General features: G+C 54.4%; 42 protein-coding genes and 2 tRNA genes (1 of these 44 cut by a window edge). 22 read left to right on the plus strand and 22 right to left on the minus strand.

What is annotated here, in order from left to right; all coding sequences use genetic code 11:
- The 13 genes from gabD to CMQ96_RS24695 all read left to right on the plus strand — a co-directional run.
- Positions 1-564, plus strand: the 3' portion of a protein-coding gene (gene gabD / locus CMQ96_RS24635; protein WP_049088527.1) for an NADP-dependent succinate-semialdehyde dehydrogenase. Its footprint begins 885 nt before the window's first position; 564 of the gene's 1,449 nt are visible here — the last part of the coding sequence; its start codon lies beyond the left edge, outside the window; the stop codon is at positions 562-564.
- 320 nt (positions 565-884) lie between these two features.
- Positions 885-2,288 carry an undecaprenyl-phosphate glucose phosphotransferase gene (locus CMQ96_RS24640; protein ID WP_004133794.1) on the plus strand — a complete coding sequence of 468 codons (1,404 nt, stop codon included), beginning with the start codon at positions 885-887 and terminating at the stop codon, positions 2,286-2,288.
- Positions 2,278-3,564 carry an outer membrane beta-barrel protein gene (locus CMQ96_RS24645; protein WP_098067476.1) on the plus strand — a complete coding sequence of 429 codons (1,287 nt, stop codon included), beginning with the start codon at positions 2,278-2,280 and terminating at the stop codon, positions 3,562-3,564. The genes CMQ96_RS24640 and CMQ96_RS24645 overlap by 11 nt, the downstream gene beginning before the upstream one ends.
- Positions 3,561-4,115, plus strand: a complete 555-nt coding sequence (locus CMQ96_RS24650; RefSeq protein WP_024359125.1) for a polysaccharide biosynthesis/export family protein — start codon at positions 3,561-3,563, stop codon at positions 4,113-4,115. Before CMQ96_RS24645 ends, CMQ96_RS24650 begins: the two co-directional genes overlap by 4 nt.
- A 1-nt stretch (position 4,116) precedes the next feature.
- A complete protein-coding gene (locus CMQ96_RS24655) occupies positions 4,117-6,204 on the plus strand; it encodes an exopolysaccharide transport family protein (RefSeq protein WP_098067477.1) in 2,088 nt (695 codons plus the stop codon).
- A 5-nt stretch (positions 6,205-6,209) separates the two neighbouring features.
- Positions 6,210-7,427, plus strand: a complete 1,218-nt coding sequence (locus CMQ96_RS24660) for a capsular biosynthesis protein (protein ID WP_098067478.1) — start codon at positions 6,210-6,212, stop codon at positions 7,425-7,427.
- Complete coding sequence (locus CMQ96_RS24665; protein WP_004133807.1) at positions 7,418-8,800, plus strand: hypothetical protein; 1,383 nt, start codon at positions 7,418-7,420, stop codon at positions 8,798-8,800. The genes CMQ96_RS24660 and CMQ96_RS24665 overlap by 10 nt, the downstream gene beginning before the upstream one ends.
- The gene (locus tag CMQ96_RS24670; RefSeq protein ID WP_004133808.1) at positions 8,793-9,818 is read left to right on the plus strand and encodes a glycosyltransferase; all 1,026 of its coding nucleotides are present in this window, start codon (positions 8,793-8,795) and stop codon (positions 9,816-9,818) included. Before CMQ96_RS24665 ends, CMQ96_RS24670 begins: the two co-directional genes overlap by 8 nt.
- On the plus strand, positions 9,799-11,013 hold the full coding sequence (locus CMQ96_RS24675; protein ID WP_024359127.1) for a glycosyltransferase family 4 protein: 1,215 nt from the start codon (positions 9,799-9,801) through the stop codon (positions 11,011-11,013). The genes CMQ96_RS24670 and CMQ96_RS24675 overlap by 20 nt, the downstream gene beginning before the upstream one ends.
- On the plus strand, positions 11,010-12,125 hold the full coding sequence (locus tag CMQ96_RS24680; RefSeq protein WP_004133810.1) for a glycosyltransferase family 4 protein: 1,116 nt from the start codon (positions 11,010-11,012) through the stop codon (positions 12,123-12,125). The genes CMQ96_RS24675 and CMQ96_RS24680 overlap by 4 nt, the downstream gene beginning before the upstream one ends.
- Positions 12,122-12,532, plus strand: coding sequence for a hypothetical protein (locus tag CMQ96_RS24685; protein WP_004133811.1), 411 nt, complete (start codon positions 12,122-12,124; stop codon positions 12,530-12,532). The genes CMQ96_RS24680 and CMQ96_RS24685 overlap by 4 nt, the downstream gene beginning before the upstream one ends.
- Positions 12,533-12,534: 2 nt before the next feature.
- Positions 12,535-13,953, plus strand: a complete 1,419-nt coding sequence (locus CMQ96_RS24690; protein WP_049088535.1) for a DUF4832 domain-containing protein — start codon at positions 12,535-12,537, stop codon at positions 13,951-13,953.
- Between the two features lie 2 nt (positions 13,954-13,955).
- Positions 13,956-14,462, plus strand: coding sequence for a serine acetyltransferase (locus CMQ96_RS24695; protein WP_004133814.1), 507 nt, complete (start codon positions 13,956-13,958; stop codon positions 14,460-14,462).
- A gap of 76 nt (positions 14,463-14,538) precedes the next feature.
- On the opposite strand, the gene crl is transcribed toward CMQ96_RS24695, so the two are convergent.
- The 3 genes from crl to gpt form a co-directional block, all read right to left on the minus strand.
- Positions 14,539-14,937, minus strand: a complete 399-nt coding sequence (gene crl, locus CMQ96_RS24700; RefSeq protein ID WP_004133815.1) for a sigma factor-binding protein Crl — start codon at positions 14,935-14,937, stop codon at positions 14,539-14,541.
- Between the two features lie 57 nt (positions 14,938-14,994).
- On the minus strand, positions 14,995-16,239 hold the full coding sequence (gene frsA / locus CMQ96_RS24705; RefSeq protein WP_024359130.1) for an esterase FrsA: 1,245 nt from the start codon (positions 16,237-16,239) through the stop codon (positions 14,995-14,997).
- A 106-nt stretch (positions 16,240-16,345) separates the two neighbouring features.
- Complete coding sequence (gene gpt, locus CMQ96_RS24710) at positions 16,346-16,804, minus strand: xanthine phosphoribosyltransferase (protein WP_004129200.1); 459 nt, start codon at positions 16,802-16,804, stop codon at positions 16,346-16,348.
- Positions 16,805-17,062: 258 nt separating this feature from the next.
- Here gpt and pepD point away from each other — a divergent pair, with 258 nt between their 5' ends.
- The gene (gene pepD, locus CMQ96_RS24715) at positions 17,063-18,520 is read left to right on the plus strand and encodes a cytosol nonspecific dipeptidase (protein WP_098067479.1); all 1,458 of its coding nucleotides are present in this window, start codon (positions 17,063-17,065) and stop codon (positions 18,518-18,520) included.
- A 111-nt stretch (positions 18,521-18,631) separates the two neighbouring features.
- Here pepD and CMQ96_RS24720 read toward each other — a convergent pair whose 3' ends face one another.
- Together CMQ96_RS24720 and dinB are read right to left on the minus strand one after the other, a co-directional pair.
- Positions 18,632-19,123: a GNAT family N-acetyltransferase gene (locus CMQ96_RS24720; protein ID WP_024359132.1), complete on the minus strand. Its 492-nt coding sequence runs from the start codon at positions 19,121-19,123 to the stop codon at positions 18,632-18,634.
- Between the two features lie 2 nt (positions 19,124-19,125).
- Positions 19,126-20,181 (minus strand): DNA polymerase IV, encoded by a 1,056-nt coding sequence (dinB, locus tag CMQ96_RS24725; protein WP_049086427.1) that lies wholly within the window; start codon positions 20,179-20,181, stop codon positions 19,126-19,128.
- A gap of 159 nt (positions 20,182-20,340) precedes the next feature.
- Here dinB and CMQ96_RS24730 point away from each other — a divergent pair, with 159 nt between their 5' ends.
- Positions 20,341-21,198, plus strand: coding sequence for a glycerophosphodiester phosphodiesterase family protein (locus CMQ96_RS24730; protein WP_064342200.1), 858 nt, complete (start codon positions 20,341-20,343; stop codon positions 21,196-21,198).
- A 32-nt stretch (positions 21,199-21,230) separates the two neighbouring features.
- Here CMQ96_RS24730 and nqrM read toward each other — a convergent pair whose 3' ends face one another.
- Genes nqrM through CMQ96_RS24765 form a run of 7 tightly spaced genes read right to left on the minus strand, consistent with a single transcriptional unit; the run spans position 21,231 to position 27,290 of the window.
- A complete protein-coding gene (gene nqrM, locus CMQ96_RS24735; RefSeq protein WP_004133833.1) occupies positions 21,231-21,446 on the minus strand; it encodes a (Na+)-NQR maturation NqrM in 216 nt (71 codons plus the stop codon).
- A 2-nt stretch (positions 21,447-21,448) separates the two neighbouring features.
- Positions 21,449-22,672, minus strand: coding sequence for an NADH:ubiquinone reductase (Na(+)-transporting) subunit F (gene nqrF, locus CMQ96_RS24740; protein WP_049086425.1), 1,224 nt, complete (start codon positions 22,670-22,672; stop codon positions 21,449-21,451).
- An 11-nt stretch (positions 22,673-22,683) separates the two neighbouring features.
- The gene (gene nqrE / locus CMQ96_RS24745) at positions 22,684-23,280 is read right to left on the minus strand and encodes an NADH:ubiquinone reductase (Na(+)-transporting) subunit E (protein ID WP_024359136.1); all 597 of its coding nucleotides are present in this window, start codon (positions 23,278-23,280) and stop codon (positions 22,684-22,686) included.
- Between the two features lie 6 nt (positions 23,281-23,286).
- On the minus strand, positions 23,287-23,925 hold the full coding sequence (locus tag CMQ96_RS24750; RefSeq protein ID WP_004133840.1) for an NADH:ubiquinone reductase (Na(+)-transporting) subunit D: 639 nt from the start codon (positions 23,923-23,925) through the stop codon (positions 23,287-23,289).
- A complete protein-coding gene (locus tag CMQ96_RS24755) occupies positions 23,918-24,712 on the minus strand; it encodes a Na(+)-translocating NADH-quinone reductase subunit C (protein ID WP_098067481.1) in 795 nt (264 codons plus the stop codon). Before CMQ96_RS24755 ends, CMQ96_RS24750 begins: the two co-directional genes overlap by 8 nt.
- Positions 24,705-25,943, minus strand: a complete 1,239-nt coding sequence (locus CMQ96_RS24760; protein WP_098067482.1) for an NADH:ubiquinone reductase (Na(+)-transporting) subunit B — start codon at positions 25,941-25,943, stop codon at positions 24,705-24,707. The genes CMQ96_RS24755 and CMQ96_RS24760 overlap by 8 nt, the downstream gene beginning before the upstream one ends.
- Before the next feature lie 3 nt (positions 25,944-25,946).
- On the minus strand, positions 25,947-27,290 hold the full coding sequence (locus CMQ96_RS24765) for a Na(+)-translocating NADH-quinone reductase subunit A (protein WP_098067483.1): 1,344 nt from the start codon (positions 27,288-27,290) through the stop codon (positions 25,947-25,949).
- 413 nt (positions 27,291-27,703) lie between these two features.
- Here CMQ96_RS24765 and dpaA point away from each other — a divergent pair, with 413 nt between their 5' ends.
- A complete protein-coding gene (gene dpaA / locus CMQ96_RS24770; RefSeq protein WP_004129169.1) occupies positions 27,704-28,444 on the plus strand; it encodes a peptidoglycan meso-diaminopimelic acid protein amidase in 741 nt (246 codons plus the stop codon).
- On the opposite strand, the gene CMQ96_RS24775 is transcribed toward dpaA, so the two are convergent.
- Together CMQ96_RS24775 and lpcA are read right to left on the minus strand one after the other, a co-directional pair.
- Positions 28,415-29,182, minus strand: coding sequence for a class II glutamine amidotransferase (locus tag CMQ96_RS24775; protein WP_004133846.1), 768 nt, complete (start codon positions 29,180-29,182; stop codon positions 28,415-28,417). The genes dpaA and CMQ96_RS24775 overlap by 30 nt on opposite strands.
- A 43-nt stretch (positions 29,183-29,225) precedes the next feature.
- Positions 29,226-29,807 (minus strand): D-sedoheptulose 7-phosphate isomerase, encoded by a 582-nt coding sequence (gene lpcA, locus CMQ96_RS24780; protein ID WP_004133848.1) that lies wholly within the window; start codon positions 29,805-29,807, stop codon positions 29,226-29,228.
- A 238-nt stretch (positions 29,808-30,045) separates the two neighbouring features.
- Between lpcA and fadE the strand changes: the two genes are divergently transcribed.
- On the plus strand, positions 30,046-32,490 hold the full coding sequence (gene fadE, locus CMQ96_RS24785) for an acyl-CoA dehydrogenase FadE (protein WP_098067484.1): 2,445 nt from the start codon (positions 30,046-30,048) through the stop codon (positions 32,488-32,490).
- A gap of 182 nt (positions 32,491-32,672) precedes the next feature.
- Positions 32,673-33,443, plus strand: a complete 771-nt coding sequence (locus CMQ96_RS24790) for an amidohydrolase (protein WP_049088536.1) — start codon at positions 32,673-32,675, stop codon at positions 33,441-33,443.
- Between the two features lie 245 nt (positions 33,444-33,688).
- Here CMQ96_RS24790 and CMQ96_RS24795 read toward each other — a convergent pair.
- Positions 33,689-33,765: transfer RNA gene (locus tag CMQ96_RS24795), tRNA-Asp, on the minus strand.
- A 132-nt stretch (positions 33,766-33,897) separates the two neighbouring features.
- Positions 33,898-34,629: a DNA polymerase III subunit epsilon gene (dnaQ, locus tag CMQ96_RS24800; RefSeq protein WP_004133854.1), complete on the minus strand. Its 732-nt coding sequence runs from the start codon at positions 34,627-34,629 to the stop codon at positions 33,898-33,900.
- A 65-nt stretch (positions 34,630-34,694) separates the two neighbouring features.
- Here dnaQ and rnhA point away from each other — a divergent pair, with 65 nt between their 5' ends.
- Positions 34,695-35,162, plus strand: a complete 468-nt coding sequence (rnhA, locus tag CMQ96_RS24805) for a ribonuclease HI (RefSeq protein WP_004129160.1) — start codon at positions 34,695-34,697, stop codon at positions 35,160-35,162.
- Here the strand turns inward: rnhA and CMQ96_RS24810 are convergent.
- Positions 35,159-35,881 carry a class I SAM-dependent methyltransferase gene (locus CMQ96_RS24810; protein WP_004133856.1) on the minus strand — a complete coding sequence of 241 codons (723 nt, stop codon included), beginning with the start codon at positions 35,879-35,881 and terminating at the stop codon, positions 35,159-35,161. The genes rnhA and CMQ96_RS24810 overlap by 4 nt on opposite strands.
- A 32-nt stretch (positions 35,882-35,913) precedes the next feature.
- Here CMQ96_RS24810 and gloB point away from each other — a divergent pair, with 32 nt between their 5' ends.
- Entirely contained in the window at positions 35,914-36,669 is a 756-nt protein-coding gene (gloB, locus tag CMQ96_RS24815; protein WP_098067485.1) for a hydroxyacylglutathione hydrolase, read from the plus strand.
- A gap of 71 nt (positions 36,670-36,740) precedes the next feature.
- Positions 36,741-38,108, plus strand: a complete 1,368-nt coding sequence (mltD, locus tag CMQ96_RS24820) for a murein transglycosylase D (protein WP_024359140.1) — start codon at positions 36,741-36,743, stop codon at positions 38,106-38,108.
- A gap of 57 nt (positions 38,109-38,165) precedes the next feature.
- On the opposite strand, the gene CMQ96_RS24825 is transcribed toward mltD, so the two are convergent.
- The 3 genes from CMQ96_RS24825 to CMQ96_RS24835 all read right to left on the minus strand — a co-directional run bounded on the left by CMQ96_RS24825 (position 38,166) and on the right by CMQ96_RS24835 (position 41,112).
- A complete protein-coding gene (locus CMQ96_RS24825; protein ID WP_004133862.1) occupies positions 38,166-38,936 on the minus strand; it encodes a class I SAM-dependent methyltransferase in 771 nt (256 codons plus the stop codon).
- Positions 38,937-39,020: 84 nt separating this feature from the next.
- A complete protein-coding gene (locus tag CMQ96_RS24830) occupies positions 39,021-39,818 on the minus strand; it encodes an endonuclease/exonuclease/phosphatase family protein (protein WP_024359141.1) in 798 nt (265 codons plus the stop codon).
- 103 nt (positions 39,819-39,921) lie between these two features.
- Positions 39,922-41,112 (minus strand): MFS transporter, encoded by a 1,191-nt coding sequence (locus CMQ96_RS24835; protein ID WP_004133865.1) that lies wholly within the window; start codon positions 41,110-41,112, stop codon positions 39,922-39,924.
- A gap of 104 nt (positions 41,113-41,216) precedes the next feature.
- On the opposite strand from CMQ96_RS24835, the gene yafC reads away from it, so the two are divergent.
- Positions 41,217-42,119, plus strand: a complete 903-nt coding sequence (gene yafC, locus CMQ96_RS24840; RefSeq protein ID WP_004133867.1) for a DNA-binding transcriptional regulator YafC — start codon at positions 41,217-41,219, stop codon at positions 42,117-42,119.
- 30 nt (positions 42,120-42,149) lie between these two features.
- On the opposite strand, the gene dkgB is transcribed toward yafC, so the two are convergent.
- Complete coding sequence (gene dkgB, locus CMQ96_RS24845; protein ID WP_098067486.1) at positions 42,150-42,953, minus strand: 2,5-didehydrogluconate reductase DkgB; 804 nt, start codon at positions 42,951-42,953, stop codon at positions 42,150-42,152.
- A gap of 163 nt (positions 42,954-43,116) precedes the next feature.
- Positions 43,117-43,193, minus strand: a tRNA-Asp gene (locus CMQ96_RS24850).
- Positions 43,194-43,320: the final 127 nt, after the last annotated feature.

Raw genomic sequence — 43,320 nt, forward strand, 5'->3', positions numbered from 1 at the left:
TACGTCCAGGATAGCGTTTACGATCGCTTCGCCGAAAAGCTTCAGCAGGCGGTCAGTAAGCTGCAAATTGGCGATGGCCTGCAGCCGAACGTCACTATCGGGCCGCTGATTGACGAGAAAGCGATCGCTAAAGTGCAGGAGCATATCGCCGATGCGCTGGGCAAAGGCGCGCGGGTAGTAACCGGCGGGAAAGTCCATGAGCTGGGCGGTAATTTCTTTCAGCCAACGATTCTGGTGGACGTCCCCGGCGATGCGAAAGTGGCGAAAGAAGAGACCTTTGGCCCCCTCGCCCCGCTATTCCGCTTTAAAGATGAGGCAGATGTTATCGCTCAGGCCAACGACACCGAGTTCGGCCTCGCGGCCTATTTCTACGCCCGCGATCTGGGCCGCGTTTTTCGCGTCGGCGAGGCGCTGGAGTACGGCATTATCGGGATTAACACCGGCCTTATCTCCACCGAGGTCGCCCCCTTCGGCGGGGTTAAATCTTCCGGCCTGGGTCGGGAAGGGTCGAAGTATGGGATAGAGGATTACCTGGAAATCAAATACATGTGTATTGGGATTTAGCCGATGAACGCGCCAGTTCCCGCTGGCGCGGATGATTTCACCCGCGATCGCGGATCGGCCGGAACATGAAGCCCGCACGGCCGCCAGTTTGCCACCCGAGCCTCTGTTACTCTTAAATCCGGATCATCATTCATTATGCTTAATGGCAATGATAAAAAGTTATCGATTATCAGTCATGGACAGGTTCGACATAAGATTAATCGTAGGCTACAATAATCAACGCCAATCTAAAGCTTAATTTTTCAATAGATTCATAGACATAAATTCAGCTTTAAAGAAGGACAGGACATCATTTTATTGACTATAAAACGAGCAAAAAGATGACGGATAGTACCATTAAGATTTACAATGCCCGCTATAGCAAGCTGATGAAGCTAATGGATTTTTTTGCCGTCAACCTGTTTATTTTCGCTTATTTAAAATACTTTTTCGTCGAACCCTCAACGGCCTCTCTGTTCCTGGGAATAATATATTCACTGATTTTTATCCGGGCTAATGAACACTTTCAGTTATATTCCGGTCAGTTCAAGGGACAATATTTAAAAAAATTAACCAAGCTGTTCTTCAGCGTCTGTATTAGCGGACTGTTGTCATTTTTATTATTCGTAAGCGCCGAACTATTGCTGAACAATCACGCCAGCACAAACGCGGTGCGGTTGGCTGAAATAATTGTGCTGTGTTCGATGGCCATATTTATTAGCATGTTTCTTATTCGCGTTATCTCCAGCCGCTATTTTTTCAAATCCAGACTCAAGGTGGCTATTTTAGGCATAACGCCGGCCGGACTGGCCATCGAGCAGGCGCTGTTTAAGGAGTATACCCACGACGGGATAGACATTACCTTCTTTGAGGACCGCGCCGTTCAGCGCGACAGTCGCCTGCTCAGCATTGAGAAAAAAGGCAACTCAAGAGACCTGCTGGCGCTGGCGAAAGCCGGAGAAATCGATGAAGTCTATATTGCCCTGCCGATGGTCGCCCAGCAGCGTATCCGCCAGTTCCTGAACGAATTTTCCGACACCACCGTGGACGTATTCCTGGTGCCGGACCTCTTTTCCTACAGCTCACATATTTCTCAGCTGCGGATGTTCGGCAATATTCAGACCATCAGCATTTTTACGTCGCCATTTGAAGGCGAAGGCGCGGTGCTCAAGCGTATCGAAGATATCGTGCTTGGCGCTTTTTTTACCCTGGTCAGCCTGCCGGTGATGCTGGCGGTAGCGATCGGCATTAAGCTGACTTCGCCGGGCCCTGTTCTGTTTAAACAAAACCGTTACGGCCTGAACGGTAAACAGATCCCCGTCTGGAAGTTCAGAACCATGCGCGTAATGGAGAACAGCGCGGTAGTGACCCAGGCGACCCGTAACGATCCGCGCATTACCCGCTTTGGCGCTTTTTTACGCAAAACCTCGCTCGATGAACTGCCGCAGTTTTTTAACGTACTGCAGGGAACCATGTCGATAGTGGGTCCACGCCCTCACGCGGTGGCCCACAATGAGCAATATCGCCTGCTGGTGGAAAATTACATGATCCGCCATAAAGTGAAGCCCGGCATTACCGGCCTGGCGCAAATTCACGGCTTTCGCGGCGAAACCGACACGATTGATAAAATGGAAAAACGTATTCAGTACGATCTGGAATATATACAGTCGTGGTCGCTGCTGCTGGATATCAAAATCGTTTTTTTAACGTTTTTCCGCGGATTTGTGGGGAAAAATGCGTTCTGAACTCACTTTCCTCGCGGGTCTACTGACGGTTCCTTACGCCTGGGCGGACCTGCAGGCTAAACCACATACCGGTGTGGCTGGCATCGATTTCGAGAGCCAGGTGGGTTATGACGTCGGTTACAATGACAACGTGACCTGGCAACGCTACGGCGGCAATGAAATCGGCTCCGCTTATCAAGGTGTTAAGCCGATTTTCAAAGCCATCGGCGAGCGCTACGAAGACCGCTATTTACTGATGTACTCCGGCGATTACCGCCGCTACGCCAGCGATAGCGCAGATAACCGCGATAACCATTTTTTTATGTTTAACGGCAAGTGGCGCTTCGGCAGCATGCACGGGCTGTCGTTGGATCTCGATGAAACGTTCGGTCATGAAGAGCGCGGCCGCGATACCACCGAGGGGTTTCTCCCCGAGCAGTTTACAGAGTTTGGCATTAATCAGCCTATCGCCACGCGCTTCTTTAACAGCGAACTGCGCTATAGCTACGGCGCCCCGGAAGGGCGCGGCAAAGCAGAAGTCGCGCTCATGCACAAGCAGCTGCGCTTTCGCAATCTCGACAGCATCGAGGACGCCAGCGCCGACTTTCATTACTACATGCACGATCAGGAGTGGCATGAAAACAGCCTGGTCGCCGAGCTGTTTGATCAAAAAGCCAAAACGCTGCGCTATCGCTATAGTTTTATCACTAACCAGCGTCGCTATGAGCTCAACCCGTTAAAAGATAGTAATGAATACTATCTATTGGTCGGCATGAAAAACCGCCTTTCCGGCAAGACCGAGATCCACGGCAACGTCGCCTGGCTGTATAAAGATTTCATCCATAACCCCGACTCACAGGGGTTCAACGGCCTGAACTGGGATATTAACGCCGACTGGAAACCGCTTGAACAGATAAAGCTCAACTTACACAGTTCGCAGCGCATTAAAGATCCCACCGACTCCGGCGGCTATATTCTGGTATCAAATTTCGGTGTGGGGTATGAGCACCACTGGCTGGTCGACAGATTCTCCACTCTGGTTGATTACTCTTATATTACAGAGGATTACAAGCACCAGACCAACGGACGCAAAGATCAATCAAATCTCGTGTCGCTCACCTTCAACTACGACTACCGTCCATCCGTTAATTTTCAGCTGAAGCTGCAATGGAACACGATGCATTCTAATAAAGAAAAAGATGCCTTTTATATTGGCCCGGACTATGACCATGAGGTCGAGCGCACGCTGGGCTATAACGACTCGGCCATTATTTTTATGACGCAGGTACAAATATGATCCTTACCTATGGAAAACGGGCGATTATTCCTCTTCTGGCGCTATGGCTGGCGGGCTGTTCGGCTCCCCAGCAGACGATCCGAACGCCGCCGGACGCCGTTTATCATCTGGATCAGGGCGATGAGATCAATATCGCGGTTTCCGGCGAGCAGGATCTCACTATGCGCGTAAAAATCGATAATAGCGGCAGCGTTGATTATCCTTATATAGGCTCGCTGATGCTGAAAGGAAAAACGCCGGAACAGGTCGGCAACGAAATTGCCGATAAGCTGCGCGGTAGCTATCTACAGGCGCCAATGGTGACCGTGAGCATTGCCGAATACCGGAAGATTTATCTGTTAGGCGAAGTCAAAAAACCGGACGGCTACGCATGGGAACCCGGCTTAACGGCGGAAAAAGCCATTGCGTTGGCCGGCGGGTTTACCGATCGCGCCGATCGCCACGACATCCGCATTCGCCAGTTTCGCGGCGGTAAACTGCTGGAAAACGTCGCCGCCGACTCCGCCGTACAGGCTGGGGATACCATTATCATTGGCATGAGTTTCTTCTGATATGGCAATTTCATTGGTTGAAAATGGAAAGAAGAAAGAAGGCTTTATCGACTTCACGCCTTATTTCAACAAAATTAAGCACAAGCTCATCTGGTGCCTGGTGGTGGTCGTGGTGGCGGCAGCGGCGTCATGGATCCTGACGCGCTTTATGTCATCCAGCTATACCGCAACCGCGACGGTGCTGTTTAAAGCGCAGCCGCAGGACGTCACTCCCCTGCCGCGGCTGGAAAACTACGATTCCACCCGCAGCGATTACTATGAAACCAAATATGCGCTGATGGGCTCACGCGTGGTGCTTGAGGCTGCAGTGAAGGCGATGAAGTTGGAACAAGACCCCGAGTTTAACGGCGGGGATAATCTTGATCTGGCCACGCGCGTCAATAACGCGGTTCGCGCACTGCAAAAAAACCTGACCATCTCCGGCGTGCGCACCACGCAGCTGGTTTCGGTTTCCATGGAAGCGAAATCGCCGCAAAAAGCCGCCGATATCGCCAACGGCGTGGCGCAGGCGTTTATCAATTACAGCCTGGCGCAGAAGCAAAAAACCTTGCTTCAGGCGCAGGGCTGGAACGAAAAAATGATGGACGATCTGCGCGCTAAGCTCGATCGCCAGAAAGCCGATATCGATGATTTTCTTAAACAGAACGGCCTGCTGACCTTCCGCAGCATGGATGGCTACGAGACCGAGCGGCTGGGCATCGTGATTAACCATCTTGCCGACGCCACCCAGCGCCGTCTGAAAGCGCAAACGGTATGGGATAAAGTGCGCCGTCAGCAGGGGAAACCGCCGGAAGCGATCATCTCGCTGCCGGAAATTTCCGGCCATCCGCAGATTCAGGATTTGCGCATCGCGCTAATCCAGACCCGGCGTAACCTGTCGGAAGCGGCGAAACACTACGGTCCTAAGCATCCGAAATATCTTCAGGCCCAGGCCCAGCTACAGGTCGTCAACGGGCAGATAGGCCAGGTGTTGGGCGAACTGCTTAACGGCTTACGCCAGCAGTATCAGATTGCGCTGGACGATGAGCAGCACTACCAGAAGATGCTCGACGACCAGAAAGCCGATTTCCAGGCGCTGGGGGCCAAGCGCGACAAATACAACACCATGATGACCGCGCTGAACAAAACCGAGGAGCTGTATAAATCGCTGTATCAGCGGGCGAATGAGCAGAAGCTTTCCGAAACTTTTTCGGTTCCTGACGAAGCGATCTACGATGCCGCCGTGCCGCCAAATCAGCCCTCTAAACCGCAGCGCGGTCTGCTTATCGTGATGGCGACCCTGATGGCGCTGGCGCTGTACATCATGTACCTGATTGTCAGCACCGCGCTCGACAAAACGGTGAACAGCATCAGCGAACTCAAAGCCAAAACGGGCCTTGATGCCAGCGGGGAGTTTCCGCTGCTGCCTCAGGCGAACAGCGCGCAGCTGACGTTCCAGAATCTGCTGTACGCCGATATGATCCACAGCCTGCGCCTGGCGCTGCTCGGCCAGACTGAGTCACGCGGTACGATACTGGTGACCTCGGCGCAGGCCCATGCCGGCAGCAGCCTGATAGCTGAACTGTTGGCGTGGTCGGCCAGTAAGTCAGGCAAAACCTTGCTCATCGACCTGGATTATCTGGCCAACGCAGGCCTCTCCGCGCGCTATCCGCAGCATAAAACAGGGTTCAGTGCGCGTCTGGAAGACCGCTGCGCCACGCCGCAGGCGGTCGTCTCTCTGGCCGACAATCTTGATTTTATGCCGCGCGGCGAACTGAACGACTCGACGCTGCTGCTGTTAACCTCGCAACGGCTCCCGGCCCTGCTGACCACGCTGCGGCAGACCTACGATTCGCTCATTCTTAATGCGCCATCGCTCGGCCTCGCTCAGGACGGCCTGCTGCTGGCCCCGCACGTCGATATCTCCCTGCTGGTGGTGAAAGCCAGCGAGCAAGCGTCCCGCGTCCGCGACGCGCAAAGCCGTCTGCACGCCGCTGCGCCAACGCCTGTCGCCATCATGCTTAACCAGGTGAAAGAAGAGAACCTGGAGACTCAGGAAGGCAAACGCCTGCCGGAGCGCGGCATGGGTGAACTGATCTCACCGAAGTAGCGATCATGAATTTAATTAAGAGTATTTCATCCATCGCCAGCTCCTCGGTCCTCTCGCAGGCAATCGGCGCATTTTCCGTGTGGCTGATTTCCCATCGCTACGGCATGGCGGAAGTCGGGCACTACGCGATGATCTACAGCAACGTGCTGATTGGCGCGCAGGTTTGCACTTTTGCGTCGCAGCTGCTGATCCCGCGCCAGGAGGAGCATGAACTGGGGCAGAACGTGGTGTTTTGCCTGCTGCAAAGCCTGCTCCTGGCGCTGCCGTGGGCGGTCATCACCGGACTGATATTCCATCTCAATATCGCGTTTCTCTATCTGCTGACCTTCGGCTATGCGCTGGTTTTGATCGCCGAGAACCTCTCGCTGCGCGGCGGCAACTATCCGTTTCTCACCTTTCAGCGCATCGCCGTGTCGCTGGTGGTGGCGATAGCCCTGCTGACGATGCCGAACGCCACCCTGTTCTATATTGCCTGGATGGTGGGCATTTTGCTGCTGCTCAGCCTGTGCCTGCTGCGTTTATTTCACTTCAGCACCCTGACGCCGGCGCATTTTTCTCCGCGCGCCAACGGCCTTTTCGCACGCCAGCACTGGCAGCATCTCAGCCGCGTCGGCAGCGCGGAAGTGCTGGCGATGGCCAGCAACAATCTGCCGACGATGCTGATTAACGTCTGGTTTTCACCGCTGGTCGCGGGTTATTTCTCGGTGGTGAGCCGCTTCTGCTTATCGCCGGTGATGATTGTCGGTAACGCGGTGCGCAATTCCATCTTTTCAAAATGGTCGATGGATTTTCGCAACAACACCTTTAACTATGCGGAATACAAAAAAATTCGCCTGCTGCTGTTGGCCGCGGCGCTGATCTGTATCCTTGGGATCTGGATTTTCTATCCGCTGGTTATGCGCCTGGGCTTCAGCCAGGAGTGGCTCAATTCGATCCCGACCTCACGCTATATGCTGCCTTATCTGTTCGCCGCCCTGGCCGTCAGTCCGCTGACCGTTATCGAGCTTATCTTTGGTTCTAAACGCTATTTTTTACGCATTCAGATAGAGCAGCTGCTGATCATTATCGCCGCTTTTATCGCGCTGCCTGAATTGGGCCAGAGCTATGAAATTGCCCTGCTGACCTTCTCTGTTCTTACCAGCATTCGCTATCTGTTCATTCTGTTGAAAATGAATAAGCGGGCGCTCCAGCTCTCCCGGCAGGAGCAGAAAATATGCAGCTAAACACCGGTCGCTATCTGGAAGCATTCGCGCTGACGACCATCGTCTTCTGCGGCACGGTGCAGTATTTCACCGGCGTTGTCGCCGTACTATGGCTTCCGTTTTTCATGGTGCTGGTAATGGTGGTTCTGCTGATGATGCAAAGCCGGCAGCAGCCTCTCGCGCTCAGCGCCCGCGAGAAGGTGGTGCTGGCGCTGTATCTGACTTTTATTATCCTTAGCCTCTGCGCCACCGTTTTACAATCCGGCATCGTCACCGCCATCGTCGGTTTTAAAAACGAACTGGCCCTGTCGCTGGTGATGTTTTGCATGCTGCTTGGTATGTTTCGCGAGTCGCAGCTGCATCGCCTGACTCAGCTTTTTTACTGGCTGTTCTACGTCCAGTTCCCGCTGGCTATCTATCAGGTGCTGGTGGTGGTGCCAAAACGCGTCGCCCTGCGCGGTGAGGATGAAAAGTGGGATTCGGTAGTCGGCACGTTTGGCGGCGACCCGATGGGCGGCGGCAATACCGCGGCCATGGGGATGTTCTGCCTGCTGATTATGCTGCTGAAGGTGTCCGAATTTAAGCACGGTATCTGTTCATTCAAATCGATGGCGGCGCATATCGTGCTGGCCTTTTTCCTCTGCGTGGTGGGCGAGGTAAAATTCGTGATTCTGCTGTCGCCGTTCTTACTGGCGCTGCTGTGGATCATGCCCGCTTACGTCAGCGGCATCAGCAAAGTCACCCTGCGCTCGTTGATGATAATCGCCGCCGGAATGGTGGTGTTAATTTTTGCCGCTATCACCATTCTCGCCTCCAACTACTCGTCGGCCTTTGGCGGGGATCCGACCAAAAGCGCGCTCTCGGTATTTATCGATTCCCTCGGTTATATTTTTGATACTAACTACATTATGGAAAGCGGCGAGCTTGGCAGGTTTACCACTATTTTCTTCTGGCTTAAGCATAACGAACTTTTTGGCCCCGGCGGAATGCTATTTGGCTACGGTCTGAACGCGACCAACAGCGGCAGTACCGTCTCCCCAGGCTATATTGGCGCCTGGTATCATCTGATACTCGATTCCACCGCGCTAAGCATGATGCTGTGGGAAGTCGGTATTATCGGCGTGATCTTATTTATCGCCATGATTGCTTCTATTCTTATCGGCATGCGGCCCAAAGAGACCTTTTCCCGCTACGATCTAAAGCGTGAAGATTTACAGCTGCTCAGCTCCGCGCCTGCATTTTACGTCTTTGCCATCGGCTGTTTACTCAGCCTTCCCTACAGTCAGATCCTGATGATCATTCCCATGCTACAGTTTTTATTATGGCTGGCCCTCGGGGCGCTCATTGTCATTCATCGTTCCGTCCGTCTGAACTCCGGTACCCAATATGAATAAAACGCCATCAATTACCGTCAGCATTAAAACCCTCAACGAAGCGCAGGGGATTGAAAAAACGATCGACAGCGTCCGCAAGCAATTGCAGCCTTACCCCCATCAAATTATCGTCGCCGATAGCCTCTCCACCGACAACACCCGGGAGCTGGCCATCGCCAAAGACGCGATGGTGGTCTGCCTTGATAATGCGAAAGATCGCTGCTGCGGCGTGGGCCACCAGCTGGGCTGGTTATTCAGCGAAGGGGACTATCTGCTGCTGCTGGACGGCGATATGGAGCTGGAGCCGGGTTTTCTCGACACCGCCGTCGCCTTTCTCGAAGAACATCCCGAATACGCTGGCGTGGCGGGCAGCGTCGAGATGGATGATGCCGCTAACTATGAATTTAAATCGCGCAAGCAGCGCCTGCATCTTATTTATCCGCAGGGTGATACCGACCATCTTGGCGGCGGCGGACTCTATCGCCGCTCGGCAATCGAGAAAATTGGCTATCTGACTAACCTTAATCTCCACGGCTATGAAGAAGCCGAATTGGGGATCCGCTTGCAGGCCGCGGGCTATAAACTCCACCGCCTCGCTGCGCCCTATTTTAGCCATGCTTCCTATACCATGCCGACGTTTAGAATGTTGACCTATCGCTGGAAGAACGGTTTTTTATGGGCGCCCGGTGAGCTATTACGCAACTGCTGGGGGAAAAACCATTTTCCTGCCGCGCTTAAGATTGTTCGCAACGAACTGATATTCACGCTGTATATCCTGGTATTGATTATTTGCCTGCTGTCGTTAAATCCCGGTTTGATTATTATCGCCCTGCTTCCGCTGCTGGCGTTTATCGCCCTGAAGGCGATTAAAAATAAGTCGCTGCGGGACGGCGTACAGAGCGTTATCAACTTATCGTTATTTTCCGCAGGTATGGTGCGAGGCCTCATGAACTCCGTTCGCGATCCGATGAAACAACCCGCCGTGACCGTCTCCAACCCAAAACATATCCAGACAGAACATGAAAATATTATTCGTTAACAAATTCTTTTTTATTAAGGGCGGAGCGGAAACCGTATTTTTCCAGGAGCGAGACGCTATGCTGCAAGCGGGCTATCAGGTTGTCGACTTCAGCATGCAGCATGCAGAAAATAAACCCTCGCCCTGGGAAAGCTTCTTCGTACACAACGTGGACTACCATCAAAACCACGGGCTGACGGGCAAGCTCAAAGCGGGTATCGACTTTATCTACAACGCGGAGGCCTGCAGCAAGCTCAATACGCTGCTGCTGGCGCAGCGCCCGGATATTGTGCACTTTCATAATATTTACCATCAGCTGACGCCGGCGCTGATCGGCGTCGCCAAACGCTTTGGCTGCAAAACCGTGCTGACCGCGCACGATTATAAAATCGTCTGCCCATCGTACACCATGCTGCGCGATGGCCACGTTTGCGATGACTGTCTTACTGGTTCGGTGAGCAACGCCTTCCGCCATCGTTGCCAGCAGGGCGACACCTTTAAAAGCCTGCTGCTGTCGCTTGAGGCCTACTGGCAAAAGTTCGCGCAAAATTACGCCATGCTCGATTGCATCATCGCTCCCAGCGAATTTATGCGTCAGACGCTGCTGCGTAAATTACCCCGGTCACGGATCGAGACGATCGTCAACGGTATTGATGCCAGCGCCACGATCCCGGGCGATACGGCGGGCGATTATTTCCTCTATATCGGCCGCTTGAGCCGTGAGAAAGGCGTCGCTACCCTGGCGCTGGCGCAGCAAAAAATGCGCCAAATGATGCCGCTAAAAATCGTCGGCGACGGCCCTCTCGGCAACGACCTGCGCGCCCGCTTTAGCGGTCCGGAATTTCTCGGCTATATGCGCCACGGAGAAGCGCTCAACGCGTTGATTCGCGGCGCGCGGGCGGTGATCGTCCCTTCCGAATATTATGAAAACTGCTCGATGTCGGTACTGGAGGCGATGGCGTTCGGTCGCCCCGTCGTCGGCGGCAATATCGGCGGCATTCCGGAGCAAATCCGCGATGGCATTGATGGCTATCTGGTGGAACCCGGGGATGCCGACGCGCTGGCGCGCATCATGGATGGCCTGGCCGCCAATCCGCAGCAGGCGCGGGAAATGGGCATCAACGCGCGCCAGCGTTTAGAAGAGAAATACGATCTCGCCCGGCATATGCAGGTTCTGCAGGAACTCTATCAGCAGCTTGTGGGGGAAGCGAAATGAAGCTCAAAGTGACGGTGCTTGGCACCCGCGGTATTCCGAATGTCCAGGGCGGCGTTGAGACCCATTGCCAGAATCTCTATCCGGAAATCTATCAACAGAATCACGCCGATATCTGCGTCATTGCCCGCTCACCGTACGTTGACTACCGCCGCAGCGAATATAAAGGCGTGCGGTTAAAAAGCCTGTGGGCGCCTAAAAGCCGCAAGTTCGAAGCCATTATTCACTCAACGCTGGCAGCCTTCAGCACCCTGTTTGACGGCTCAAATGTGGTTCACGTTCATGCGGTCGGCCCTGGCCTGGTGGTCCCTCTGCTGCGCCTGCTCGGCAAGCGCGTCGTTTTTACCCACCACGGCCCGGACTACGATCGCCAGAAGTGGGGCAAAATGGCGAAAGAGATGCTGCGTCTTGGTGAGAAATGGGCGGTGAAATATGCCAATGAAGTTATTGTTATCTCGGAAGTGATTAATACGCTGATTAAAACCAAACACGGCCGTACCAACGCTAACGTGATCTATAACGGCGTGCGCCAACCGCCGCTTCCCGCCGAAGAGACGCGACAGGCCACGCTGAATCAGTATTCGCTGAAAGCCGGGCAATACATTGTCGCCGTCGCCCGTTTTGTCGAAGAAAAAGGGCTGCACGATCTGCTTGCCGCCTACAAAGCCTCGAACTGTTCGCTGCCGCTGGTGCTGATTGGCGATGCCGATCATCCGGATGAGTATAGCGAGCGACTGAAGAAACAGGCGGCCGCTACCCCGGGAGCGATCATGACCGGTTTTATTAGCGGCGATCCGCTGCATACCTTGTTCTCACAGGCCGGGCTTTTTGTTCTTCCGTCTTACCACGAAGGGCTGCCCATTGCCCTGCTGGAGGCCATGTCCTGGTCCTTACCGGTTATCGTCAGCGATATCCCCGCCAACCTGGAGATCGGCCTGCCTGCGGAGGTTTATTTTCCGACGGGCAATGTCGCCGCGCTAGCGCAAAAGCTCCAGTCCTGGCGCGGCGAGGAGACCGTGGATTACAGCCAGTTAATGCCCAAATACCGCTGGCCGGACATTGCAGCGAAAACGGCTCAGGTCTACCAGCGATTAACGAACAAGAGTCAACCGTGACAAAATCAACATCCGACCTGGTCATTGAGCGCTTTTATTCCGCGCTTGATGCGGAAACAGAAAGTTCATTAACGCCGGAGCAGAAACGCGGTATCGAACAGGCGCTGGTGAGATCGAGCCTGGCGTCGCGCCATCGTATCGACTTTCGCCATAGCTTTCCGTTTCTGCATCGTCGATATTTTGTAGTCTTTTTATGCGGTCGCGATCTGCGCAAAATCCCGCGGGAAAGTACGCTGCTCGGGCGTCTATTTTCCACCCTGGCGATTACGTTTGCCGTGCTGTTCGCCATTCTTGCCGTGCTGCTGGCGCTCTATATGCTGAAATCCGCGCTGGGAATCGATGTGTTTAAGAACTTTCACGTCGGTATCTGGACATGGTTTGTGAACCTCCACGATAAAGTGAATTAACGATGAGCTCTTTTTCGCCGCGCCGCGCCGCGCTCTGTTTGGCGCTCCTGCTGGCCGGAATCATTCCGTCTGCGGCGGTACTGGCTGAACGCACGGTTATCACCCCGCCGGCCTTCACCGGTCTGTTAACGAACCCAGGGATCGGCGTGGCCAGTTTCCACGATGGTTATGGCCAGAAGCCCTCTCTGCAAGAGTATCCGAACACCGGGTTTGAATACGATCGCTTTTACTGGAGCGATCTGGAGCCTGAAGAAGGCGTCTATAATTTTGCGCCGATCGATCATGCCTTCAGCGTCGCCGCTCAGCATCAGCCGGCGATGAACGTCGGATTGCGTATTATGGCGCTCGATGAACCGCAATCGGGCTCGAAAATCCCCGCCTGGCTTATCAAAAAAGGCATTCAGGGACAATGGGTCGAAAATGGCAAAACCTTTGTCCCGGATCTCAGCGATCCGACTTTTATCGCCTATGCGCAAAAGCTGCTTAACGCCCTCGGCGCGCGTTATGACGGTAATCCGGAGCTGGCGTTTGTCGATATCGGCATGGTGGGTTCGTGGGGTGAATGGCATAACTCCAATTTCCCTGACGTCGCGCCGTTGATGGAAAAGTACACTCCGCAACAGCTCAATCGCTACGTTGATATGCACTTCAGCAGTTTCCCTAAAACGCCCAAAATCATGTTGATCAGCGGCGGCGACTCGCTGGCCTGGGCCAGCCAAAAAGGCGCCGGATGGCGCGCGGACTGCTGGGGAGACTGGCATAACTTTTCCCCGGAGTGGAGCCATATGCGCGATGACTATCCTCAACGCCTGGCCGCCGCGCAGGCGGCGTGGGGCGGGTTTAATGACGGCTGGCAGCACGCCCCCGTGAGCCTCGAGATTTGCGGCTATATGGCGGAATGGGAAAGCGTGCAGCATTACACTCGCGAAGAGGTCCAGGCAAGCTTCGACTGGGCATTAGCGCAGCACGCCAGTACCCTGAATCTGAAATCGCGACCGGTGCCGGCAGCGTATCGCGATATCGTTGATAATGCGTTATTGCGCATCGGCTATCGCTACCGGGTGAGCCAGCTGGAATTTGATACGCCCGTACGTAGCGGCATGCCGCTTACGCTGAATGTCACCTGGCGTAACGACGGCGTCGCCCCGGCCTATCTCCCCTGGCTTGTACAATGGCGGATAGTCAATGCGGCGGGCGATACCGTTACGCAAATCAAAACGGCGGATGACGTTCGCCAGTGGCTGCCCGGAGCTCATCAAAGCCGCGCTACGCTAGCGCTGCCTGCCGGGCTGCCTGACGGTCAATACCGCCTGCAGGCGGCCCTGGCCAATCATCAGGGGCAACCGCGTATTCAACTCGCTAACGAAGGTCAAACCGGTGACGGATGGTATTCACTGGCTTCGTTTAACCTTAAGGAATAATCATGTTTGAGGCTATCAGACAGGTCGGCCAGGAGATCAAATCCTGCGGCGGCATAAAAGCGAAAATCGCGGTTCTGCTCTATCGTCTGGCGACGCTCTATCGCAGCCGTAATCCTCTGTGGAAGATCTGCGGGATCCCGTTCGTTATTCTCAATATCGTGATTAACGAGTGTTTATTTTGCATTGAGCTGCCGTGGCGAGCGCGCATTGGCTATGGGCTGAAGCTGTATCATCCGCACTGCATTGTGATTAACCGGGGAACGATCATCGGGCAAAATTGCACTTTGCGCCAGGGCGTCACTATTGGCAGCGTGACCGATAGTCAGGGCCGGGAAAGCGCTAGCCCGCGAATTGGCGATAACGTGGAATTTGGCGCCCACGCCGTGGTGATTGGCGCGGTCACGCTAGGCGACAATGTCAAAGTCGGCGCGGGCACGGTGGTAACCAAAGATCTGGCCGCCGGCATGATTGCCGTCGGTCAGCCATACCGGGTATTAAACGGCGATTAGCGTAGGTTTGCCTGGGGACAAAACCCACGCTGATAGAAACGCGGGTTTTAACGCGGGATAGCAAAATGACCGGAACTTAGGCCCTCAGCTTAACCGGTTCGCTGAAATCATCGGCGGGCTCCAGCTTAAGGCTGAAGGTCGCCAGTAACGCTTCGGCTCGTTGGTGAAAATCGCGTAGCGTCTTTTCGAGCTTTTCCGTGACTTCAGGATCGTCAATCGCGACCGGACGCCAGTCGCCTTCTTTATCGAACAATCCAAACTGATAGCTATAGGTGAAGCGCGAAGCCTGCGCTTCCATCTCCATCCACCATCCCCAGAACTCGCGTTTTTCAGGCGCTGGTTTTACGTTGACGCAAACTGCCAGGCAATCGAAAAAGAAGCGGTTGTCTTCACATTGCTCCTCACGGATGTAAGGGCCAAGCGCCGTGAATTTCTTAATCAGCTTACTCTTCAGGTGTCCACTCGGTAACGTCATTGCGATCTCCTTTAGTGATGCTATGACGTTACCAAATCAATAGAATTTAGCAATATATTAACTAAATCTATGGCTAATCCAGCGGGCGATCTGCCGCAGGGCGTGATCGAAATTACGGTAGACCGGATTGAACGGGATCTCCAGCAGCTTGCCGTCGGAGGAGGAGGAAGTGATTAAACGCGACTCCTCTTCCGGACTGAACGGATCGTCTTTCCAGAAACCGGAGAGCATCGGCGTAGGGCAGCGACGCCCCAGCAGACCCTGAACCTTCAGGGAATAGCGGTTAAGCTCAACCCGCAGCGCTTCGTCGGAGGCGTCATGCATACCCAGACGCGACGCCAGAACGTCGAGATACATTTCCGGCACCCGTCCCTGATGCAGCGGGTCCACCAGCAGTCCGTGCACCACCGGCCCCAGACAGGCCACCGCCTTCAGGCGCTGGGGTTCAAGATAGCCCAGCCGGACGGCGATGTTCGCGCCGAAGCGGAAACCAAAGGCGGCCACCCGGGTATGGTCAACCCAGGGAACATTAGACAGATGCTGCAGCACATACTGGTGCAGCATGCTGGTATCCTGGGTCAGCTTGCATTTTGAAGAGAAACCGATGGAAGGCATATCGACCGTCAGCATAGCGATGCCCAGGGGCGCAAAATAGTTCTCGTACAGGTTGTAATAATCGGTCTGTAGCGCGTCAAGCCCGCCGCACATCAGCACCGTCGGGAACGGCCCATCGCCCGGCGGCATATGTAAGAAACCGGTGATCGGCGCGGCGCCGGGGATGGCGAACTCCAGCTCTCGCAGTTTGCCGGGCAAGCGCTGGGCGGCTTCTTCATAGGCCCGGTATGCCAGCACCTGCGCCTGTTCCGCCAGCTCATCGCCCTTGATATGCGGATAGGCGGCAATGCTGTAAAGGTTTGCCGCATGGAGCCAGTGACGGCCGCTAACCAGAAGATTCTCTTCCTGACCGGCCTTTTGCTGCCAGTCCATCGCCTGTTTGGCCCATTCAAAGATCCAGTTGCCGCCGCGATAGCCCACGACCGTATCGTAAAGCTCGGGGTCGGTCCGCTCCGCATCGCTCATGACGATACGCGCCTGCACGTCGAGGATTTCCTGTGGCGTCACGCCACGCCAGATCCACATCAGGCGGTTAATCAATCGGTACCAGTGATCAACGTGATTGCCGCTAAGCGCGGACTGGATCGGTTGTTGCGCTCCGGTGTTAAACCGACGCACCAGCGTAGAGGTTTCCGGATGTTTGAATCGGGGTTTAAACAACGTTTCGCTAAGGTTAGCCTGGGACATGTGCCGCCTCCATCATGTTGCCACTCAAGCTATTGTAACCTGCGTCAGGGTAAAAAAAACCACGCCCGGCAAAACCGGGCGTGGTAATTAGCATTTATGCGGGAAATTAACGGCCTGCGATAGGCGGTACGAATACCACGCCCATATCCCACGGCTGTTCAATCCAGGTATCCTGAGGAATATCAACGACATAATCATCAACCAGAGGGCGACCTGCCGGTTTGGCGAAGATGGTGACAAAATGTGCTTTAGGATACATTTCGCGGATGGCAACGGCGGTACCGCCGGTATCAACGAGATCGTCGATCACGATAAAGCCTTCGCCATCGCCTTCCGCACGTTTCAGCACGGTCAGTTCACGCTGATTATCGTGGTCATAGCTTGAGATGCAAACGGTATCAACATGACGAATACCCAGTTCACGCGCCAGTAATGCTCCCGGTACCAGACCGCCACGGCTAACGGCAATAATGCCTTTCCACTGTTCAACCGGCAGCAGACGGGTTGCCAGTTTGCGGGCGTGAATCTGCAACATGTCCCAGGTGACGACGTATTTTTCGCTCATGTGAAGTGTCCCAGCCTGTGTAATACGGCTTAAATAATGTTCGAGGGGGAAAATGGTTGCGCGAGATTATAGAGATCTGACGCGCTAAAAACCAGCGTTAAGCGGCCCCCGCGACTCTTTTTACGTGGTTTACACTACCAGAGTACACGGAAAGTGGTATTCTCAACCCCATCGCGCAAGCCCGGGCTTGTAGTGTATTTGATTGCTAACCCCTCGATCTGCAAACGACTTTTGCAGGTGATTGTAAGGAGACTTATCGTGTCTGAACTGTCTCAATTATCCCCGCAGCCGCTGTGGGATATTTTTGCCAAAATCTGCTCTATTCCTCACCCCTCCTATCACGAAGAACAGCTCGCTGAGCACATTATGGGCTGGGCAAAAGAAAAAGGCTTACACGCGGAACGCGACCAGGTTGGCAACATTCTGATTCGTAAAAGCGCGACTGCCGGTATGGAAAACCGTAAACCGGTGGTGCTGCAGGCGCACCTCGATATGGTGCCGCAGAAAAACAACGATACCGTTCACGACTTCGCTAAAGATCCTATTCAGCCGTATATCGACGGCGAGTGGGTTAAAGCGCGCGGCACCACCCTGGGCGCCGATAACGGTATCGGCATGGCCTCCGCATTGGCGGTGCTGGCCGACGACAACGTTGTTCACGGCCCGCTGGAAGTGCTGTTGACCATGACGGAAGAAGCCGGAATGGACGGCGCGTTTGGCCTGCAGGCTAACTGGCTGCAGGCGGACATCCTGATCAACACCGACTCCGAAGAAGAGGGTGAGATTTACATGGGCTGCGCCGGCGGGATCGACTTCACCTCTGACCTCGCGCTGACCCGTGAAGCCGTTCCGGCCGGTTTCCAGAGCTTTAAGCTGACCCTGAAAGGGCTGAAGGGCGGCCACTCCGGCGGCGAGATCCACGTTGGTTTAGGTAATGCCAACAAGCTGCTGGCACGCTTCCTCGCGGGCCATGCTGAAGAGCTGGATCTGCGCCTGGTCGATTTCAACGGCGGCACCCTGCGCAACGCTATTCCCCGCGAGGCGTTCGCTACTGTCGCCGTGGCCGCGAACAAAGTGGATACGCTGAAAGCGCTGGCTAATGAGTACCAGGCGATCCTGAAAAACGAGCTGGCGGCCAAAGAGAAAAACCTGACAGTACTGCTGGAATCGGCTGCGAACGACCAGCCTGCGCTGACGGCCCAATCTCGTGACACCTTTGTACGCCTGCTTAACGCCACGCCGAACGGCGTCATCCGCAACTCTGATGTGGCAAAAGGCGTGGTGGAAACCTCGCTGAACGTCGGCGTGGTGACCATGACCAGCGATAACGTGCAGATTCACTGCCTGATTCGCTCGCTGATCGACAGCGGTAAAGATTATGTCGTCAGCATGCTGGATTCTCTGGGCAAGCTGGCCGGCGCGAAAACCGAAGCGAAAGGCGCCTATCCTGGCTGGCAGCCGGACGCCAGCTCGCCGGTGATGCATCTGGTGCGTGAAACCTATCAGCGTCTGTTCAACAAGACGCCGAATATCCAGATTATCCACGCGGGCCTGGAGTGCGGTCTGTTCAAAAAACCGTATCCGGACCTGGACATGGTTTCTATCGGGCCAACCATTACCGGCCCCCACTCCCCGGACGAGCAGGTTCACATTGAAAGCGTTGGACAGTACTGGACGCTGCTGACCGAGCTGCTGAAATCCATTCCGGCGAAGTAAGACAATTAAGGCCCACACCGCGAGGCGCGGGCCTTTTCTTTATAAGATGACCGTTCGAAAAGCCCGCCTTACCGATCGCGTATACCGGCCACGCGCATTTGCCGCCTTGAGTCATTGCAGGAAAGGCCTGCAAAGTGCGTTCTGAGTATTTAGCGCATCGATTTCCCGCCGCATCCGGTAATTAAGAAACCGCTCACCGCGCGCTTCAACCTGCTGTTGCTCAATTACGCTAAAACCGTGGCGTTCAAAAAAGGGCTTTGCCGTAATGCTGGCTTCTACCGTTAACACGCGTTCAGGCCGCCGTATAAGCAATGCGTTGAGCAATGCGCTGGCTATTCCCTGGCGGCTATAGTCGGGAGAAACAAACAGCAAATCAATATAGTCATCCACGGTGGTAATAAACCCGACCGGCGATGCCTCTTTTACCGCGACCAGTACCCGTGAAGCCGCTATTTTTTGCCGCCAGCGGGCTTCATCAACCTGAGCCCAGGCGGCAATTTGCCGGGGAGAATAATCGGCGCTGGCCGTCTCTTTAATCGCCCGCAAAAAAATCGCGCATAGCGTGGCAAAATCACGCTCTCCATACGGTCTTATTTTCGGCATTGTTATAACCCCAGAACCAATTGTCGCTCCAGCTGCGGATCGAGCAGCGTCACGTGCAGCCCTACCAGCCTGACTCCCCGACCTCCGCGCCGCTCGTTCCAGGCTTTATGGGCAGTGGTGATCAAATCATCTTTATTCAATCGGGGCCAGACATGCTCCTGAGTCGTGAGCTGGAAATCATTAAACTTCAGCTTGACCCCCTGCCGGGCGATCAGTAAATCCGGTTTAACCTTCGCCAGGCGCCGTTCCAGTTCCGGATAGAGATTCTCAATAATCGACTCACACTCCGCCCATTCGTGGATATCCTCTACCAGGGTTCGCTCAACGCCCACCGATTTGCGCTGGCGCTCGCTGCTGATTTCTCGTTCATCAATTCCCTGGCTGCGCTCCCATAGTATCCGCCCGAATTTACCAAAGCGCTTGAGCAACATCGCCAGATCGCTGTTCTGCACATCTGCACAGGTCCTCAGCCCCATGCTTTCGAGCTTCGCGGCGGAAACTTTGCCGACGCCCGGGATCTTCGCTAGCGGCAACGTTTTGACAAACTCCGCGACCTGATGCGGCGCAATCACAAACTGGCCGTTGGGTTTATTCAGGTCCGAGGCAATTTTTGCGAGAAACTTTACTGGCGCAATGCCTGCGGAGGCGGTCAAATTTAGCTCACGATGGATGGTCTCGCGGATCTCCTGCGCCATCAGCGTCGCTGACCCCTGACAATGAACGCTGTCGCTAACGTCCAGATAGGCTTCGTCCAGCGATAAAGGCTCGATTAGCGAGGTATAGCGGGAAAAAATCTCCCGGATATGGTTCGACGCCTCTTTATAAGCATCAAAGCGGCCGGGAAGCAGCGTCAGGTGAGGACAAAGCTTGAGCGCTGTGGCGGTGGGCATGGCGCTACGCACGCCGAATTTACGCGCCGGATAGTTGGCCGTACTGATCACACCGCGCTGCACCCGGCTACCGCCAATGGCGATAGGGATGTCGCGCAGTGCCGGGTTGTCCCGCATCTCCACCGCCGCGAAGAAGCAGTCCATATCAACGTGGATAATCTTACGCATAGCCAAACCTTAGACTGTACATGCGTACAGTATAGCAAAAGTCGGCGAAATTTAATCTTTTAAAAACCCTCGCCATAAAAAACGTGCTACAACATAAAAGTGCAACAAATATGATTTATTTTTCATATGGTTATATTAATGAACAGGGTGAATGTAATCATGAAATCAATACTTACTGCGCTTGGTTTGCTTATTGCCAGCAGCGCCTGCGCTGCGCCGCAGCTCATTGCTCATCGGGGAGGCACCGGCGATGCGCCGGAAAACACCCTTCCGGCGATAAAACTGGCGCTGGAGAATAAGGCCGAGGCGATTTGGATAACGGTACAATTAAGCCATGATGGCGTTCCGGTCTTATATCGCCCGAGCGATTTATCCGCCCTGACTGACCATACCGGGAAGGTCTCAAGCTTTAGCGCTGCCGAACTGGCCCGCATGGACGCGGGATGGAAATGGGGCGGTGAAACTCACCCCTGGCGCGGAAAAAATGCCACCATTCCAACGCTGCAATCAGTGCTGGAGCAATGGCCGCAGACCTTCTTTTACATCGATATTAAATCGCCTGATGCCGACCCGGCAATGATGGCTTCGCGTCTTAGTGAAGTATTGCAAACAACCCATAGCCTCTCGCGCGTACGCGTTTATTCCACCGAAGACCGCTATATCGCGGCGCTACCGGAATCTATTCCCCATTTCGTCAGCCGGGGCGAAACGCGAACGAAGCTGGCTAATATTTCCCTTAGCCACCAGTGCCAGCCAACCACGCAGCCGGGCGATGACTACTGGTACGGTCTGGAGCTGAAACGCAAGGTAGAAATCGTGGAGAAGTTCACCCTCGGCGAAGGCGTGTCGCCAGCCACCCTCACCTGGGATAAAGAAGCCATGGACTGTTTCCGCTCTCAGGGCAAAGCCCATATTGTCTTCTTCGGCATTAATAGCGCCGATGATTTTCGTAAGGCAAGCGAGCTGGGAGCCGATGGCGTGATGGTAGACTCGCCGGCGAAAGCGAAAACCTGGTAAATCGTAAAAGGCCGCGATAAGCGGCCTGCTGTTTAAATGATGCGATCCCGTTTGCGCTGCGCTTCGCGAGCCATGCGTTTTTTACGCGCATCGCAAGGTTCAGGACAGTCGCAGACCTTTTCCAGACCCAGCGATGAGATCCCGCCGCAGCTGCCCTGAAGAGTTTTGCGCTTGATCAGGTACCCTAGCGACATTCCCAGAATAACCAGCGCGAAAATCACGAAGGTCGCGACAAATACCGTCAGCATCATCAGCCTCCAAAATCGTCCAGCATGATGTTTTCATCCTCAACGCCGAGATCTTTAAGCATTTTGATAACCGCGGCGTTCATCACCGGCGGCCCGCACATGTAAAACTCACAATCTTCCGGCGCCGGGTGATCGCGCAGATAGTTTTCATACAGGACGTTATGAATGAAGCCAGTATGGCCGGTCCAGTTATCTTCCGGCTGCGGATCGGAGAGCGCCACGTGGAAGGTAAAGTTCGGGTTTTCCCGTGCCAGCTGTTCAAACTCGTCATCATAGAACATTTCTCGCAGAGACCGCGCACCGTACCAGAAACTGATTTTACGTGTGCTGTGTAGCCGCTTAAGCTGGTCGAAAATATGCGAGCGCATCGGCGCCATCCCCGCCCCGCCGCCGATAAACACCATCTCCGCCTGCGTTTCTTTGGCAAAGAACTCCCCAAACGGCCCGGAAATCGTCACTTTATCGCCAGGCTTCAGCGACCAGATATACGAGGACATAATCCCCGGCGGCGCATCAGGCACCTGCGGCGGCGGCGTGGCAATACGCACGTTGAGCATAATGATGCCCTTCTCTTCCGGATAGTTAGCCATGGAGTAGGCGCGTAACGTGGGCTCTTTCACGTCAGAGACATAGCGGAAAAGATTAAATTTATCCCAGTCGCCGCGATACTCGTCCGGAACGTCAAAGTCGGCATAGGCGACTTTGTGCGATGGACACTCGATCTGAATATACCCGCCGGCGCGGAACGGAACCGCGTCACCGTCAGGCACGCGCAGCTTCAGCTCCTTGATGAAAGTGGCCTTGTTATCGTTCGAGATAACTTCACACTCCCACTTCTTAACGCCAAAAATCTCCTCTGGCAGCTCGATTTTCATGTTCTGCTTCACCGCGACCTGGCAGGCCAGGCGGCAGCCCTCTCTCGCCTCACGCTTAGTGATATGAGAGAGTTCGGTAGGCAGGATATCACCGCCACCCTCTTTCACCGTCACCCGGCACTGGCCGCAGGAGCCCCCGCCGCCGCAGGCCGACGAAACGAAGATACCGTTGCTGGAGAGCGTATTCAGCAGCTTGTCGCCCGCCGGAGTACGAATCTGTTTATCCGCCTCATTATTGATTTCAATGACCACGTCGCCCGCATTCACCAGCTTCGAACGCGCGGCCAGTATCAGCCCCGATAGCACCAGGACGATCAGCGTGAACATCACTACGCCAAGAATAATTTCCATACTTTCCGCCCTTATAGCTGCACACCGGAGAATGACATAAAGCCCAGCGCCATCAGACCTGTGGTAATAAAGGTGATCCCTAACCCACGCAGACCCGCGGGCACGTTTGCGTATTTCATTTTTTCACGGATACCCGCCATCGCCACAATTGCCAGCAGCCAGCCGATGCCGGAACCAAAGCCGTAAACGATCGACTCGCTGAAGTTATAGTCACGCTGCACCATGAAGGAGACACCGCCAAAAATCGCACAGTTGACGGCAATCAGCGGCAGGAAGATCCCCAGAGCGTTATAGAGCGTCGGGAAGTACTTATCGAGGATCATCTCGAGGATCTGAACCAGCGCGGCAATAACGCCAATGAAGGTAATAAAGTTCAGAAAGCTCAGATCAACGCCTTCCACCAGCGCGCCGTCGCGCAGCACCAGGTTGTAAACCAGATTGTTAATGGGTACCGCCAGCCCAAGCACGACCGTTACCGCAACGCCGAGCCCGAAAGCGGTCGACACTTTTTTCGATACCGCGAGGAAGGTACACATCCCAAGAAAGAAGGCCAGCGCCATGTTTTCAACAAACACGGCGCGGACAAACAGGCTAATGTAATGAGCCATAATCGGTTACTCCTTTTCCTGCTGTTCAGGCTTCCAGCTACGCACCGCCCAAATCAACAAACCGATAATGAAGAACGCACTCGGCGCCAGAAGAAACAGGCCATTTGGCTGATACCAGCCGCCGTTCTGCACCGTTTCCAGCACCGTGATGCCAAACAGTTTGCCGCTGCCAATGAGCTCGCGCAGAAAGCCGACAAGCAACAGGATCGCGCCGTATCCTAGACCGTTGCCAATACCGTCCATAAAGCTTGCCAACGGCGGCGACTTCATGGCATAGGCTTCCGCCCGCCCCATTACGATACAGTTGGTAATGATAAGACCGACGAATACCGATAGCTGTTTGGAGGTTTCATAAGCAAAAGCGCGCAGCAGTTGGTCAACGACAATAACCAGCGAAGCGATAATCGCCATCTGCACAATGATGCGCACGCTATTCGGAATGTGGTGGCGGATCATGGAGATAAACATGCTGGAGAAAGCCGTAACCAGCGTCACCGCGATGGTCATCACAAAAGCCGTCTCCAGCTTGGTGGTCACCGCCAGCGCGGAGCAGACGCCCAGGACCTGCAGCGTGATAGGGTTATTAGCGATAAGCGGCCCCACCAGCACGCGCTTCATTTCTTTCATGTCGCCTAAATCAGCCATTATTCAGCCCCCCTTCACGTACCTTATGCAGGAATGGACCAAAGCCCAGTTCGCCCATCCAGAAATCAAAACTATGCTGCACACCGTTGGAAGTCAGCGTCGCGCCCGACAGGCCATCCACGGAGTGCAGGTCGCCCGGACGCGCGCCGCCTTTAACGATTCTCAGCGCAGGCATACCTTTATCATCAAGCACTTGTTTACCGATAAACTGCTGGCGCCAGTTGGGGTTTTCGATTTCCCCGCCCAGCCCCGGCGTTTCGCCGTGATCGTAATAGGTGATCCCTTTGAGCGTACGGCCATCGGTTTCCAGCGCAATAAAGGCGTACATCACCGACCACAGGCCGTTACCGTAAATGGGCAGGACGATTTCCTGAATCTGCTGCTTTTCATCGCGCACCAGATAAATTTCGGCAATATTACTGCGGCGTTTGATGCCGGCCGGGTCCTGACTGGCGTCCAGCTGTAGGCTTTGCTGGGGATCTTTCAGAGCCTGGGCCTGATTAAACTTGCCGGGATCTTTATCCAGCAGCTCGCCGCTGGCTAAATCGACTAATCGCGGAGAGATACGGGCCTTAAAAATATCAGCCACATCCTCTGCGCTCATCCCCTGCTTCATCAGACCGGCAACCGCCAGGATATTGCGCTGTTTATCGAGAGCGCGCTGCTCCTGCTGGCGCGATTTTAGCCCCACCGCAGAACCGGCGACCACGATTGAGCAGACCAGACAAAGCACCAGCACCACCAGCAGCGTTTTGCCGATGCTATCGTTACTTTTATTCTCAGCCACGCGACTTCCTCCGCTTAATATTGGCCCGCACCACCAGATAATCGAACAGCGGCGCGAAGAGGTTGGCGAAGAGGATCGCCAGCATCATCCCTTCCGGATAGGCCGGGTTGACCACGCGAATCAGGACGCACATCACGCCGATCAGCAGGCCATAGCTCCATTTACCTTTATCCGTAAACGACGCGGACACCGGGTCCGTCGCCATAAACATCATGCCGAAGGCGAAACCGCCGAGCACCAGATGCCAGTACCACGGCATGGCAAACATCGGGTTGGTATCAGAGCCAATGAAATTAAACAGCATCGCGGTAGCCACCATACCGATGAAAACCCCGGCGACGATGCGCCATGAGGCCACGCGACCAAAGATAATGATTGCCCCGCCGATCAGAATCATCAGCGTCGAGACTTCGCCAATCGAGCCCGGAATCTTGCCGAGGAAGGCATCCATCCAGCTTACCGGCAGACCGGTAGCGACGTTCACCAGCGATTCACCGCCGCCGCTGGCCCACTGGGATAGCGGCGTCGCGCCGGAGAAGCCATCCGCCGCAGTCCACACCAGGTCGCCGGAAATTTGCGCCGGCCAGGCAAAGAACAGAAAGGCCCGCCCCGCCAGCGCCGGGTTGAGAAAGTTACGCCCGGTTCCGCCAAAGATCTCCTTGGCCATGACGACGCCAAACGTGATCCCAAACGCGGCCTGCCATAGCGGCAAAGTGGGCGGTACGATCAGCGCAAACAGAATAGAGGTAACGAAAAAGCCCTCGTTAACCTCGTGTTTACGCACGATAGCAAACAGCACTTCCCAGAATCCGCCGACAAGAAATACGGTAATGTAAACAGGCAGGAAAAATACCGCCCCCAGGGTCATCATGCTGAGCCAACCGGCGTCAGGGGTGAAGTTCACCCCCAACCACTGCGCAATGCTGTAGTGCCAGTTCCCGGCGATGACCTGCTGCAGCTGTTCAGCGCTATATAATTTAGCCAGCGCCGGTATGGTCTGCAGACCAACGTTATACATTCCCCAGAACATCGCCGGGAAAACGGCGAACCACACCAGAATCATCATCCGCTTGAGATCGATGGCGTCTCTGACATGCGCAGCGCCGCGCGTCACCTGACCGGGTGTATAAAACAAGGTCGCCGTCGCTTCGAACAACGGGTAGTATTTTTCCAGCTTGCCGCCGTGCGTAAAGTGCGGCTCAAGTTTGTCAAACAGTTGCTTTAAGCCCATCACTTATCCTTCCTGCTCAATCTGGGTTAACACGCTGCGCAACGCCGGGCCATATTCATACTTGCCGGGACACACGTAGGTGCAAAGCGCCAGGTCTTCTTCATCCAGTTCCAGACAGCCCAGCGCCTGTGCGCTATCGGTATCCCCCGCCAGCAAATCCCGCAGCAGCATGGTGGGCAGAATATCCAGCGGCATCACTCGCTCATAGTTGCCAATCGGCACCATAGCCCGCTCGCCGCCGTTGGTATCCGTCGAGAAATTAAACAGCTTACGCTTCATAAAGTGGCCGAGCGTGGTGCGGGTGATGGAGAATTTGTCTTTCCCCGGCATCACCCAGCCGAACAGCTCTTTCTCTCGTCCTTCCTTCACCACGCTGACCTGTAAATGAAAGCGGCCAAGAAAAGCATGCGGCCCGCGGGCATGCGTTCCGCTGAGGACCGAGCCGGAAATAATCCGGTTTTCATCATCCAGCAGTTCATCTGCCAGCAGCTCATCAAGGCTGGCGCCTGAACACGTTTTTATCAGACGGGGCTCCTTCACCTGCGGGCCACCGAGGGCAATAATACGTTCGACAGACAGCTCCCCTTCCAGGAATAATTTGCCAACGGCGATAACGTCCTGATAGTTAAGATGCCAGACCTGCTTTTTCAGGCTAACCGGTTCGAGAAAATGGATGTGGGTCCCCACCAGCCCGGCGGGATGCGGCCCGGCAAACTGGTTGAAAGTAACCTGGCCAACCGGATGCCCGCCAAGCTTGCCGCCGCTGGCCTGACAGACGTGGACTTTACCGTCGGTCAGCCGCGTCAACAGCGTCAAACCAGCGTCAAAGGCCTCACGCTGGGCCAGTATGATTGGCTGAGGGTCTGCCGCCAGCGGATTCGTATCAATGGCGGTGACAAATATGGCCGCTGGCACGCTGCCCGGCGCGGGTATTTTGCTGAAAGGACGGGTGCGAAATGCCGTCCACATCCCCGACTCCAGCAGTTGGCGCTGTACGGCCTCGCGCGTCAACCCGGCAAGATCGGCTAATTCATAGCGGGGAAAGTGAACGGCATCATCGCCATCCACATCAATAACGACCGATTGCAGAACCCGACGCTCGCCGCGATGAATGGCGCTAATGGTCCCACTTGCCGGTGCGGTAAAACGCACGCCAGGATTTTTTTTGTCTTCGAACAGAAGCTGCCCTTTTTGTACCCGGTCACCTTCACGCACCGCCATCGAGGGGCGCATACCGATGTACTCTTCACCTAACAGCGCAACGCGCTTAACCGCAGGCTTCGAAGAAATCTGCTGTGATGGCATGCCAGCTATGGGCAAATTCAGCCCTTTCGTGATTTTAATCATATCGTTAGCAGGTATCCGTTACCTAAACCCCGGCATCAGGCCGAGGCCAGCATAATTAATGGAAAATAAGAGGAAGAAAGGAACATTGTAGTCCTGGTGATTCACAAGACGGGAGAGAAGCATCCTTTCTTACCCTGAGCATTTAGCGGGCCAAGTGTAACATTTCGTGAGCGGCGCCTGTAGACAAACCGCCATTAAGTCGTTCTAAAATGCGAGCTATTACGCAAAGTTCTGACTGCGCTTTGCCTCAAGATTCGCTATAACGGAAAACTAAAACGTAAACGTGGCACATCGTGCTTGCGAAAAAATGCCGTGGTGCTAATGTGAGCGCTCTAAAACCAGAAAACTCTGATTTCGGGTCTCTCTTGCCGTCCTGGCAATGTGGTAATTTGTTTTATCAAGGAACAAGTAGTATGCGCAAAATCGCATTATTTATTGCGATGCTTCTGTTGCCGTGCGTTTCATTCGCAGGGTTACTTAGCAGTAACAGCTCGACAACGCCGATGAGCAAAGAGTATAAGCAGCAGCTCATGGGCTCGCCGGTCTACATTGAGATCTTCAAAGAAGAGCGCATGCTCGATCTTTACGTCAAGATGGGCGAAACTTACCAGCTTCTCGACAGCTACCGGATCTGTAACTACTCCGGCGGGCTCGGTCCAAAGCAGCGCCAGGGCGATTTCAAGAGCCCGGAAGGGTTCTATAACGTTTCGCGCAATCAGCTAAAACCCGATAGTCGTTTCTATAAAGCGATCAATATTGGCTTCCCGAACGCTTACGACCGCGCGCACGGCTACGAAGGTAAGTATCTGATGATTCACGGCGCCTGCGTATCCGTTGGCTGTTACGCCATGACCGATACCGGTATTGATGAAATCTTCCAGTTCGTCACCGGCGCGTTAGTCTTCGGCCAGCCCAACGTTCAGGTGAGCATCTATCCTTTCCGCATGACCGATGCCAACATGGCGCGGCACAAATATTCCTACTTCGCGGATTTCTGGCAACAGCTGAAACCGGGATACGACTACTTCCGGCAGACGCATAAACCGCCGGTGGTTTCCGTGGCCGATGGCCGCTACGTGGTGAGCAAACCGCTCAGCCACGAAGTTGTGCAGCCGCAGCTCGCGTCAAACTACTCGGTCCCCGAGGCAAAATAACGCCCACTCGCCTGGCATGATTTTATTCCAGGTTTCATTGCCGGTCAGCGGCTGGGTGGCGATAACGGAGACCACATCATTCGGTGTGGTCTCGCGTTGAAAATCAATTTCTACATCCTGATCCAGCAGCGTCGCTACGCCAAACGGCGCCCGTCGCGTAATCCAGTATAAATTCGTCGAGCAGAACGCCATCACGTAGCGCCCATCGGAGAGCAGCATGTTAAACACGCCCTTTTCACGCAGCTCTCCGGCAAGCGTAGCGATAAAGCTGAATACCTCCACCATATCGCCCGGCATTTCCGGATAGCGCTCGGTGATGCTGTGCAGCAGCCAGCAGAACGCCTTTTCGCTATCGGTTTCCCCGATGGGGTGCAGGTTGCCCGTCCCGAGATTCTCATACCCTTCCAGTTGACCGTTATGCGCATAGGTCCAGTTGCGCCCCCACAATTCCCGGGTAAAGGGGTGAGTATTTTCCAGCGCAACGATACCCCGGTTGGCCTGGCGAATATGGGCGATGACCGAGCAGGACTTGATAGGATATTCCTGCACCAGCTTGGCTATGGGCGACTGAAAGCTAGGCTGCGGATCTTTAAATGTGCGACAGCCCTTACCTTCATAAAAAGTAATGCCCCAGCCGTCTTTATGCGGCCCGGTTCCGCCACCGCGCTGCACCAGCCCGGTGAAACTGAAGCAAATATCTGTGGGCACATTCGCGCTCATCCCGAGCAATTCGCACATAGATCACCTCATACAGCAATGCGGGGTTAACCCCCGCGATTTATCAGGCTTTAACCATCTCTTTTTCGATAAGCATAATCAGGATATGAATCACTTTAATATGAATTTCCTGAATGCGGTCGGCGTAGCCAAAATGCGGTACGCGAATTTCGACATCCGCCGATCCCGCCATTTTACCGCCATCTTTCCCGGTCAGAGTAATCACTTTCATCCCCTGAGCGCGGGCGGCTTCGATCGCTTTGATTACGTTACCGGAGTTACCGGAAGTGGAGATCCCCAGCAATACATCGCCTGTACGGCCCACTGATTCTACGTAGCGAGAGAAAACATATTCATAGCCAAAATCATTGCTGACGCAAGAGAGATGGCTCACGTCTGAAATCGCAATTGCCGGATAGCCCGGGCGGTTTTCACGATAGCGCCCGGTCAGTTCTTCCGCAAAATGCATCGCATCGCAGTGCGAACCGCCGTTACCGCAGGAAAGGACTTTGCCGCCAGCTTTAAAGCTATCCGCCAGCAGCACCGCAGCACGCTGAATCGCATGAATATTGGCTTCGTCCTGCAGAAAGTTAGCCAGCGTTTCAGCGGCTTCATTCAGTTCGTTACGAATAAGATCCTGGTACATGAGGATAATCCTTCAGTATTTGTGGGATAACCCAGGCAGTTTACCGGATAGCCGACGCAGCGAGAAGCAGCACGCAAGGTCATCCCCCGTGCTTTTGATTTTATGTGCCGCATTTCCGTACAACAATGTGAGCAAGGTTGTAATTATTTTGTAAACACATTGCTAAAACAAATTACATCCACTACAACCATATCATCACAAGTGGTCAGACCTCCTACAAGACAGGGAGCATTTCTCTATGATGATTTTGAGTATTGTTGCAACCGTAGTTTTACTCGGTGCGCTCTTTTATCACCGAATCAATCTGCTGCTCAGCAGCGCGATTTTACTTGTCTGGACCGCCGCGCTCGGCGCTGCGGGGCTGTGGAATATCTGGCTGCTAATTCCGCTGGCGATCGTTTTGCTGCCGTTCAACCTTACCCCGATGCGTAAATCCATGATTTCAGTCCCGGCGTTCCGCGCTTTCCGTAAGGTCATGCCGCCGATGTCGCGCACCGAGAAAGAAGCGATTGACGCCGGTACGACATGGTGGGAAGGCGATCTGTTCCGCGGCAATCCCGACTGGCAGAAACTGCGCAACTATCCGCAGCCGCGCCTCACCGCTGAAGAACAAGCCTTTATTGACGGCCCGGTCGAAGAAGCCTGCCGAATGGCAAACGACTTCGAAATTACCCACGAGATGGCCGATCTGCCGCCGGAGCTGTGGGCCTATCTGAAAGAGCATCGCTTCTTCGCGATGATCATTAAGAAAGAGTACGGCGGGCTGGAATTCTCCGCTTACGCGCAGGCTCGCGTACTGCAAAAGCTGTCGGGTGTCTCCGGAATCCTGGCGATTACCGTCGGCGTGCCGAACTCATTAGGCCCGGGCGAGCTGCTGCAGCATTACGGTACGGAAGAGCAGAAAAACCACTATTTGCCACGCCTGGCTCGCGGTCAGGAAATTCCGTGCTTCGCGCTGACCAGCCCGGAAGCGGGTTCCGATGCCGGCGCCATTCCGGATACCGGCGTCGTCTGCATGGGCGAATGGCAGGGCCAGCAGGTTCTGGGCATGCGTCTGACCTGGAATAAACGCTATATCACGCTTGCGCCTATCGCTACCGTGCTGGGGCTGGCGTTCAAACTCTCCGACCCTGACCGCCTGCTGGGCGGGGAAGAAGAGCTGGGTATCACCTGTGCGCTTATCCCGACCACCACTCCCGGCGTTGAAATCGGTCGTCGCCATTTCCCGCTGAACGTTCCGTTCCAGAACGGCCCGACCCAGGGGAAAGATATTTTCGTTCCTATCGATTACATTATTGGCGGCCCGTCGATGGCCGGTCAGGGCTGGCGGATGCTGGTTGAGTGTTTATCGGTTGGTCGCGGCATCACCCTGCCCTCAAACGCTACCGGTGGCCTTAAATCCGTCGCCATGGCTACCGGCGCCTACGCGCACATTCGCCGCCAGTTCAAAATCTCTATCGGTAAAATGGAAGGGATCGAAGAACCGCTGGCGCGTATCGCAGGCAATGCCTACGTAATGGACGCCGCCGCCTCGCTGATTACCTACGGCATTATGCTTGGCGAAAAACCCGCGGTACTGTCGGCAATTGTGAAGTATCACTGCACCCACCGTGGCCAGCGTTCAATTATTGACGCAATGGATATTACCGGCGGTAAGGGCATTATGCTCGGCAGCGGTAACTTCCTGGCGCGAGCCTATCAGGGCGCGCCGATCGCCATCACCGTTGAAGGTGCGAATATCCTGACCCGCAGCATGATGATCTTCGGCCAGGGAGCGATTCGCTGTCATCCGTACGTGCTGGATGAAATGGCGGCGGCGCAGAATAACGACATCGACGCTTTCGATAAGCTGCTGTTTAAACACATCGGGCACGTGGGGAGCAATAAAGTGCGCAGTTTCTGGCTGGGCCTGACCCGCGGTCTCACCAGCAGCACGCCGACCCGCGATGCCACTCGTCGCTACTATCAACATATGAACCGACTGAGCGCCAACCTGGCCCTGCTGTCCGATGTCTCAATGGCGGTACTGGGCGGTAGCCTGAAGCGTCGTGAAAGAATTTCTGCGCGTCTGGGAGATGTGCTGAGCCAGCTCTACCTGGCGTCGGCGGTCCTGAAACGCTATGACGATGAGGGGCGTAACGAAGCGGACTTACCGCTGGTTCACTGGGGGGTACAGGATGCGCTGTATCAGGCCGAGCAGGCGATTGACGATCTGTTGGTCAACTTCCCAAATCGTCTGGTCGCCGGGGCGCTTCGCGTGGCCATCTTCCCGACCGGACGTCATTACCTGGCGCCTTCAGACAAGCTGGATCATAAGGTAGCGAAAATCCTGCAGGTCCCGAGCGCGACGCGTTCGCGTATCGGCCGCGGTCAGTATCTGACGCCGAGCGAGCATAACCCGGTCGGCCTGCTGGAAGAGGCGCTGCTTGATGTCATGGCGGCAGACCCCATCCACCAGCGCCTGTGCAAAGAGCTGGGCAAGAATCTGTCGTTTACGCGTCTTGATGAGCTGGCCCGCAACGCGCTGGCAAAAGGGTTAATCAATCAGGACGAGGCGGACATTCTGGTCCGGGCTGAAACCAGCCGACTGCGCAGCATTAACGTCGACGATTTCGCCCCGGATGAACTGGCGACCCGGCCGGTAAAGCTGCCGGAGAAAGTCCGCAAGATTGAAGCAGCTTAAAAAGCCCAAATAATCACATCACGATCGAGGCGGGGACTTCCCCGCCTCTCTTTTTTCAGATAATTCATCGAAGGGTATTTCCAGGGCTGTCATTCTTTTACAAAATATTCCCTGAGCCGTCCCTCGGCTGATATGGTGTTAAAATCATTATAATTCCTCTCATCATACTGGAGTTCACCACCGTGCCCGGACTGAAAATAACCCTTTTACAACAACCGCTGGTGTGGATGGACGGTCCCGCCAACCTGCGCCATTTCGATCGTCAACTGGAAGGGATAACCGGGCGTGACCTCATTGTTTTACCCGAAATGTTTACCACTGGCTTCGCGATGGAGGCAGCAAAACAGTCGCTATCGCAAGAGGAAGTGGTTGCCTGGATGGAAGCTAAAGCCGCACAAACCAACGCGCTGATTGCCGGTAGCGCCGCGCTACAAACGGACCGCGGTCCGGTTAACCGTTTTTTGCTGGTTGAGCCCAACGGTCAAATCCATTTCTATGACAAACGGCACCTGTTTCGCATGGCGGATGAACATCATCATTACGAGGCGGGTAACGAACGGGTTATTTTTGCATGGCGCGGCTGGAGAATTCTGCCGCTGGTGTGCTACGACCTGCGTTTCCCGGTGTGGTCACGCAACCATAACGACTACGATTTAGCGCTGTACGTTGCCAACTGGCCCGCCCCACGTTCAATGCACTGGCAGTCGCTGCTGGCCGCCAGGGCTATCGAAAATCAGGCTTATGTAGCCGGATGCAATCGCGTCGGCACCGATGGCAACGGGCATCATTACCGGGGCGATAGCCGGATAATTACCCCGCAGGGCGAGATTATCGCGACGGCCGAACCGCATCAGGCAACCCGCCTGGACGCTGAGCTTTCGCTGACGTCGCTAAAAGAATATCGCGAGAAGTTTCCGGCCTGGCAGGACGCTGACCCCTTCACGCTCAACTAAAGCAAGCAAACTCGGGGAGCCAGGGCTCCCTTTCTTATGCCGCAAACGCGCGCGTCAGGCCGGCAGCAAAGCCAAAAAAGTTTACCTGTCACCCATCAATGCGATTTGCGCAAGGCATGCGGGCTGCGCCGAGAGTCGGCATGTTATCGAGAGGATAGAAGCGTGTGTGAAGGCCTGGCTCAGGAAACGGCACGGGCCAGAACGACGAAAGCCTGAATCATTGCTGATTCAGGCTTTCTGAATAGTGGCGGAACGGACGGGACTCGAACCCGCGACCCCCTGCGTGACAGGCAGGTATTCTAACCGACTGAACTACCGCTCCACTTACTGTTCCCTTGGGAACGAGGCGAATATTACGGATTCCCCTCTACCCCGTCAACGCTTTTTCTTCATTTTTGAATCGCTTGCTGCAAAAATCGCCCATCAGGCTATTTTTAGCGCGTTTACGGGTAAATCAGGCGCGCCACAGGCAGCTTCCGCCTTTCTTTTGCACCAGATCGAGCCGCGATTCATGGTTCATCAACTCTTCATCGGAGGCATAAACCACCCGTAATTTGCTGGCAGCGCGAACAACGCGTTGAATGCCCATTTCTCCGGCCTGCTGCTGACCTTCCCCTTCCATTGAGAAAGCCATCGTCGTCTGGCCGCCGGTCATCATCAGATAGACGTCAGCCAGAATCTGGGCATCGAGCAACGCGCCGTGCAGCGTTCGCTTGCTGTTGTCTATTTCATAACGTGAACAGAGGGCATCAAGGCTGTTACGCTTGCCCGGGAACATTTTACGCGCCAGGGCCAGGCTGTCGGTCACCTTACAGAAGGTATCCGTCTTCGGAATTCCGCGATTCAGCTTCGCAAATTCATAATCCATAAAGCCGATATCAAACGATGCGTTATGGATGACCAGCTCCGCGCCGCGGATATAGTCGATGAACTCATCGACCACATCGCCAAACGCGGGCTTATCCATCAGGAATTCGTCCGCAATGCCGTGAACGCCAAACGCTTCAGGATCCACCAGCCGGTCCGGCTTTAAATAGACGTGGAAGTTGTTTCCGGTCAGGCGGCGGTTGATCACCTCCACCGCACCGATTTCAATTATCTTGTGCCCTTCATAGTGCGCACCAATCTGATTCATACCGGTGGTTTCGGTATCGAGAACGATCTGTCGCGTAATTGCAGTGCTCATAGCGGTCATTTATGTCAGACTTACCGTTTTACGTATCGATTTCAATTACAGGAAGTCTACCAGAGATGCTCAAACAGGTAGAAATTTTCACCGATGGTTCTTGCCTGGGAAATCCAGGCCCCGGCGGCTACGGTGCGATTTTACGCTATCGCGGGAAAGAAAAAACTTTTAGCGAAGGCTTTAACCTTACGACGAACAACCGCATGGAGATGATGGCCGCCATCGTCGCCCTGGAAGCGCTGAAAGAACATTGTGAAGTGATCCTCAGTACCGACAGCCAGTACGTGCGTCAGGGGATTACGCAGTGGATCCACAACTGGAAAAAACGCGGCTGGAAGACGGCGGACAAGAAACCGGTAAAAAATGTCGATCTCTGGCAGCGCCTGGACGCCGCGCTGGGTCAACACAAGATCAAATGGGAATGGGTTAAAGGCCACGCCGGGCATCCGGAAAACGAACGCTGCGACGAACTGGCGCGCGCGGCGGCATCTAACCCAACCCGGGACGACATCGGTTATCAGGCGGAAAGCTAATTCTGCCCCTTGCGCCACTGACGCGTGGCGCCTACCGCCTGCGGTATTCGTTTTTTTGCTTTGCCCGATTTCATCGGGTTTAGCGTCAACGGGATAGTGCGTTTACGGGCAATGATCAGCTGCAGACATCCCAACGCCGGGAGATGCGTACTGAGCATTTTCCCCCCGTGGCGCGACCAGGGAAGGACCTGATAGCCCCCATAATGCATAACTTCAAAATTAAGCAACCCCAGCCAATCCATCTGACGCGTTAAGGTGAACATGCGGCTGTTATAGGGGGGCTTATTGCGTAATACCGGCACCAGCTTACGTAAACCCATCAGGCTCATGGGGTTAAAACTGGTTAAAATTATCCAGCCATCGTCGATCAGCACTCTATCCGCTTCCCGCAGCAGTCGATGCGGATCGCTGCACCACGGTAAGGTATGCGCCAGCAGGCAGGCATCGACCGACTTCTCGGCAAAAGGCAAATGCAGCGGATCGGCCTTTACCTGCACCGGATTTCCTTGTAAAGAGACATTCACCTGATGGGAAATCGCACAGGATTCAGTATTGATTTCCGCGCTCAGATTGCCAATCTTAAGTAAATGAAAGCCATATAATTTAGCGAGCCAGGGCTTCATCTGCCGTTCCAGCGACTCGCGGTAGTATTCGCCCCACGGCATGCTGGACCAGTGCTCTGGCGCTGTAACTGTTTGAGGTATCCTTGCCGGCTTCATCACAACCTTCCGCTACGCATTAGAGGTAATTTATGAATCTTATCAGTATTCCCGCATTTCAGGACAACTACATCTGGGTTCTTAGTGAAGATAGCGGGCGCTGCCTGATAGTCGACCCGGGAGAAGCCGCTCCGGTACTCGCCGCCATTGAACAAAATCGCTGGCAGCCGGAAGCTATCCTGTTGACGCATCATCACCACGACCACGTTGGCGGCGTAAAAAAACTGCGGGAAAAATTTCCGGCCATAGCGGTTTACGGACCGGCAGAAACCCAGGATAAGGGCACAACCCACATCGTCAAGGACGGAGAAAGCATCTCTGTTTTGGGCCGCGAATTTTCTATTTTTGCCACGCCAGGTCACACTTTAGGACACATCTGTTTCTTCAGCGCACCTTATCTATTTTGTGGCGACACAATGTTTTCCGGCGGCTGCGGCAGACTGTTCGAAGGGACTGCAGAGCAGATGTATCAATCATTTAAGAAGATTAACGCCCTCCCTGACGAAACCATAATATGTTGCGCACATGAGTACACATTAGCAAATATGAAGTTTGCAATGAGCATCCTTCCCCATGATAGGGATATAAATGATTATTATCACAAAGTTAATGAGTTACGTGCAAAAAACCAAAAAACACTCCCCGTAATTCTGAAAAATGAGCGTCGTATAAATTTATTTCTTCGCACAGATGATGATGATTTAATTAAGGAAATTAGCAAAGAAACAAATTTGCAACACTCTGCTCAGCGATTTGCATGGTTAAGGTCAAAGAAAGATGACTTCTGATATTTAATTCTTGTCTTCAGCCGACTTCACCGTTATCCTTGCTCGTCTTTTAAGCAACTATTGACACACACATGAAGGCACGAGCGATTTTACTCGCCTCTGTCCTGCTGGTGGGGTGCCAGGCGTCTAAGAACGATGGCACCGTACAACAGCACGCACAGAGCCTTTCTGCAGCGAGTCAAGGGGAAGCAAGCAAGTTCACAAGTCGAGCGCGCTGGTTAGATGATGGAACCTTCTACGCGCAAGACCAGGATCTGTGGACTTCGATAGGCGACGAGCTAAAGATGGGAATTCCGGAAAATGTCCGGATTCGCGAACAAAAACAGAAGTACTTAAGAAATAAGAGCTATCTCCACGATGTAACTTTACGGGCAGAGCCGTATATGTACTGGATAGCCGGGCAAGTTAAGAAACGTAACATGCCAATGGAACTGGTATTACTACCCATAGTGGAGAGCGCTTTTGACCCGCACGCAACGTCTGGCGCCAATGCCGCAGGCATCTGGCAGATCATTCCGAGCACCGGGCGCAATTATGGTTTGAAACAGACCCGCAGTTACGATGCGCGTCGTGACATCGTTGCCTCAACTACGGCAGCGTTAAACATGATGCAACGTCTGAACAAAATGTTCGACGGCGACTGGTTGTTAACCGTCGCGGCGTATAACAGCGGCGAAGGCCGGGTAATGAAGGCTATCAAAGCGAACAAATCACGGGGTAAACCCACCGATTTCTGGTCGCTGTCATTACCGCAGGAAACCAAAATATACGTACCAAAAATGCTGGCCCTGAGCGATATACTCAAGAACAGCAAGCGGTATGGCGTAAGGCTGCCGACGGCAGACGAAAGCCGAGCCCTGGCGCGTGTACGCCTCGACAGTCCGGTTGAGATTTCACAACTGGCGGATATGGCAGGAATGCCTGTCAGCAAGCTGAAAACGTTCAACGCCGGCGTGAAGGGGTCGACTCTGGGTGCAAACGGCCCCAATTACGTCCTGGTTCCGCAGAAGCACGCGGCGCAGCTGCGTGAATCTTTGGCCTCTGGCGATATTGCCGCCGTACAGCCGACTCAGCTTGCAGATAACAGACCGTTGACCAGCCGCAGCTACCAGGTGCGCTCCGGTGATACCCTTTCCGGCATTGCATCGCGTCTCGGGGTATCAGCGAAAGATCTGCAGCAGTGGAACGGCATTCGCGGCTCTGGCCTGAAAGTGGGGCAGAATCTGGTGATTGGCGCAGGCAGCAGCGCGGAACGTCTGGCGAACAATAGCGATAGCATTACCTATCGCGTACGTAAAGGCGACTCTCTGTCGAGCATTGCGAAACGTCATGGCGTGAACATCCGCGATGTGATGCGCTGGAATAGCGATACTGGCAACCTCAAGCCCGGCGATCAGCTAACGCTGTATGTGAAGAACAGCGACAGACCAGAATCCTGATGATTCAGCAGGCATTAAAAAAGGCACCCTCGCGGTGCCTTTTGTTTTATCTCTGGGTTAGATTGCCTTATGGGCCTCAAACATAATCGTATCGCTGGTGAACGAACCGTCCTGCTGCAAGGCAAAATAGGCCTTAACCTCCGCTGATGCGCTGTCCTGGTATAAACGAATCGCCTCCGTCAGCGCCGCAGGCGTCCGCATCCGCGCGACCCATGAGCTGAACTCCAGAGGCAAGCGATCGGTCAGCAGATGATTTATCACCAAACCGGCCTCGCTCGCCATTGCCAGCCACTCGCCGCTGGAGTAGTTGCGGACATGGGAAGTATCGCGCAGGGCTTCAACGGTTTGCAGCCAGACGTCGCGAACAGGGTGACCGGGCGACATCACATCCATAATAATCATCACCCCACCCGGCTTCAGCACCCGCTTCACTTCGCGCAATGCCTGGCCGACGTCGTGCCAGTGATGCGCAGAATAACGGCTGATCGCCACATCAAAGCTGGCATCAGCGAAAGGCAATGATTCAGCGTAGCCCTGCTGAGTGGCGATATTGGTGAAACCTTTATCCCTTGCGGCCTGAGCCACCACGTCCAGCATCTGGCTGGATAAATCATATGCCGTCACCTGGGCAACCTGCCCTGCCGCCGCAAAGCTGGCGTGTCCGGCGCCGCATCCCATATCCAGCACGTGGGCCTGCGGGAAGTCCGCCAGCCGTTCGGCCAGGCGCTGTAAATCCCGCCCGGAAGCGTGTACGGCGCTGGTCAGGTAGGCGCTGGCCTGTGAGCCAAACTGTTTTTCGACGTTGTCATGATGAGAGCGTGTTGTCATTGCATTGTCCTTCGGTAGTTTGAGTAATAAAGGCAGCACCATGCATACGCAGGCCTGCCCCATGGCAGGCCTGACATACCTTAATTAATCAGGCTTGCCGGGACTGAATTCGACTAGTAGAGGGTTGTGATCGGAGGCGCGGGTCACCAGCACGGAAGCGTCGTGCACGCTTAACCCCCGATAAAACACAAAATCAAGCGGACGACCAAAAGTGCGACGGCGCTGATCGTCAGAGAAGCGGACTTCGCGCAGCGACATTTCACGCGCAAAGCGATACAAAGCGTTCATTCGCGGACGGCTCCAGGCGTTAAAGTCGCCCGCCATTATCACCGGCCCGCTGTGATGGGCAATCTGGTCGCCAATCGGCAGCAGCTGTTTGCTGTAGACATCAACGCCAAGACTAAAATTGACCGCGTGGATATTCACCACCATCAGCAGACGGGAATCCGGTAACGGGTAAACGGTGACCAACGCTGACTTTGCCAGCCGCAGGATAGGCTCGCGTTCGCGCAGAGGGCAGCAGTAAATGGGGTGCGCGGAAGCTAACGTCATGACCCCGGAAGGATGCTGCGGGAGCACCAGAGCCGGAACCTGGTCCGCGGCCAGATAGTTGGAGGTGGCGAATTTCACTAACTCAGGCGTGGTTTGCGCTTCCTGCAATAACACCAGGTGAGCATCTTTACCGAAATTATTAAGCACGGATTTCCACTCGGCGCGCTGTTGCTTGAAGATGTTCCACACCAGCACGCGGATTTTCTCATCCGAGCTTAACGGTACCCCGGCCGGAAAAGCCGGAGTCATGCCAGCAAACGACCCCGGAGGTAAGATTCTCTCCGCGGGTTGTCCGGCGACATAGCGCATGGCATAGGTATTCTTTCGCAATTTAGGCATCAAACCTCGATAACAGGAAACCAGCCCGACTGCGGCTGGTTCTTCTGTTATAGGGATTTTTGTATACACTTTCAATGCAATTTGCCAGAAACCTTTATCCTTCTACGGAAAGAGCCGTAGTACGGCGCCGAGGCCTATCGAGCCGACCGCTGAGAACCACCAGTAACAGTGCGACCAGAACAATTAACGCGCCAATCCACGGCGTCTGAGCCAGACCATAATGCTCTACCGTCTGACCGCCAATCACCGATCCTAAGGCAATCCCGATATTAAAGGCGGCAATATTCAGGCCAGAGGCAACGTCAACCGCGCCAGGGGTATACTGCTCCGCTTTCTGCACCACGTACACCTGCAGGCCCGGAACGTTACCAAAAGCAAAGATGCCCATCACCAATACCGTCGCCAGCGCCGCATACTGCAAACTGGCCGTAAATTGAAAGATCAGAAGTAAAGCAACTAACGCGGCAAAAATCAGCTTCAGCGCGGGCACGGCGCCGTGTTTATCCGCCAGCCTTCCGCCCCATACGTTGCCCACCGCCACAGATACACCGTAGCCGAGGAGGATCCAGCTAACGGCCGCTGGGCTAAATCCGGCAAGATCCTGCATCATCGGCGCCAGGAAGGTAAAAGCGGTAAATACGCCGCCATATCCTAAAGCAGTAATGGCGTAGATAATCAGCAAACGAGGATGGGTCAGAACCTGCAGCTGGGCGCGCAATCCCGCGCTGACGCGGCCAGGAATGTTATTCGGCACCAGAATAAGGCTGCTCATTAACGCAATGACGCCAAGGATCGACACGGCGAGGAACGTCTCACGCCAGCCAAAATGTTGGCCGATAAAGGTGCCTAATGGCACCCCGGTCACCAGCGCAACAGTCAGACCGCCAAACATAATCGCAATCGCCGAAGCCGCTTTCTCTTTCGGGACCAGGCTGGTCGCAATTGTCGATCCGATCGAAAAGAAAACCCCGTGCGCCAGCCCCGTCAGCAGGCGTGCCAGAACCAGAGTTTCATAGCCCGGCGCCTGCCAGGCCAGCAGGTTGCCGGCGGTAAACAGCGCCATTAACGCGAGCAGCAGTTGTTTACGCGGCATCCGCCCGGTCAGCGCGGTGAGTACCGGGGCGCCAATCGCCACGCCGAGTGCATAGATCGAAACCAGCAGCCCCGCAGAGGGGAGCGAAATAGCAAGTTGTTCTGCGATAGTGGGCACCAGGCCCACGATGACAAATTCGGTCGTGCCAATAGCAAAGGCACCGATAGTTAAGGCCAGTAGCGCCAGCGGCATAATGTACTCCGTATCAACATGATTAAGATGACACGTAGTATGAAGAGATGTTTTAATAACAAAAATAGCCAAAGTATCAATAGAATTTTGCCACAGGTGCAATAATGAGAGCTACCTCAGAAGAAATCGCCATTTTTGTCGCCGTGGTTGAAAGCGGCAGCTTTAGTCGCGCAGCCGAACAGCTAGGTCAGGCTAATTCCGCCGTCAGCCGGGCGGTGAAAAAGCTGGAATCAAAGCTCGGCGTGAGCCTGCTTAATCGTACGACCCGTCAGCTAAGCCTGACTGAAGAGGGAGAGCGTTATTTCCGTCGCATGCAGGTTGTGCTTCAGGAGATGGCCGCTGCCGAGAATGAGCTTCTGGAGAGCCGTACGACGCCAAGAGGTCTGTTACGGGTTGACGCCGCAACGCCGGTGATACTGCATTTTCTGATGCCTTTGATAAGACCCTTCCGCGAGCGCTACCCGGAGATGAACCTTACGCTGGTTTCGTCAGAAACCTTTATCAATCTGATCGAGCGGAAAGTCGACGTCGCGATCCGCGCCGGTACGCTGACCGACTCCAGCCTGCGCGCCAGGCCATTGTTCAATAGCTACCGCAAAATTATCGCTTCACCGGACTATCTTGCTCGCCATGGAACGCCGCAAAGCGTCGCTGAGCTAAAACATCATCAGTGTCTGGGCTTTAGCGAACCCGTTTCATTGAATACATGGCCAATCTCCTGCTGTGATGGTCAGCTACTGGAAATCGAAAGCGAGATATCTTCCAATAGCGGAGAAACGCTTAAGCAGCTGTGCCTGGCCGGTAACGGAATCGCCTGTCTGTCGGACTATATGGTGGATAAGGAGATTGCTGAAGGGGCGTTTGTCGAGCTGCTGGCTGACAAACGGCTGCCGATTGAAATGCCGTTTAGCGCGGTTTACTACAGCGACAGGGCCGTAAGCACGCGGATCAGAGCCTTTATCGACTTTCTTAGCGAGCATGTAAAACAGCTCCCGAAGGAGCTGTAACAGGGTTGTAGAGTACAGATGGGGATTAAATTAGTCCCATTCAGGCGCCAGACCGTCCGGGCTAACCAGACGATCGTTGCTGTCCAGCGCGGCGATCGCCTGGCGATCGTCTTCATCCAGCTGCAGATCCTGAGCTTTGAGATTGCTTGCCAGGTTTTCGCGCTTAGTCGAAGACGGGATTACCGCATAACCTTCGCCCATTGCCCAGGCCAGGATAACCTGCGCCGGCGTGGCATCGTGTTTCGCCGCGATACGTGCGATCGCTTCATCTTTCAGCGCCTTACCGTAGGCCAGCGTCATGTAAGAGGTGATATGGATACCGTGTTCACGTGCCCAATTAACCACTTTACGGTTCTGCAGATACGGAGAGAGTTCAATCTGGTTGGTCGCGATGTTCTCCGCGCCAACGGCAGCAATTGCGCGCTCCATCAGCGGAATAGTGAAGTTAGAGATACCAATCTGACGGGTCAGCCCCTGTTTTTTCGCTTCCAGCAGCGCGGCCATAAACTCTTCAACCGCAACGGCATCATTTGGCGACGGCCAGTGGATTAACGTCAGGTCGACATAGTCAGTACGCAGCTTCTGCAGGCTCTCTTTCAGGCTGGCGATCAGCTTCTCTTTGTTGAGATTTTCAATCCAGATCTTGGTGGTGATGAACAGTTCATTGCGCGCAACGCCGCTTTCTGCAATCGCCTGCCCCACAGCAGCTTCATTCTCATAGATTTGCGCGGTATCAATGGTGCGATAGCCCAGTTCAAGCGCCGTTTTTACAGATGTAATAACCACGTCATCTTTCAGACGGAAGGTCCCAAGACCAAATGCAGGGATTGTCATGATTTTCCTCTTTCTTCATTCATATCGGTTAACGAGGACAATTATGACTAACGAGAAGATTGAGAAAAAGAGCGCTAAATGCAGAGGATTTTTGCTAAAACAGCAATAATTAAACAACAGGTAAAGAAAAAGCCCTGAGCATTTGCTCAGGGCTTTTAATAAGTGGCGGAACGGACGGGACTCGAACCCGCGACCCCCTGCGTGACAGGCAGGTATTCTAACCGACTGAACTACCGCTCCACCGAATACTTCTGTAACCACCGGATTAATGCACCGGCTTACTACTTAATTTGATGCCTGGCAGTTCCCTACTCTCACATGGGGAGACCCCACACTACCATCGGCGCTACGGCGTTTCACTTCTGAG

The sequence above is a fragment of the Klebsiella sp. MBT K-1 genome (genome assembly GCF_002556465.1).
GTDB classification, from domain to species: Bacteria; Pseudomonadota; Gammaproteobacteria; order Enterobacterales; family Enterobacteriaceae; genus Klebsiella; species Klebsiella grimontii.

Coding starts and splice junctions, on each gene's coding strand:
- lpcA (WP_004133848.1), bottom strand. CDS start 29,807: ATGTACCAGGATCTTATTCGTAACGAACTGAATGAAGCCGCTGAAACG.
- CMQ96_RS24645 (WP_098067476.1), top strand. CDS start 2,278: ATGCGTTCTGAACTCACTTTCCTCGCGGGTCTACTGACGGTTCCTTAC.
- CMQ96_RS24695 (WP_004133814.1), top strand. CDS start 13,956: ATGTTTGAGGCTATCAGACAGGTCGGCCAGGAGATCAAATCCTGCGGC.
- CMQ96_RS24680 (WP_004133810.1), top strand. CDS start 11,010: ATGAAGCTCAAAGTGACGGTGCTTGGCACCCGCGGTATTCCGAATGTC.
- dinB (WP_049086427.1), bottom strand. CDS start 20,181: ATGCGTAAGATTATCCACGTTGATATGGACTGCTTCTTCGCGGCGGTG.
- nqrE (WP_024359136.1), bottom strand. CDS start 23,280: ATGGCTCATTACATTAGCCTGTTTGTCCGCGCCGTGTTTGTTGAAAAC.
- gloB (WP_098067485.1), top strand. CDS start 35,914: ATGAATCTTATCAGTATTCCCGCATTTCAGGACAACTACATCTGGGTT.
- dnaQ (WP_004133854.1), bottom strand. CDS start 34,629: ATGAGCACTGCAATTACGCGACAGATCGTTCTCGATACCGAAACCACC.
- CMQ96_RS24765 (WP_098067483.1), bottom strand. CDS start 27,290: ATGATTAAAATCACGAAAGGGCTGAATTTGCCCATAGCTGGCATGCCA.
- nqrM (WP_004133833.1), bottom strand. CDS start 21,446: ATGCTGACGGTATTTGTCGCGACCTTCGTGATTTTCGCGCTGGTTATT.
- rnhA (WP_004129160.1), top strand. CDS start 34,695: ATGCTCAAACAGGTAGAAATTTTCACCGATGGTTCTTGCCTGGGAAAT.
- CMQ96_RS24665 (WP_004133807.1), top strand. CDS start 7,418: ATGCAGCTAAACACCGGTCGCTATCTGGAAGCATTCGCGCTGACGACC.
- CMQ96_RS24720 (WP_024359132.1), bottom strand. CDS start 19,123: ATGCCGAAAATAAGACCGTATGGAGAGCGTGATTTTGCCACGCTATGC.
- CMQ96_RS24670 (WP_004133808.1), top strand. CDS start 8,793: ATGAATAAAACGCCATCAATTACCGTCAGCATTAAAACCCTCAACGAA.
- fadE (WP_098067484.1), top strand. CDS start 30,046: ATGATGATTTTGAGTATTGTTGCAACCGTAGTTTTACTCGGTGCGCTC.
- crl (WP_004133815.1), bottom strand. CDS start 14,937: ATGACGTTACCGAGTGGACACCTGAAGAGTAAGCTGATTAAGAAATTC.
- CMQ96_RS24690 (WP_049088535.1), top strand. CDS start 12,535: ATGAGCTCTTTTTCGCCGCGCCGCGCCGCGCTCTGTTTGGCGCTCCTG.
- CMQ96_RS24825 (WP_004133862.1), bottom strand. CDS start 38,936: ATGACAACACGCTCTCATCATGACAACGTCGAAAAACAGTTTGGCTCA.
- CMQ96_RS24655 (WP_098067477.1), top strand. CDS start 4,117: ATGGCAATTTCATTGGTTGAAAATGGAAAGAAGAAAGAAGGCTTTATC.
- CMQ96_RS24775 (WP_004133846.1), bottom strand. CDS start 29,182: ATGTGCGAATTGCTCGGGATGAGCGCGAATGTGCCCACAGATATTTGC.
- dkgB (WP_098067486.1), bottom strand. CDS start 42,953: ATGACAATCCCTGCATTTGGTCTTGGGACCTTCCGTCTGAAAGATGAC.
- CMQ96_RS24660 (WP_098067478.1), top strand. CDS start 6,210: ATGAATTTAATTAAGAGTATTTCATCCATCGCCAGCTCCTCGGTCCTC.
- CMQ96_RS24650 (WP_024359125.1), top strand. CDS start 3,561: ATGATCCTTACCTATGGAAAACGGGCGATTATTCCTCTTCTGGCGCTA.
- nqrF (WP_049086425.1), bottom strand. CDS start 22,672: ATGGAAATTATTCTTGGCGTAGTGATGTTCACGCTGATCGTCCTGGTG.
- CMQ96_RS24835 (WP_004133865.1), bottom strand. CDS start 41,112: ATGCCGCTGGCGCTACTGGCCTTAACTATCGGTGCCTTTGCTATTGGC.
- dpaA (WP_004129169.1), top strand. CDS start 27,704: ATGCGCAAAATCGCATTATTTATTGCGATGCTTCTGTTGCCGTGCGTT.
- CMQ96_RS24640 (WP_004133794.1), top strand. CDS start 885: ATGACGGATAGTACCATTAAGATTTACAATGCCCGCTATAGCAAGCTG.
- frsA (WP_024359130.1), bottom strand. CDS start 16,239: ATGTCCCAGGCTAACCTTAGCGAAACGTTGTTTAAACCCCGATTCAAA.
- CMQ96_RS24760 (WP_098067482.1), bottom strand. CDS start 25,943: ATGGGCTTAAAGCAACTGTTTGACAAACTTGAGCCGCACTTTACGCAC.
- mltD (WP_024359140.1), top strand. CDS start 36,741: ATGAAGGCACGAGCGATTTTACTCGCCTCTGTCCTGCTGGTGGGGTGC.
- gpt (WP_004129200.1), bottom strand. CDS start 16,804: ATGAGCGAAAAATACGTCGTCACCTGGGACATGTTGCAGATTCACGCC.
- yafC (WP_004133867.1), top strand. CDS start 41,217: ATGAGAGCTACCTCAGAAGAAATCGCCATTTTTGTCGCCGTGGTTGAA.
- CMQ96_RS24810 (WP_004133856.1), bottom strand. CDS start 35,881: ATGAAGCCGGCAAGGATACCTCAAACAGTTACAGCGCCAGAGCACTGG.
- CMQ96_RS24675 (WP_024359127.1), top strand. CDS start 9,799: ATGAAAATATTATTCGTTAACAAATTCTTTTTTATTAAGGGCGGAGCG.
- CMQ96_RS24750 (WP_004133840.1), bottom strand. CDS start 23,925: ATGGCTGATTTAGGCGACATGAAAGAAATGAAGCGCGTGCTGGTGGGG.
- CMQ96_RS24730 (WP_064342200.1), top strand. CDS start 20,341: ATGAAATCAATACTTACTGCGCTTGGTTTGCTTATTGCCAGCAGCGCC.